This window comes from Rickettsiales endosymbiont of Stachyamoeba lipophora, assembly GCF_003932735.1.
GTDB lineage: Bacteria > Pseudomonadota > Alphaproteobacteria > Rickettsiales > 33-17 > RICK01.
Genome location: NZ_CP033611.1, coordinates 1082843 through 1140513, shown reverse-complemented (window position 1 = coordinate 1140513; position 57671 = coordinate 1082843). Strand labels below are relative to the sequence as shown.

At 33.7% G+C, this 57671-nt stretch carries 54 protein-coding genes, 4 tRNA genes and 1 pseudogene (2 of these 59 running past the window's edge); 34 read left to right on the top strand and 25 right to left on the bottom strand.

The features are described 5' to 3' along the window. Positions 1–785, top strand: the end of a protein-coding gene (locus EF513_RS05280; protein ID WP_125216362.1) for a leucine-rich repeat domain-containing protein. The gene continues 1327 nt to the left of window position 1, outside the view; 785 of the gene's 2112 nt are visible here — the last part of the coding sequence; the start codon falls outside the window, past its left edge; the stop codon is at positions 783–785. 17 nt (positions 786–802) lie between these two features. Here the strand turns inward: EF513_RS05280 and EF513_RS05275 are convergent, their stop codons facing one another. Beyond that, positions 803–1432 (bottom strand): flavin reductase family protein, encoded by a 630-nt coding sequence (locus tag EF513_RS05275; RefSeq protein WP_125216361.1) that lies wholly within the window; start codon positions 1430–1432, stop codon positions 803–805. 99 nt (positions 1433–1531) lie between these two features. On the opposite strand from EF513_RS05275, the gene eno reads away from it, so the two are divergent. From eno to EF513_RS05260, 3 genes are read left to right on the top strand one after another with little or no spacing between them, the layout of a single operon-like run. Continuing rightward, entirely contained in the window at positions 1532–2824 is a 1293-nt protein-coding gene (gene eno, locus EF513_RS05270; protein ID WP_125216360.1) for a phosphopyruvate hydratase, read from the top strand. Beyond that, positions 2805–3467, top strand: a complete 663-nt coding sequence (trmB, locus tag EF513_RS05265) for a tRNA (guanosine(46)-N7)-methyltransferase TrmB (RefSeq protein ID WP_125216359.1) — start codon at positions 2805–2807, stop codon at positions 3465–3467. The genes eno and trmB overlap by 20 nt, the downstream gene beginning before the upstream one ends. 4 nt (positions 3468–3471) lie before the next feature. Further along, positions 3472–4941, top strand: a complete 1470-nt coding sequence (locus tag EF513_RS05260) for a carboxypeptidase M32 (RefSeq protein WP_125216358.1) — start codon at positions 3472–3474, stop codon at positions 4939–4941. 51 nt (positions 4942–4992) lie between these two features. Here EF513_RS05260 and EF513_RS08165 read toward each other — a convergent pair whose 3' ends face one another. The 3 genes from EF513_RS08165 to EF513_RS05250 are packed head-to-tail and all read right to left on the bottom strand — an operon-like array spanning position 4993 to position 6636. Then, positions 4993–5091: an IS3 family transposase gene (locus EF513_RS08165; protein ID WP_410528584.1), complete on the bottom strand. Its 99-nt coding sequence runs from the start codon at positions 5089–5091 to the stop codon at positions 4993–4995. A gap of 11 nt (positions 5092–5102) precedes the next feature. Then, positions 5103–5927, bottom strand: a complete 825-nt coding sequence (locus EF513_RS05255; protein ID WP_125216357.1) for a GNAT family N-acetyltransferase — start codon at positions 5925–5927, stop codon at positions 5103–5105. A gap of 49 nt (positions 5928–5976) precedes the next feature. Beyond that, positions 5977–6636 (bottom strand): IS3 family transposase, encoded by a 660-nt coding sequence (locus EF513_RS05250; protein WP_277592631.1) that lies wholly within the window; start codon positions 6634–6636, stop codon positions 5977–5979. Positions 6637–6816: 180 nt separating this feature from the next. Here EF513_RS05250 and EF513_RS05245 point away from each other — a divergent pair, with 180 nt between their 5' ends. Beyond that, the gene (locus tag EF513_RS05245; RefSeq protein WP_125216356.1) at positions 6817–7479 is read left to right on the top strand and encodes an ankyrin repeat domain-containing protein; all 663 of its coding nucleotides are present in this window, start codon (positions 6817–6819) and stop codon (positions 7477–7479) included. 73 nt (positions 7480–7552) lie between these two features. Here EF513_RS05245 and EF513_RS05240 read toward each other — a convergent pair whose 3' ends face one another. After that, positions 7553–8242: a histidine phosphotransferase family protein gene (locus EF513_RS05240; RefSeq protein ID WP_125216355.1), complete on the bottom strand. Its 690-nt coding sequence runs from the start codon at positions 8240–8242 to the stop codon at positions 7553–7555. A gap of 455 nt (positions 8243–8697) precedes the next feature. On the opposite strand from EF513_RS05240, the gene EF513_RS07915 reads away from it, so the two are divergent. The 4 genes from EF513_RS07915 to EF513_RS07905 all read left to right on the top strand — a co-directional run bounded on the left by EF513_RS07915 (position 8698) and on the right by EF513_RS07905 (position 10268). Next, positions 8698–8847, top strand: a complete 150-nt coding sequence (locus tag EF513_RS07915; RefSeq protein ID WP_164503836.1) for a nucleoside triphosphate pyrophosphohydrolase family protein — start codon at positions 8698–8700, stop codon at positions 8845–8847. 48 nt (positions 8848–8895) lie between these two features. After that, positions 8896–9063, top strand: coding sequence for a hypothetical protein (locus EF513_RS07910; protein WP_164503835.1), 168 nt, complete (start codon positions 8896–8898; stop codon positions 9061–9063). Positions 9064–9139: 76 nt separating this feature from the next. After that, positions 9140–10012, top strand: a complete 873-nt coding sequence (locus EF513_RS05235; RefSeq protein ID WP_125216354.1) for a hypothetical protein — start codon at positions 9140–9142, stop codon at positions 10010–10012. Between the two features lie 88 nt (positions 10013–10100). Beyond that, entirely contained in the window at positions 10101–10268 is a 168-nt protein-coding gene (locus EF513_RS07905; protein WP_164503834.1) for a hypothetical protein, read from the top strand. A gap of 136 nt (positions 10269–10404) precedes the next feature. Here EF513_RS07905 and rpoC read toward each other — a convergent pair whose 3' ends face one another. The 9 genes from rpoC to EF513_RS05190 form a co-directional block, all read right to left on the bottom strand. Continuing rightward, positions 10405–14562, bottom strand: coding sequence for a DNA-directed RNA polymerase subunit beta' (gene rpoC / locus EF513_RS05230; protein ID WP_125216353.1), 4158 nt, complete (start codon positions 14560–14562; stop codon positions 10405–10407). A gap of 41 nt (positions 14563–14603) precedes the next feature. Next, a complete protein-coding gene (rpoB, locus tag EF513_RS05225; RefSeq protein WP_125216352.1) occupies positions 14604–18698 on the bottom strand; it encodes a DNA-directed RNA polymerase subunit beta in 4095 nt (1364 codons plus the stop codon). Between the two features lie 134 nt (positions 18699–18832). Further along, positions 18833–19207 carry a 50S ribosomal protein L7/L12 gene (gene rplL / locus EF513_RS05220; RefSeq protein ID WP_125216351.1) on the bottom strand — a complete coding sequence of 125 codons (375 nt, stop codon included), beginning with the start codon at positions 19205–19207 and terminating at the stop codon, positions 18833–18835. Between the two features lie 59 nt (positions 19208–19266). Beyond that, the gene (gene rplJ, locus EF513_RS05215; RefSeq protein ID WP_125216350.1) at positions 19267–19791 is read right to left on the bottom strand and encodes a 50S ribosomal protein L10; all 525 of its coding nucleotides are present in this window, start codon (positions 19789–19791) and stop codon (positions 19267–19269) included. A 20-nt stretch (positions 19792–19811) separates the two neighbouring features. After that, on the bottom strand, positions 19812–20513 hold the full coding sequence (gene rplA / locus EF513_RS05210) for a 50S ribosomal protein L1 (protein WP_125216855.1): 702 nt from the start codon (positions 20511–20513) through the stop codon (positions 19812–19814). 34 nt (positions 20514–20547) lie between these two features. Then, positions 20548–20976, bottom strand: coding sequence for a 50S ribosomal protein L11 (gene rplK / locus EF513_RS05205; RefSeq protein WP_125216349.1), 429 nt, complete (start codon positions 20974–20976; stop codon positions 20548–20550). A gap of 88 nt (positions 20977–21064) precedes the next feature. Next, positions 21065–21622, bottom strand: coding sequence for a transcription termination/antitermination protein NusG (nusG, locus tag EF513_RS05200; RefSeq protein ID WP_125216348.1), 558 nt, complete (start codon positions 21620–21622; stop codon positions 21065–21067). Between the two features lie 4 nt (positions 21623–21626). Continuing rightward, positions 21627–21821: a preprotein translocase subunit SecE gene (gene secE / locus EF513_RS05195; RefSeq protein WP_125216347.1), complete on the bottom strand. Its 195-nt coding sequence runs from the start codon at positions 21819–21821 to the stop codon at positions 21627–21629. A gap of 90 nt (positions 21822–21911) precedes the next feature. Further along, positions 21912–21987 (bottom strand) — tRNA-Trp (locus EF513_RS05190). 814 nt (positions 21988–22801) lie between these two features. Between EF513_RS05190 and EF513_RS05180 the strand changes: the two genes are divergently transcribed. The 4 genes from EF513_RS05180 to EF513_RS07900 all read left to right on the top strand — a co-directional run bounded on the left by EF513_RS05180 (position 22802) and on the right by EF513_RS07900 (position 25235). Then, positions 22802–23452, top strand: coding sequence for a CatB-related O-acetyltransferase (locus EF513_RS05180; RefSeq protein ID WP_125216346.1), 651 nt, complete (start codon positions 22802–22804; stop codon positions 23450–23452). After that, positions 23449–23805, top strand: a complete 357-nt coding sequence (locus EF513_RS05175; RefSeq protein ID WP_125216345.1) for a hypothetical protein — start codon at positions 23449–23451, stop codon at positions 23803–23805. Before EF513_RS05180 ends, EF513_RS05175 begins: the two co-directional genes overlap by 4 nt. Further along, on the top strand, positions 23771–24511 hold the full coding sequence (locus EF513_RS05170; protein WP_125216344.1) for a hypothetical protein: 741 nt from the start codon (positions 23771–23773) through the stop codon (positions 24509–24511). The genes EF513_RS05175 and EF513_RS05170 overlap by 35 nt, the downstream gene beginning before the upstream one ends. A 562-nt stretch (positions 24512–25073) precedes the next feature. Then, positions 25074–25235 carry a hypothetical protein gene (locus EF513_RS07900; protein ID WP_164503833.1) on the top strand — a complete coding sequence of 54 codons (162 nt, stop codon included), beginning with the start codon at positions 25074–25076 and terminating at the stop codon, positions 25233–25235. 134 nt (positions 25236–25369) lie between these two features. On the opposite strand, the gene tuf is transcribed toward EF513_RS07900, so the two are convergent. From tuf to EF513_RS05155, 3 genes are all read right to left on the bottom strand, one after another. Then, positions 25370–26560 carry an elongation factor Tu gene (gene tuf / locus EF513_RS05165; RefSeq protein ID WP_125216271.1) on the bottom strand — a complete coding sequence of 397 codons (1191 nt, stop codon included), beginning with the start codon at positions 26558–26560 and terminating at the stop codon, positions 25370–25372. 171 nt (positions 26561–26731) lie between these two features. After that, positions 26732–26805 (bottom strand) — tRNA-Gly (locus tag EF513_RS05160). Positions 26806–26829: 24 nt separating this feature from the next. Beyond that, positions 26830–26915: transfer RNA gene (locus tag EF513_RS05155), tRNA-Tyr, on the bottom strand. A gap of 114 nt (positions 26916–27029) precedes the next feature. Here EF513_RS05155 and rlmB point away from each other — a divergent pair. Beyond that, a complete protein-coding gene (gene rlmB, locus EF513_RS05150) occupies positions 27030–27746 on the top strand; it encodes a 23S rRNA (guanosine(2251)-2'-O)-methyltransferase RlmB (RefSeq protein WP_125216343.1) in 717 nt (238 codons plus the stop codon). Between the two features lie 207 nt (positions 27747–27953). Here rlmB and EF513_RS05145 read toward each other — a convergent pair whose 3' ends face one another. Next, positions 27954–29186, bottom strand: coding sequence for a leucine-rich repeat domain-containing protein (locus EF513_RS05145; RefSeq protein ID WP_125216342.1), 1233 nt, complete (start codon positions 29184–29186; stop codon positions 27954–27956). A gap of 349 nt (positions 29187–29535) precedes the next feature. Between EF513_RS05145 and queF the strand changes: the two genes are divergently transcribed. The 7 genes from queF to EF513_RS05110 all read left to right on the top strand — a co-directional run bounded on the left by queF (position 29536) and on the right by EF513_RS05110 (position 35207). Further along, complete coding sequence (gene queF, locus EF513_RS05140) at positions 29536–30351, top strand: NADPH-dependent 7-cyano-7-deazaguanine reductase QueF (RefSeq protein ID WP_125216341.1); 816 nt, start codon at positions 29536–29538, stop codon at positions 30349–30351. 3 nt (positions 30352–30354) lie between these two features. Next, the gene (gene radA, locus EF513_RS05135; protein ID WP_125216340.1) at positions 30355–31737 is read left to right on the top strand and encodes a DNA repair protein RadA; all 1383 of its coding nucleotides are present in this window, start codon (positions 30355–30357) and stop codon (positions 31735–31737) included. A 425-nt stretch (positions 31738–32162) separates the two neighbouring features. After that, positions 32163–33317 carry a 3,4-dihydroxy-2-butanone-4-phosphate synthase gene (gene ribB, locus EF513_RS08120; RefSeq protein WP_125216339.1) on the top strand — a complete coding sequence of 385 codons (1155 nt, stop codon included), beginning with the start codon at positions 32163–32165 and terminating at the stop codon, positions 33315–33317. A gap of 226 nt (positions 33318–33543) precedes the next feature. Then, the gene (gene ribH / locus EF513_RS05125) at positions 33544–33981 is read left to right on the top strand and encodes a 6,7-dimethyl-8-ribityllumazine synthase (protein ID WP_125216338.1); all 438 of its coding nucleotides are present in this window, start codon (positions 33544–33546) and stop codon (positions 33979–33981) included. A 5-nt stretch (positions 33982–33986) separates the two neighbouring features. Further along, entirely contained in the window at positions 33987–34466 is a 480-nt protein-coding gene (locus EF513_RS05120) for a transcription antitermination factor NusB (RefSeq protein WP_164503832.1), read from the top strand. An 86-nt stretch (positions 34467–34552) separates the two neighbouring features. Further along, positions 34553–34996 carry a hypothetical protein gene (locus tag EF513_RS05115; protein ID WP_125216336.1) on the top strand — a complete coding sequence of 148 codons (444 nt, stop codon included), beginning with the start codon at positions 34553–34555 and terminating at the stop codon, positions 34994–34996. Beyond that, positions 34986–35207: a hypothetical protein gene (locus EF513_RS05110; protein WP_125216335.1), complete on the top strand. Its 222-nt coding sequence runs from the start codon at positions 34986–34988 to the stop codon at positions 35205–35207. The genes EF513_RS05115 and EF513_RS05110 overlap by 11 nt, the downstream gene beginning before the upstream one ends. A 243-nt stretch (positions 35208–35450) precedes the next feature. On the opposite strand, the gene EF513_RS05105 is transcribed toward EF513_RS05110, so the two are convergent. Next, positions 35451–36083, bottom strand: a complete 633-nt coding sequence (locus EF513_RS05105; protein WP_125216334.1) for a helix-turn-helix domain-containing protein — start codon at positions 36081–36083, stop codon at positions 35451–35453. 206 nt (positions 36084–36289) lie between these two features. On the opposite strand from EF513_RS05105, the gene EF513_RS05100 reads away from it, so the two are divergent. Further along, on the top strand, positions 36290–36844 hold the full coding sequence (locus EF513_RS05100; RefSeq protein WP_125216333.1) for a hypothetical protein: 555 nt from the start codon (positions 36290–36292) through the stop codon (positions 36842–36844). 355 nt (positions 36845–37199) lie between these two features. Here the strand turns inward: EF513_RS05100 and EF513_RS05095 are convergent, their stop codons facing one another. Genes EF513_RS05095 through EF513_RS05080 form a run of 4 tightly spaced genes read right to left on the bottom strand, consistent with a single transcriptional unit; the run spans position 37200 to position 41354 of the window. Continuing rightward, the gene (locus EF513_RS05095; protein WP_125216332.1) at positions 37200–37979 is read right to left on the bottom strand and encodes an ABC transporter ATP-binding protein; all 780 of its coding nucleotides are present in this window, start codon (positions 37977–37979) and stop codon (positions 37200–37202) included. Between the two features lie 2 nt (positions 37980–37981). Further along, on the bottom strand, positions 37982–38764 hold the full coding sequence (locus EF513_RS05090) for an MlaE family ABC transporter permease (protein WP_206425222.1): 783 nt from the start codon (positions 38762–38764) through the stop codon (positions 37982–37984). Continuing rightward, positions 38733–39878, bottom strand: coding sequence for an alanine racemase (gene alr, locus EF513_RS05085; RefSeq protein WP_125216330.1), 1146 nt, complete (start codon positions 39876–39878; stop codon positions 38733–38735). Before alr ends, EF513_RS05090 begins: the two co-directional genes overlap by 32 nt. A gap of 15 nt (positions 39879–39893) precedes the next feature. Next, a complete protein-coding gene (locus EF513_RS05080) occupies positions 39894–41354 on the bottom strand; it encodes a replicative DNA helicase (RefSeq protein ID WP_125216329.1) in 1461 nt (486 codons plus the stop codon). Between the two features lie 687 nt (positions 41355–42041). Between EF513_RS05080 and EF513_RS05075 the strand changes: the two genes are divergently transcribed. Beyond that, a complete protein-coding gene (locus EF513_RS05075; protein ID WP_125216328.1) occupies positions 42042–43298 on the top strand; it encodes a hypothetical protein in 1257 nt (418 codons plus the stop codon). A gap of 66 nt (positions 43299–43364) precedes the next feature. Here EF513_RS05075 and secA read toward each other — a convergent pair whose 3' ends face one another. Next, complete coding sequence (gene secA / locus EF513_RS05070; protein WP_125216327.1) at positions 43365–45968, bottom strand: preprotein translocase subunit SecA; 2604 nt, start codon at positions 45966–45968, stop codon at positions 43365–43367. A gap of 181 nt (positions 45969–46149) precedes the next feature. Between secA and EF513_RS05065 the strand changes: the two genes are divergently transcribed. The 7 genes from EF513_RS05065 (at position 46150) to EF513_RS05035 (ending at position 54270) form a co-directional block, all read left to right on the top strand. Beyond that, the gene (locus EF513_RS05065) at positions 46150–47013 is read left to right on the top strand and encodes a peptidylprolyl isomerase (RefSeq protein ID WP_125216326.1); all 864 of its coding nucleotides are present in this window, start codon (positions 46150–46152) and stop codon (positions 47011–47013) included. After that, on the top strand, positions 46985–47629 hold the full coding sequence (locus tag EF513_RS05060; RefSeq protein WP_125216325.1) for a hypothetical protein: 645 nt from the start codon (positions 46985–46987) through the stop codon (positions 47627–47629). The genes EF513_RS05065 and EF513_RS05060 overlap by 29 nt, the downstream gene beginning before the upstream one ends. 487 nt (positions 47630–48116) lie before the next feature. Then, positions 48117–50429, top strand: a complete 2313-nt coding sequence (gene clpA, locus EF513_RS05055; RefSeq protein WP_125216324.1) for an ATP-dependent Clp protease ATP-binding subunit ClpA — start codon at positions 48117–48119, stop codon at positions 50427–50429. A gap of 526 nt (positions 50430–50955) precedes the next feature. Further along, entirely contained in the window at positions 50956–51639 is a 684-nt protein-coding gene (locus EF513_RS05050) for a queuosine precursor transporter (RefSeq protein ID WP_125216323.1), read from the top strand. Positions 51640–51947: 308 nt separating this feature from the next. Then, entirely contained in the window at positions 51948–52604 is a 657-nt protein-coding gene (locus EF513_RS05045) for a BON domain-containing protein (protein ID WP_125216322.1), read from the top strand. An 8-nt stretch (positions 52605–52612) separates the two neighbouring features. Continuing rightward, complete coding sequence (locus tag EF513_RS05040; RefSeq protein WP_125216321.1) at positions 52613–53230, top strand: HdeD family acid-resistance protein; 618 nt, start codon at positions 52613–52615, stop codon at positions 53228–53230. A gap of 62 nt (positions 53231–53292) precedes the next feature. Then, a complete protein-coding gene (locus tag EF513_RS05035) occupies positions 53293–54270 on the top strand; it encodes a YfdX family protein (RefSeq protein WP_125216320.1) in 978 nt (325 codons plus the stop codon). 433 nt (positions 54271–54703) lie between these two features. Here the strand turns inward: EF513_RS05035 and EF513_RS05030 are convergent, their stop codons facing one another. Further along, entirely contained in the window at positions 54704–55432 is a 729-nt protein-coding gene (locus EF513_RS05030) for a M48 family metallopeptidase (protein WP_125216319.1), read from the bottom strand. A gap of 604 nt (positions 55433–56036) precedes the next feature. Between EF513_RS05030 and EF513_RS08160 the strand changes: the two are divergent. The 4 genes and pseudogenes from EF513_RS08160 to EF513_RS05010 form a co-directional block, all read left to right on the top strand. Next, positions 56037–56132, top strand: a pseudogene (locus EF513_RS08160) (peptide deformylase); the annotation flags it as partial. 56 nt (positions 56133–56188) lie between these two features. After that, complete coding sequence (def, locus tag EF513_RS05020; RefSeq protein WP_125216318.1) at positions 56189–56713, top strand: peptide deformylase; 525 nt, start codon at positions 56189–56191, stop codon at positions 56711–56713. Between the two features lie 331 nt (positions 56714–57044). Further along, positions 57045–57134, top strand: a tRNA-Ser gene (locus tag EF513_RS05015). A 124-nt stretch (positions 57135–57258) separates the two neighbouring features. Continuing rightward, on the top strand, positions 57259–57671 hold the 5' end (the start) of the coding sequence (locus tag EF513_RS05010) for a tyrosine-type recombinase/integrase (protein WP_206425188.1). The gene runs 811 nt beyond the window's last position; only the first 413 of its 1224 coding nucleotides appear in the window; the start codon lies at positions 57259–57261; its stop codon lies off the right edge, out of view.

The window sequence follows — 57671 nt, the reverse complement described above, 5'->3', positions numbered from 1 at the left end:
CTGAAGCTCTAAAAGAATGTAAAAACTTACAAGGCCTTGCTTTAGGCTATAACTTCATAGGAGATGACGGTGCAAAAGAGTTAACTAAAGCTCTAAAGGAATATGAAAACTTACAATTCCTTGACTTAAGCGGTAACACCATAGGAGCTGCTGGCGCACAAGATTTAGCTAAAGCTCTAAAGGAATATGAAAGCTTACAATTCCTTGACTTAAGCAGTAACCGCCTAGGAGATGCTGGCGCACAAGCTTTAGCTGAAGCTCTAAAGGAATGTAAAAACTTACAACACCTTAATTTAAGGGAGAACACCATAGGCGATGATGGTGCAAAATCTTTAGGTGAAGCTATTGGCAAAATACCAAATTGTAAAATTACTATTTCATTTGATCACAATTCATCAGAAAATGCTTTTGAACAAGCTAAAGCAGAGCAACAACAGATTCTAGCTACGCACGAGATAGAGCAACAACAGATTCTAAAGCAACAAACACAAGTTCAAAAAGCTTCAGAAAACCAATTTATATCTAAAGTAAGGTCATTCTGGAATCATAAAACCACTCAAGTCACCTTAAAGATTGCTCTAGGGATAATTGGTTTAGGTGGCTGTATTGCTGCTTATTGTTACTTACCAGCTAAAAGCAAGCCTAATTTATTAAAATATGTTGAAGATAAAGTTTATTCTTTTATGACCACTATCCCGGCAGCAAACCATGCTATAAAGCAAAGTACAGGCTTTGTTTCAAAATTATTGAATCAAGCTAAAACCTTTACCTGCTATAGTAAATAATAAACAACTTGGCTATGCTAAAGGTCAGCCTTGTTGCTTGGCCTTTGCATACTAAAAATAGTATCAACTGATGAATAATCCATATACCCTAACCTTGAGACTGGTTGAATTTTTTCTATATTAACCTTGCCCTCCTCTATAACTTCATCTGCTATATAAATTCCTAATATCTTACCCAACACCAAGCTGTTACTTGTTATCGGCTTAATAGCAGGAAGTTCAACAATTTGATATAACTCGCACTCAAGTGCTATTGGGGATTTTTTAACCCTTTGTGGTTTAACCAGTTGAGAATCAACAAGTTCAAGCCCAGCTTTATCCGCCTCACTTACTTCGTAAGAAAAATTACCGGAAGTAAGATTCATTTGCTCCTTTAGCTCAAAACTTACCATATTTACTACAAACTGTTGATTTAGTTTAATATTCTTAAGGGTATCTTTATCCTCAAAGTTATCCGGCCTATTTACACAAGAAAACATGACCATCGCCGGAAAATCAGCAACCAAGTTAAAATAACTAAAAGGCGTCAAATTGGTAATATTATTAGAACTTATAGTACTAATCCAGCCAATTGGCCGCGGTACCACACAAGATTTTAATGGACTGTGGTTTAAACCATGATTATTTAAAGCAGGCTCATAAAACATTTTATCATTCAAGAATTTATTTAATTATGCTACAATTAATATATAACTTAAATCATTACCAGCTTTTAAACTAGCTTAACAACAGCAAGAGAGGGAATCATGCGTGAAATTATATCAATTTATGGCAGAGAAATTCTAGATAGCAGAGGACTACCAACAATTGAAGTAGATGTAGAACTTGCTGATGGTTCCTTTGGACGCGCCTCAGTTCCTAGCGGTTCTTCAGTCGGCACCTTAGAGGCTGTAGAATTACGGGATGAAGATGAACTTAGATTCAAAGGCAAAGGGGTATTAAAAGCTGTTGAAGCGATCAATACTGAAATTAACGAACACCTTATTGGGATAGATGGATTAGAACAATTTTATGTTGATCAAGCCTTAGTTGAACTTGATAATACTGAGCACAAATCCCGTCTCGGAGCTAATGCTATCTTAGGGGTCTCTCTGGCCGTAGCGCGCGCTGCAGCTAACAGCCTTCATATTCCACTTTATAAATATATTGGCGGCAGCAATGCACGAGTTATGCCTATGCCGATGATGAATGTAATTAATGGTGGCAAACATGCCGATAATAACTTAAGTATCCAAGAATTTATGATAATCCCTATTGGAGCAGAAAATATTGCAGATGCTATCCGCATGGGATGTGAAGTTAATTATACGCTCAGAGATATCCTTAAACAAAAAGGTTACTCCGTTAATATCGGGGATGAAGGTGGGTTTGCCCCTAATCTAGAATATAACGAAGAAGCTATAGAGCTAATCATTAAATCAATTCATGACAGTGGCTATAAACTTAACAGCGATTTTGTATTAGCAATCGATTCAGCCGCTTCAGAATTTTTTATGGATACACATTATCAGATTGATAATCAAAAATTTACTACTGATGAACTAATTAATTTTTACCACAAACTAGTTGATGATTATCCGATTGTATCCATTGAAGATGCATTAAGTGAGCATGATCGCAGTGGTTGGAAAGACCTAACCGCCGCTTTAGGCAGCAAAATTCAGTTAGTTGCAGATGATTTATTTGTAACCAATCCTCAGTTGTTACAAGAAGGGATAAATGATCAATTAGCTAATGCAATTTTAGTGAAACCTAACCAGATTGGCACCATTACTGAAATGTTAAATACGGTACGAATTGCGCATGATAGTGGCTACAAAGTTATTATGTCCCATAGATCTGGCGAAACAGAAGACAGTACTATAGCACATTTAGCTATAGGAACAAATTGTGGACAAATTAAAACGGGTGGTTTATGTAGATCTGACCGTATGGCAAAATATAACGAACTACTCCGCATCTATGAAACAATAGGCGAAGAAGCATACTTTAATAAAAACATTTTTAAGAATCATCATTATGAACGAGGAGACGAATAAATATTTTAAAGCCCCAGTTTCTTTTGCACGAAGAGTTGGCAAAGGCTTTAACGTACGACACCGTAAATTTCTCAATAACAACAAGCAGTTTTTAATTGAAAACTCTTCACAGATTAATGACCAGTTTACCGCTCATATTCTTGAGATTGGCAGCGGTAATGGTCACCACCTGCTGAATCTTTGTAAACAAAACCCTAGTAGCCTGGTTATTGGCGCAGAAGTGTTTCTTTCAGGCGTGGTACAGAGCCTACAAAACGCCTTAGAGCAAAATGTTCAAAATTTACAATTTTTTGCAGATGACGTGAATTTATTACTCGGCTTAGAGCTTAATTTTAAATTTTCTAAAATTTATATTTTATTTCCCGACCCTTGGCCAAAAAGAAAACAAAATAAGCGTCGCTTAATTAATACTGATTTTATTACTAAGCTTCTGGTTAAACTTGAAAATGAAGGGCAAATTATTATTGCCACCGATCATCCAGATTATGCAAAATGGGTTGCAGAACATCTTAACCAAACTAACATGATAAATTATCAAAAAACCGATCAAGCACCTGTTGAATATAGCCCTACCAAGTATCATTCTAAAGATATGGCTGGATATAATCTTGTTACCTGGTTTTATATTACGAAAAGGATTTAAACTCATGCAGCATTATCAAGAACTTGCTGAATATTTTACAGAAATTGAAGCGTTAGAAAGTGCAATGGGACTTATGCATTGGGATAGAGCAACTTATATGCCGGAAAAAAGCGGTTCTTACCGTGGTGTCAGAATGAGCTTACTCTCCAAGTTACACCATGAGATGTGCACTCACCCAAAAATTGCAGATCTTATTAGTAAAATAAATTTGAATAGTTTAGATGAATGGCAACAGGCCAATGTGCACGAAATAGAGCATGAGTATCACCAATCAACCATGTTTGATGCACATCTGATTGAAAAATTATCAAACACTAGCAATGAATGTGAACTAATTTGGCGTAAAGCAAAACAAGAAGATAATTTTGATGCAGTCATACCTAAGCTTGACGAACTTATTATCTTAACTAAAGAGCAAGCTCAAATTAAAGCAGATAAAAGCAGCATTAATAATTATGAAGCCTTGGTTGATTTTTATGATAGAGGTCAAAAACTTGATAATATTAACAAACTTTTTGATCAAGTTCTAGCATTTTTACCAGATTTTATTGAACAAGTTATTGATAAGCAGAATAGCCTTAATATCAAACAGCAACATATTGAGCTAGCGATTGATAAACAACATCAAATTTGTATGCAAATTGCTAAAGATTTAGGATTTGATTTTGACTATGGCAGGTTAGATAAAACCTTTCATCCTTTCTGCGGAGGAAGTTACGGTGATATTAGAATCACTAATACTTACGATGAACATAATGCCTTAAATGCTATTATGGCCACAGTTCATGAAACTGGCCATGCATTATATGAGCAAAACTTGCCAAAAAATTATTACAACCAACGTGTTGGCAAAGCACTTGGTATGAGTATGCATGAGAGCCAATCTTTAACTTACGAAATGCAGTTAGGTAGCAGCAAGGCTTTTGTAAATTACCTATCTCAATTACTTAAAGATATTGGAGGAATTGATATAAGCTTCCAAGAATTATGGCATAATATTAATTTTGTAAAACGCTCCTATATTAGAATTTTAGCAGATGAAGTCACTTATCCTTTACATGTTATTTTAAGATTTAAACTTGAGCAGCAAATCTTTGCAGGCAACTTAAAAACTAAAGATATCCCCATACTATGGAATGAATTAATGCAAAAGTATTTGCAAATAACTCCCCCATCTAATGCCTTAGGATGTTTACAAGATGTACATTGGTATAGCGGTGCTTTTGGCTACTTCCCCAGCTATTTATCCGGAGCCATTATTGCAGCACAATTATTTACTAAAGCAAAACAAACTTTGGATAAGGATCGACTAAACAAGTTTGATTTTAGCGGGGTTAAAAATTGGTATAAAACAAATATTCATAACTTTGGCCGTAAGATGCCAATGAACGAGCTGATATTACAGGCGAGCAATAAAGAATTAAGCATAGAAGATTATAAGAATTATTTACAAAATAAGTATCTATATAGGTAAGATGTTTTTTATTTCACCTTATTATATAATTTTATTATGACTATTTATCACCTAGGTTGTGTGAACAAAATTAGCTGGAGAGCAATAGTTTAATGTTGAATGCATACGCACTGTATTATAAAAAGCTTCTATATATTCATTTATAGCGATCTCAATCTCAACTAAAATGATTTAGCGCTACCTTGTTGGCCATTATCCTTTTTTAGGGCGCTCACATAGCTAGCTGCAGGAGTATTAGAGCGTTTCTCAGGTTTATATCCTGTTGCTAGTGGGTGCAAGGGGCTATTATTTACTGGATTTACTACTACTTCTAATGATAATGATCCTTTAACCTCTTGATATCTTTGATAAGTTAATCTATAAAAAATTTCTTTTTCTTCAGGACTTTTTGCGGGAACAGGGCTTTTTTTTATAGGTTCAAAGCCCAACTTACATAATAGTAGCTGTGATGGTATATTTTCTGGTAGCACGCGAGCTATCACCTCTGCCTTATCACCTAGAATATCGTGTAAACCTTCGAAGGCTACTTTCACTAACTCTCTCATTACAGCAAATGGATAACCCTGTCCTTTTACTGCTTCAGAAAATGCATAATGAACAGCTAAGATTATTTCTCCACTATTTGTAGCTAGAGGGACAAAAGTTAATCCTGCTATACCAATTGTTTTTCTTTGTTCATTTTCTACTATATAACTTGAAAGACCGTATTTTTCAAATTTATTTATACCATGCATAACCCTATCTTCTTTACACCAGTCCTTAAAAGATTTTTTGGGATCAGGTTTGGAAACTACATTACTTATAACATATTGTTGCCCATAAAGATCTGTTATAAATTCCAAATCTTCATCCTCAAAAGGTCTAATGTAAGCTATTCTTCCGCTATTTTCCACCTTGGCTTTGAATAAAAATCGTTCATCATTTTTGATATTTTCTTGAAAGATATTTTTTATAAATTCTTTTATTTTTGTTTCTATTTCTGTCATTTAATTATACTCCTATTTTTTGGTCTTGCCCCAATTTTTTATAGTCAAATTAAGAAACCTTTGTAGTAAAATATTGCTCAAAATTAGCTGGAGAGCAATAGTTTAATGTTGAATGCATACGCACTGTATTATAAAAAGCTTCTATATATTCGAATATTGCATCTTTAGCCTCCTGTTTAGTTTTAAAAAATTGTCCCTTGATAGCCTCGGTTTCCAAGCTATTAAAGAAGCTTCTAGCCACAGCATTATCATAGCAGTTACCCTTGCCGGATATGCTACATTTAGCTTGAGCATTTGCTAGCAACTTTTGAAAATCTTTTGAGGCATACTGACTTCCTCTATCAGAATGATGAATTAAGCCTGGTTTTGGTTTTCTTGCCCAATAAGCTTTTAAAAAAGCATTAATGACCAAATATCTGGAAATACGATCACTAACTGGCCAACCCTCACCGCTCCAAATATAAGTTATATCTGCTACCCATATTCGGTTAGGGGCGTCGGTCGTAAAGTTTTGTTTAAGTAGATTTGGCGCTATAGATAGATTATGACCGGAATCAATAGTGGTTTTGTACTTACGTTTTACTTTAGAAAAAAGCTGATTCTCCCTCATTAACCTACTTACTCTTTTGCGACTGACTCTTTCACCCCGCTCTTTTAGTGCAGCACGAATCCTAGGGCTACCATAGCGGCCTTTTACACAACTATGGATCGCTTAATTAGCTTGCTTAAATAACTATCTCTTCGCTGATGAAAACTGATTTTACTAGCTTTCCACTTATAATATCCGCTTTCTGTTGCCTGTAGTGTCTTACATAACTCTTTCACCTTATATTATCTTGCATGAGCTTCAATAAAAGCGTATTTTACTTTAGCGGATCTGCTGCAAAATATGCTAGCGCCTTTTTTAGAATATCTCGCTCGCGTCTTACTCGTTCTAGAACCTACACTTGAAGATTGCTCAACAAGCGATCTCCCTCCCTTACCTTATATTAAGCTAACCGGAGACTTTAAAAATATTACTAACTTTTTAAAAGAGCTTACTCCATTCCTAAACAAAATTGTAAATCATAGATGTTTTAAAGTTTTAAAAACTTTACTTTTTAAAAGCATGGATAGCAATGGTAATACACTTTTACACTATGCAGCAGCTACCGGCCACTTAAGGATCTTACAAACTTTATTAAACATTAATAATAATCCTGAATTTTTTGAAAATGGAATCTTAATTGATTTATCAAATATTTTTAATAACTCTAGAAGTACCCCTCTACATCATGCAGCTTTTTTTAGTCAAGATACAGAAGCTTTGAAATTAGTAATTCAACTTAGCATTAATTTAAATGTAAAAGATGGTTTGGGTAGTACCCCTATTATTTCTGCGATCGGTAGTAACAATCTTCAAGCGATTAATATACTGGTAGACCAAGCCAGTATTGATTGCAGTATTATCAATAATAACCATTATTCTGCACTTGATTTATTTAAACGCAGTCATAGCTTAGCACTTCAGCAAATTGCTCGTAAACTAGAAGCAAACAGGCGATCTTTATAAAACTTGTTTGTATAAATAAAAGAGACACTTACAGATAAGTGTCTCTTTTATCTACATATATAATTTAATGTTATTAAATTAAATCAGCATACTCATGCCTATGATGAATTTCCGCTTGTTTGATATCAAGTAGCAATTCACCTTTAAAAGTGATTTTATCATTTATTTCGGTAGCATATTTAATTTTGTGGATTTCTGCAAAACGCTTGAAATAGAAAAATTGAACATTCTTACTATTAATTGGTAAAGTGTTATTTTCCACTAATAATGAAATCATATCCCTATCAAGTTTAATACCAGAAGCAGAACTACCAATTACTTCGAATTTTAAATTATTAGTTGCTTTATCAAATCCTAGTTTAACACTAATTTCTCCACCATAAATCATTGCCGCCGCAGCAATATAAATAGTATTTAAAAGCAACTTAACAACTTTATTATTAATTTTAATGTTACTAGTTTCTAACCCATTCCAATTAAATCTTATTTTATTTTTATAGAAATAATCTGTTACTACCTTTATGGTTTTATCAATGCTCGCTTCTAAATTAATTGGCAAATAACCATAAGCAAATTTATAGTATTGCATACGAGTGACAGCTTCTTGAGCACTAATGGTCATTAGTTCAATAGCTTTCTTTTGTACTTCGCTACGGTTTTCTCCTAAAAACTCCACCCCATTATTAATAGCTCCTACTGGGCCTGCCATATCGTGGAAAAATTTAGATTGAAGAATCTCGCCCATTTCAAAATCAGTAATCATTTAAAATTCTCTCAAGGTTAAAATTTATTAAATAGTTTTTCCAATCTAAAATAAAATGTTTAAAAAGTCATTAACAAAACAAATAAAAGTTGCTTAAATACTCAAAAGTTGATTGTCTATCAAATAATTATTATTATAAATAGTAAAACCAGCTCTAAGGTTTTAAGATAACAGCTGATAATTAAAGATATATATAGGCATTAAATCTATATTAGACGAAAACGTGAATTTCCACTATTTTATCCATGATTGCTATTGATCATATACTATATAAATCAACCAAAAAACTGAAGCTCCACATAATAGAACATTTAGAAGATATTATGGTATTATTTAAAAATGCGATTACATGGTAAGCTAGATCGAGATTTTGCAACCAACATCACAAATAGTGTTGCATTATCCTCAAAGAGGTTAGTTGATTTTAAAGAAAATTTATTTTAAAAGAGAAAATTATGAACCCATTAAATAAACTATTAGAGATAGAACGGCAAGCTGCCGACTTTGGTTTTAATTGGCCAGGCTTACAGATGATATTTGATCAAATTGCTAGTGAATGTGATGAAATTAAAGAATCTATTACTAACCATCCTGCAATGATCTAAGAAGAAATAGGTGATTTAATTCTTGCAGCTTTATCGCTATGTACTTATATGGGCTATGATCCACAGCAAACCATTGAGCAGACAGTTGAAAAATATGAGAAGCGTATCTCTACAGTCAAAGAAATCGCACATCTGCAAGGATATACCACCCTTCAAGGTGAAAAGCATAATATCCTTATGGATTTCTGGAATAAAGCTAAGGAAGCAACAAAATAACCATTTATTTTTAACTAGGCAGCATTTAATTAATATAATATAACTGGGTAAGAGATCATATTATAAGGATAATCAAATGGTGCTTAATATCACGCAAAAACAAACAATTGATGCAGTAATTATAGACAATTTAAATGCGATTAGAGAAATTACCTTTGAAGGCTCCATTGCCTCATTTGGGCAAGAAGGATTAAAAAAGGATGAAGATGCTTTAAGGGCTTTTCTTTTATTAAAAGTTTCTCATTTGACCCAAGATGATACTCAATTGTTGACTCAAAATAATATATCAAATTGTATAGCTGGAATTAAAGAGATTTTACAGCATCCATTTCCTCAAAATAGAAATAATGGCATTAGTACAGTAGAGTATTATAAAGAAATACCTTATGTTTTTTATATACAAGGCGATCAACTAATGGTTGAACCGAAAGGTCTATTATCTTTAACAGCTTGGAAAAATAATCCTACACAAGAAATTACTAAAGAAGATGTTGTTACCTATATAAAAGAGCAAATCAATATAAGAATTGGCGCCTTAGCTGCTCAAATTAACATTAAAGTGCAAAATAATGAAGAGGATTACACTTATATTTATAAAAATCTTCCTCCATCCTGCCATAAAAGTATGACATTTGATGATTTTGGGAAAATGACAAACAACCCAGAAAGATCTAATAACAATTATAATAATAGTAACCATCCCATTGCAAGCCAATCCAACCTCTCAACACTTATATATCGCCATTTTCAGCCTATACATAGTAATGGTTTGGAAACCATTACTCCAAACTCTCCAGAAAATGAGCAATCTGCAAGTGTTATTGGAGCGGCTGCCAGAGCACTTATTGCAGGAAGAGGTGATAACAATAGTCAAAGTATTGGCCCATTTACCAGAGCGCTTATGGCAGAAAGAGGTAATAACAATAGCCGACGAAGTATTGGCCTCTGAGCACTTATTGCAGAAAGAGATAATAATGCTAATAGAAGTCCTATGATTCAAGAGGCAAATAACAATATAGCCAATATAGTTTCAGCTATTGGCAGGGCATGATGATAATGCTCGTAGCGAACTTCATGATAGTTTATCTCCACAGGCATCATCTAGCTCATCATCTGAACGCTCAACAAGTATAATAGAATTAGTTGGCAAGACTCCAGAAGACAAAAAAATAGATCAAACAATACAAGAAGTGGAGGCTTATTAATTTACAAATCGCTCTTGCAAGCTATTTATAAATATTCCTTAGCTTACTTCTATAAATATAAATTATCTTCATACATATAAATAAAAAAGGAGCTATTAAGAGCTCCTTTTTTATTATTCTAGATTGCTCTACGTTTTTAAGCACTCTCATTCTGTTGCTTTTTAGCTAATACTTCATGATCTCTAGCTTGTGCAAGCTTTTTGAACTTATTAACTACATAACCGGTACCTGCTGGAATTAATCTACCAACAATTACGTTTTCTTTTAGCCCAACAAGCCTATCAACTTTACCTGCAACAGATGCATCAGTAAGAACACGAGTAGTTTCTTGGAAGGAAGCAGCAGAAATAAATGATCTGGTTTGCAACGATGCTTTAGTAATACCTTGAAGTACTGGTATTGCTTTAGCAGGGGAGTAACCATTTTTATCAGCTTTTGCATTTGTTTCATCTAATTCTTCACGGTCAACCTGTTCACCAGCAAGGAAAGTAGTTTCACCAGCATCAATAATTTCCATTTTTTGAAGCATTTGACAAATAATTACTTCAATATGCTTATCATCAATCTTCACACCTTGTAACCTATACACAGCCTGAATTTCATTAACCATATAACGGGTAAGTGCTTCAACACCCATAACTCTTAAAATGTCATGCGGTACCGGATTACCATCCATAAGTACATCACCCTTACGTACAAAGTCACCCTCATTAACCACAATATGTTTACCTTTGGGTATTAAGTACTCAACCGCTGATACCTGATCGTCAGTTGGGTTAATAACAATACGGCGCTTACTCTTATAATCTTTACCAAATTCAACCACACCATCAATATCACTAATAATAGCATGATCTTTAGGTTTACGTGCTTCGAATAATTCTACTACTCTTGGTAAACCACCTGTAATATCACGAGTTTTAGTGGACTCACGTGGAATACGAGATAATACGTCACCAGCATGAATATTATCACCATCATTTACTGATATAATTGCATTAACTGGTAGGAAGTATCTTGCTTCTAAGCCATTTGCTAAAGTCAGTATCTTACCATTATTATCTGTAATAGTAATACGCGGCCTTAAATCAACAGCTCTAGTTTGTTGCTTAACATCAATAACAACCTTGCTTGAAATACCGGTTGCTTCATCAACCACATCTCTTACCGACACCCCTTCTACTAAATCAGTATAAAGAATTTTACCTGATTTTTCAGTAATAATAGGTATGGTGTAAGGATCCCAGTCTGCAATACGCTGACCTTTTTTAACTTTATTATTTTCATCCAGATGGAGTTTAGCACCATATGGAACTTTATGTCTTGCCTTTTCGGTCCCAATATCATCAACTATAACTACTTCACAGTTACGGCTCATTACTACAAGTTTACCTTGACTGTCTTCCACCAAGTTACGGTTAATAATCTTTAATACACCCTCGGTTGATGCATCAACATTTGAAACTTCAATACTCTTAGTAGCCGCACCACCAATATGGAACGTTCTCATAGTAAGCTGCGTACCTGGCTCACCAATAGACTGAGCAGCAATAACACCAATCGCCTCACCTACACTGACTAAAGCACCAGTTGATAGATCACGTCCGTAACATTTACCACATACATGACCCTTAGCTTCACAAGTAATAACTGACCTAATTAAAACTGAGTTAATTCCAGCTTGGTCAATCTTTTCAACAACTGTTTCATCAATCATTTCACCAGCTTGGACAATAACTTCACCACTTTGTGAATGGCGAATGTCAATCGCAGCAGTACGTCCTAATATTAAATCACCTAAACCGACAATTACCTCGCCACCATCAATCACAGGTTTTGCTTCAATACCACGGGTAGTTTCACAATCATATTCACCAATAATACAATCCTGCGATACATCAACAAGCCTACGGGTTAAGTAACCAGAGTTTGCAGTTTTAAGCGCAGTATCCGCAAGACCCTTACGAGCACCATGAGTAGAATTAAAGTACTCAAGTACGGTAAGACCTTCTTTAAAGTTAGAAATAATTGGAGTTTCAATAATTTCACCACTTGGTTTAGCCATAAGTCCGCGCATACCTGCAAGCTGTTTAATTTGAGCCGCAGAACCACGAGCACCAGAATGGGCCATCATCCAAATAGAGTTAACTTTTTGCTGATTACTTTTTGACTCGTTATATACATCACCTGCAGAAATTTGTTTCATCATATCATCTGCAACTTTATCAGTACAACGTGACCAAGTATCAATTACTTTGTTGTATTTTTCACCACTGGTAATTAAACCATCAGCATATTGGCTTTCAAACTCTGTAACTTCTTCTAAAGTACTATCCAAATGTTTTTGCTTAGTAGTTGGGACAACCATGTCATCTTTACCAATGGAAATACCAGATCTACATGCATGAGCAAACCCAAGCTCCATTAACTTATCTGCAAAAATTACCGCATTTTTCTGACCACAATTACGATATACTACGTCAATAAGTGCTGAAATTTCTTTCTTAGTAAGCAATTTATTTACATGCTCAAATGGTATGAAAAAATCTTTTGGTAATAGAGCTGCCACATACATTCTACCGGCTGTAGTGTCAACCAGCTTAGTTTGATAACTACCGTCATATGTGCGGTGATTTCTTCTACATTTAATTTTACTATGTAAGGTAATTACTTTGTTGTAAAGCGCATGGTGAATTTCACCTTCATCAGAAAACACCATACCTTCACCAGGCTCGCCTTCAAGCTCCATAGAAAGATAATAAATTCCAAGTACAATATCTTGTGATGGTACAATAATTGGCTTACCGTTTGATGGAGCCAAAATATTGTTAGTAGACATCATAAGTGCACGTGATTCAAGCTGAGCCTCAATAGATAACGGTACGTGTACTGCCATTTGGTCACCGTCAAAGTCAGCATTGAATGCTGCACATACTAACGGATGTAACTGAATAGCTTTACCTTCAATTAAGATTGGTTCAAATGCCTGAATACCAAGTCTATGTAAAGTTGGCGCACGATTAAGCAATACAGGATGCTCCCGAATTACTTCTTCTAAAATGTCCCAAACTTCCGGACGCTCTGATTCAACCATTTTTTTAGCAGTTTTTAAGGTATTTGAAATACCATAAAGTTCTAATTTTGAATAAATGAATGGTTTGAATAATTCAAGAGCCATTTTCTTTGGCAAACCACATTGATGCAGTTTTAAAGTTGGTCCTACTACAATTACTGAACGTCCTGAATAGTCAACACGCTTGCCCAATAAGTTTTGACGGAAACGACCTTGCTTACCTTTCAGCATATCACTAAGTGATTTGAATGGACGTTTATTAGAGGCCTTAACAACCCTACCCCTTCTACCATTGTCAAACAATGCATCTACTGATTCTTGCAACATTCTTTTTTCATTACGAATGATGATATCAGGAGCTTTAAGCTCTAAGAGTCTTCTTAAACGGTTGTTACGGTTGATTACTCTTCTATATAATTCATTCAAGTCAGAAGTTGCAAATCTACCACCATCAAGCATTACTAACGGACGTAATTCTGGTGGGATTACTGGCAGAACGTCTAACACCATCCATTCCGGTTTATTTCCAGAATCAAGTAAATCCTCAATGATTTTTAAACGTTTTACAATTTTCTTTTTCTTAATTTCTGAATTAGTTTCTTTTAAATCTACTCTTAAAGATTCTTGATGTTGCTTCAAATCAAATTCAACAAGTAATGATTTAATAGCTTCAGCACCGATCATTGCAGTAAATGCATCTTCACCATATTCATCTTGTGCACGATAAAACTGATCTTCACTAAGCAGATCACCTTTAGAAAATGGTGAAAGGCCTGGATCAGTCACTACATAAGCTTCAAAATACAGAATTTTTTCAAGATCTTTAAGTGGCAAATCTAGTAGGGCAGAAATTTTAGATGGAAGTGACTTTAAGAACCATATATGCACCACTGGAGCAGCAAGCTCAATATGCCCCATTCTTTCACGTCTAACTTTAGAAGTAGTAACTTCAACACCACATTTTTCACAAATAACACCACGATATTTCATACGTTTATATTTTCCGCATAAGCATTCATAATCCTTAATTGGACCAAAAATACGAGCACAGAATAAACCATCGCGTTCCGGCTTAAAAGTACGGTAGTTAATAGTTTCAGGTTTTTTTATTTCCCCATATGACCATGAGCGCATTTTTTCAGCACTGGCAATTCCAATTGAAATTTGATCAAAGACGAAATTATTTCCAGAATTATTAAAAATACTATATAACTCACCCATCAATAAACCCCACTAAACAAATTTTATAATTTTTTAAATAATTAATCATTTTTTAGATCAATATTTAAACAAAGCGAACGTAATTCCTTAACCATAACATTAAATGATTCTGGAATACCACATTCAAAGTTTTGATCACCACGAATGATTGATTCATAAATTTTAATACGCCCTGTTACATCGTCAGACTTTACAGTTAACATCTCTTGGAGAGTATAAGCAGCACCATAAGCTTGTAATGCCCAACATTCCATCTCCCCAAAACGCTGTCCACCAAAATGTGACTTACCACCAAGTGGTTGCTGGGTAACCAGACTGTACGGACCAACAGAACGTGCGTGAATCTTATCATCAACTAAGTGATGCAGTTTAAGCATATAAATATAACCTACTGTTACTTTACGATCAAAAGCTTCACCTGTCCTACCATCAAACAATGTTACTTGAGCAGTGGTAGTTACGCCTGCTTTTTCAAGCATACGATTAATATCTTTCTCTTTTGCACCATCAAATACTGGGGTAGCAAAATAAACACCACGCTTTAAAGTATGAGCAAATTTTACTAAATTCTTCTCATCAAATGATTTGATTTTCTCAACAGCAGCTTTTTGATCTTCATAAATATCAACAACCTTAGCTCTTAAACCATCAATGCTCTCATCACCATATTCAATTTTTTCTAGCATCTCAGTCACTTGCTTACCTAAGTTATAAGAAGCCCAACCAAGATGAGTTTCTAGAATTTGCCCCACGTTCATTCGCGAAGGCACACCAAGTGGGTTAAGCACCATATCAACTGGAGTACCATCTTCCATATAAGGCATATCTTCTGCGGGTAAAATTCTGGAAATCACACCTTTGTTCCCGTGGCGTCCTGCCATCTTATCACCAGGCTGAATTTTTTGCTTCATAGCAATAAATACTTTTACTACTTTTAAAGCACCTTGCGGTAAGTCATCACCAGATTGCAACTTCTCAACTTTATTATTGAAACGGTTATAAATTGTGCTGGTCATTTGATTAAAGTGAGTTTTTAAATTTTCCACTTCATTCATAACATTAGCATCTTCAACTACAAACTGCCAATATTGACCTTTTGAATATTCTTCAAAAGTTTCTTGAGTAATCTTTAATCCCGGTTTAGCCCCTTTTGGTCCAGAAATAATAATTTGATGTATCAACACCTCTTTCAAGCGAGAATAAAAATAATTTTCTAAAATAGAATTCTCTGCATCACGGTCTTTAGCAAGCCTATCAATTTCTAACTGCTCAATTGCCATAGCACGTTCATCTTTCTCAATACCACGACGAGACAGAATCCGTACAGAAACTACCGTACCGCCTACTCCTGGTGGAACATGAAGTGATGAATCTCTTACATCAGCCGCTTTCTCACCAAAAATTGCACGAAGCAATTTTTCTTCCGGAGTCATAGGCGATTCACTTTTTGGAGTAACCTTACCTACCAAAATATCACCAGCTTTAATTTCCGCGCCCACGTGAACAATCCCAGTTTCATCAAGATGTCTTAAAGCTTCTTCACTAACGTTTGGAATATCACGAGTAATCTCTTCAGGTCCTAAACGGGTATCACGTGCTACTACTTCAAATTCTTCAATATGAATTGAAGTATAAACATCTTCTTTTACAATTCTTTCAGAAATAAGAATTGAATCTTCAAAGTTATATCCGTTCCATGGCATAAACGCTACAAGCACGTTACTACCAAGTGCCAATTCACCATTTTGAATACTTGGACCATCAGCAACAACTTCACCTTTCTTAATATAATCGCCAACTCTTACTAATGGTTTTTGAGTAATACAGGTGTTAAAGTTTGAACGTTGATATTTTTGCAAATTATAAATATCAACTCCTGGAGTGTCTTGATTTGCATCTTGATCAGCACGAATAACAATTCTAGTACCATCTACTTGCATAACCTGGCCACTACGGCTAGCTACAACTACTGCGCCCGAATCTTTTGCTACTATTCCTTCAATCCCTGTACCTATAAAAGGTGCATCAGTTCTAATTAATGGTACCGCTTGACGTTGCATGTTTGATCCCATGAGAGCACGGTTGGCATCGTCATTTTCTAAGAACGGAATAAGTGATGCCGCAACAGATACTAGCTGCATTGGAGAAACGTCAATAAATTCAATTTTTTCTACTGGTGACATAATAAATTCACCATTTTGACGGCTTGGTACTAATACATCAACAAAACAACCATTATCATCCAATTTAGCATTTGCCTGAGCAATTGTATATTTGCCTTCTGCGATAGCTGAGAGATACACAACATCATTGGTCACTTGGTTATTCACTACAGTACGATATGGGCTTTCAATAAATCCAAGCTCATTAATAATCGCATAAGTAGCCATAGAGTTAATCAAACCAATATTTTGCCCTTCAGGAGTTTCAATTGGACAAATTCTTCCATAGTGAGTTGGATGTACGTCACGCACTTCAAAGCTTGCACGATCACGTTGCAATCCACCAGGTCCTAATGCTGAAAGCCTACGCTTATGAGTAATTTCTGATAATGGGTTAGTTTGATCCATAAATTGTGATAATTGTGACGAACCAAAGAACTCACGAACCACTGTGCCAATTAACTTAGAGTTAATTAAATCATGAGGCATAACAGTATCAATATCAACTGATGTTAAACGTTCCAAAATGGTACGTTCCATTCTAACTAAACCAATTCTAAATTGGTTTTCCATTAGCTCGCCAACTGAACGAACACGTCTATTACCTAAATGGTCAATATCATCAATTTCACCACGACCCATTTTAAGATCAACTATATACTTAATAATGCCGGTAATATCGTCTTTAGTAAGCGTTTTAATATTTTCATCAATGCTAACATCTAGTTTAGCATTTAATTTAACACGTCCAACAGTAGATAAATCATAACGATCAGCATTAAAGAATAAATTATCAAATAAATTTTGTGAAGCCTCAAGGGTTGATGGCTCACCAGGTCTTAACACTCTATAAATGTCAAGCAATGCATCTTCTTGCGTTAGATTTTTATCAAGCTGCAATGTATTTCTAATGACCGGAGCTGTATTTAAATAATCAATATCTAAAACTTTGATTTCTTTAAGTTTTAAATTATTAATCGCCGTAATAGTATCGCCACTTATTTCATAGCCTGCTTCAAATAATACTTCTCCAGTGTCAGGGTCCATAATATCTTCAGCAATATACAAACCTTCTAAATCATCATTATCAATACGATAATTTTTAAAATTTTGCTCTTCTAATTTTTTAAGTACACGCGGAGTAATTTTAGTGCCGCTTTCTAAAGCAACTTCTCCAGTGTTAGCATCAATTAGATCTTTTGGTAATTTGATTCCTTTAAATTTTTCAGGAATAAATTCACCAACCCAACCAGTTTTATTTTTGATAAAAGATAGTTTATTAAAATAATAATTATAAATATCTTGGTTATTAAGTCCAAGTGCTCTAAGAAGGGTTGAGATATATAATTTACGCTTCTTATCAATTCTAAAATATAATAAATCTTTAGCATCAAATTCAATATCAAGCCATGAACCACGATAAGGAATTACACGGCAGAAATATAAAAATTTGCCTGATGCATGCGTTTTACCTTCATCATGACCAAAGAAAACACCAGGTGAACGATGCATTTGCGATACAACCACTCGCTCAGTACCATTAATAATAAAGGTACCATTCTCAGTCATAAGCGGTATATCACCTATATAAACATCTTGCTCTTTAATACTTCTAATTTCTTTAGAACCTGTATCTTCGTCAAGATCCCAAATCACTAGTCTTAAAGTAAGTCTGAGCGGCGCTGCAAAATTAATACCACGTTGACGGCATTCTTCCACATCATATTTAGGTTGATCAAGGTGATATTTCACAAAATCTAAAGTAGAAATACCAGATGGATCATTAATAGGGAAGATGGATCTTAAAACTTCTTGAAGACCAGACTTTTGCCGACTCTCAGGCTTAATATCATCTTGCAAGAATTTACGATAGGACTCACGCTGAACTTCTATTAAGCTCGGCATTTGAGCCACTGATTCAATTTTACTAAATGTTTTGCGAATGATTTCTTGAGATGATCTTGAACTTTGCATTAACGACCCCAGAGAGACTAATAATTAATTAATTTTTGTATATTATTTATTGTTTTTAAAAACAATGAAGAATTTTAAATACTAATGGGGCGTTATATAATAACGCCCTTATTTTTTAACAACTAAAATTAAAGTTATTTAACTTCAACTTTAGCACCAGCAGCTTCAAGCTTAGCTTTAATATCAGCAGCTTCAGCTTTGCTTACAGCTTCTTTAACAACTTTAGGTGCGCCATCAACTAAGTCTTTAGCTTCTTTAAGACCAAGGCTAGTAATGGTTCTAATTTCTTTAATCACGTTAATTTTATTAGCACCAGCTTCTTGAAGGATTACAGTAAATTCTGTTTGCTCTGCAGCAGCTTCAGCAGCACCGCCACCAGCTGGCATTGCCATTGCTACCGGAGCAGCAGCTGAAACACCCCATTTTTCTTCAAGAACTTTAACAAGCTCTGCAGCTTCCATAAGTGATAAAGATGATAATTCATCAACAATTTTATCTAGCTTAGACATTTTTTATTTCCTCAAACCAAAATTTAAACATTGTATACTTAATGGATAATCTTAAAAGATCAACCTTTATTTTCAGTCGCATAAGCACTAATAACTCTTGCGACCGCACTTGGAACACCATGAATTGCTGAAGCAATACTTCTTGCAGGTGCAGAAATAACTCCAACAATTTTAGCTCTAAGTTCGTCAAGTGATGGAAGTGTTGCAAGAACCCTAACAGCCTTCTCATCCATAAGCTGGCCATTAAGCGCACCACCAATCACTTTTAACTTATCATTTTTCTTTGAAAATTCTACGATTTTTTTAGCAAAACCAGGCTCAGTTGAATATGCAATTGCAGTTGGACCAGTTAAAATGTCTTTTAAACATTCAAATATGGTACCTTCAATTGCTAGCCTTGCTAAAGTATTTTTAACTACTTCGATTTTAGCATTAGCTCCTCTAACTTCATTACGAAGAGCGCTAAATTCACTAACAGTTAACCCTGGATAATGAAGCACAATTGCAATTTCATTTTCAGAAAAAGAGTTATGCAGCCCAGCTACTTGCTCTCTTTTGTCTTGTTGATTTACACTTAGACCCACTTTTTTGCTCCTTTATTTATTTACGCTGCAGCTGCTGATGAAATATCAATCCTAAGTGCAGGGCTCATAGTTGATGAAAGATATATTGCTTTTAAGTAGCTACCTTTAGCTCCACTTGGCTTAGCCTTAATAATTGAGCTCACCATGTGTTTTACGTTTTCTATAATTTTTCTTTCATCAAAGCTTACTTTAGCAACACCAGCATGAACAATACCAGCTTTCTCCGCTCTAATTTCAACACGTCCAGCTTTAGCTTCATTTACAGCCTTAGCAACATCCATAGTCACAGTACCTAACTTTGGATTAGGCATTAAACCTCTTGGACCTAACACTTTAGCAACACTACCAAGCAATCCCATCATGTCTGGAGTAGCAATACAAATATCAAAATTAATATTTCCTTGCTTTATTTGCTCGATTAACTCTTCAGCACCAACCACATCTGCACCAGCTTTTTTAGCTTCATCTTGCTTAGCACCTTTGGTAAACACAGCAATTTTAACATTTTTACCTGTACCATGTGGTAAGCTTACTACGGTTCTTAAATTCTGATCTGACTGTCTAGTATCAATACCCAGTCTAGTTGCCAAATCGATAGTTGCATCAAACTTAACATCAGTAATTTCCTTAAGGATCTTTACAGCTTCTTCGACTGTGTAAAGTTTCTCACTATCAATTTTACTAAGTTGAGCTTGATATTTTTTTGCATACTTTTTGTGCATTTTGCTTTGCTTAGTCACTTTTGCGTTCATTTACTTACTCCGTAATCTCAATACCCATAGACGTTGCAGTACCTTTAACCATGTTAACAGCACCTTCAACATCAATAGCATTTAAATCTTCCATTTTAAACTCAGCAATTTGCGTTACTTGAGCCAAGCTAATTTTTGCCACAATATCTTTTCCAGGAGCTTTAGAGCCAGAAGCAATCTTGAGAGCCTTTTTAATTAAAATTGGCACCGCAGGCTTTTTAACTACAAATGTAAAAGTTTTATCAGCATAATAAGTGATCACCACTGGTAACGGAGTACCCGGCTCTTCATTTTGAGTTTTAGCATTATATGCCTTACAAAACTCCATAATATTTAGACCCCTTTGACCTAAAGCAGGACCAATAGGTGGTGACGGATTAGCTTTCCCAGCAGGAACCTGAAGTTTAATATATCCTGCAATTTTTTTTGCCATTTAAAACCTCTTAAAACTAGCTTTATAAATATTTTCAACTCACAGCTCTATATACACTAAAGTATAATTTTGGCTATAAATTTATTTACTAAACTTTTGTTACTTGTCCATACTCAAGTTCAATTGGGGTAGCCCTACCAAAGATAGAAACAGAAACTTTAAGCCTGCTTTTAACCTGATCAACTTCTTCAACCACACCAACGAATCCTTCGAACGGACCATCAATTACTTTAACATTTTCACCAATTTCATAAGTGCTAGCATGAACTGCTGTATAAGCACCTTGGCTAATTTTTTCTTGCATATCTCTAATTTGCGCTACATCTTTAGGCGCAACTGGCTGAGGTATACCATTATTACCTTTAGCCCCTAAGAAGTCAAAAACCCCGTCAATACTTCTTACCAAGTACCACGCATCACGATTAGGTTGCATTTTAATTAAGATATAACCCGGGAAGAATTTCTTCTCCACATTCATTTTTTTACCGCGGCGTACTTCGCTAACTTCTTGAGCAGGCATAAATACTTCTTCAAACACCTCACTTAGGCCACGTTGCCTGGCTTTTTCATGCAGCTGTTGTATTACTTTTTTTTCCGAACCTGATTGGATCTGTACAATATACCATTTCGCTTCTTGTTGAGACACAGTACTAACCTCCAATGCCTAAAATCATTTTGGTGAGCTTTAACACCACTCCATCCACAATCAAAAAGAAAACACTAAAAAATATCACCACTGCAGTAATTATAAGCAAAGTAGTAATGACTTCTTTCCTTGCAGGAAATTCAACTTTCCTAACTTCTTGCTTAACCTGCTTAAAATAGTCGATATATTTGGTTAACATTGCTTTACTTTAAAAATAATAAATGGCAAGATTATCAACATATTTTTTTTTGTCCAGATAAATCTGAACATCAATCAACGCTTGTAAATCTGGCAGGAGCAAGAGGACTTGAACCCCCAACCCCCGGTTTTGGAGACCGGTGCTCTACCAATTGAGCTATACTCCTATTTGCGCCCTTGTAGCAATAGATCACTTTCACAAAAAATTCAATCAATATTTACACAAAATACTTAAATAATTTTTAAAATGCTTTATTTTAACTATATTAGCTCACTATTACATATAATTTGCAAAACATATAAATGATTATTTTATTGGTAATCTTCAAGATGTTTATAATAATGTTATAGAATAGGTAGAATACTTGGAAAAACAAGGTTTTACAGATAGATCTTTTCTATTTCCTAAAATTCACCTAGCTTTGATAGAGATGGCTTACAAGTTCTAAATCTTGATAATGAATTTATGAAAATCTATAAGGAAGGGGAAAAAAGAAACTATTACCGAATATAATAAGGTAAGGCAGCGGCAAGGCGAAATGAGTTTGTCTGAGTTGTTAACGATTGTGATATAATATATTATCATCTTTCTGGGTATAAAGATTTCAAGAATTACCATCTCTACTATCTACCCGGGATATATAAGGCCTATTTCCCAATTTAATTAGTTACAGCCGAATGATTCAGCTAATGCCCAGGTTATTAGCACTAATTAGCTTGTTGAAGCATCTAACTTATCTGGTGGCGAAAGAGCAAGGTTATCTTTAGCAATAATTGCTGTTAAAACCCTAAACTTCTAATCCTAGATAAAATAACTAATAATCTAGATTTAGAAACTATAGAGCATGTAATCCAAGTATTGAGATAATATCCATGTTCTATGATAGTAATCCCGCATGATGAAGAGTTTTTACAAAAAATAGAGATTAATATTTATTATGATATATTAAGTGGTAAAATAAGACTGTGAGGTAAGCAAATATGAATCCTTTTAATAGTTATCGTGAATCTATCATTATAAAAGACCATATTAAATGTGAACACATTATAGTTGGGGATTATACTTACTATAGTGGTTATTATCATGGTAAACCATTTGAAGATTGTGTTATGTACCTTGATGAAAAAGATAATCACTTTCAAGATTATGAAATAGATAAGCTTATAATTGGTAAATTCTGTTCAATTGCAACTGGAGTAAAATTCATGATGGGAGGTACACAAGGGCATAATTATAATTGGATAGCTGCCTATCCTCTTGATGGATTTGATGATGATTTTGATGTATATACTAATGTGCCGCCTAAAGCTCATAAATTAAAAGGAGATACAGTTATTGGTAATGATGTCTGGATTGGCGCAGAAGCGATGATCATGCCCGGAATTAAAATAGCCGATGGAGCAGTTATTGGCGCAAGAAGCCTTATTACCAAAAATGTTGGGCCTTATGAAATTTGGGGTGGTAATCCTGCTAGGTTTATAAAAAAGAGATTTGAGTCGGAAGATATTGAGAAATTATTGCAGATTAAATGGTGTGATTGGGATATTGCTACACTAAAAAGGAATTTAGATTTATTAAGGTCAGATAAAGTTGCGGAGCTACACCAAAAGTTTGTTGAAGGCAAATTATGAATCTAATCTTTAAGCCAGCAACCATCAGAGATAAAGAGATAATTTTTAATTGGCTAGATAAACCTTATATCCAAGAATTTTGGGATAATAGTCCTGAGCATAAAGAAGATATAATTATCTTTATGAGTGGCCGTAAAGAGAAATATCCTTACTGTAATGATGAGCATGACTATCATTATTGGCTAGGCTTGATTGAAGATGACCCTTCCTGCCTAATTATAACCTCACAAATAATGCCGGAGGAAGATATACCACAAATTTGGAAAGATAATTTATCTAAAACGGGTAATAGTAATACGCTAGATTTCTTAATTAGTTATGAACGAACAACTCTACCAATCGATACAGATTAAAAACCAGGCTAATGAGTTTTTAGCCCAAACTAGGTTAATTGAATTATTATCTCAATATGGCCAAGTGATCATTAACGGTAGTTACGCGCTAGATCTAATGGTGTGGAATGATATCGATCTTAACCTTATTTTGCCTCCCCACCTTAACCCAGTTAATGTTCATATTCAAATTGCTCGCGAGTTACTTGATAGTCCCTTAGTGCATGCAGTAAAACTAATTAATTTTACTAAAGCAAAGAATCGCACTGATTTACCAGAAGGAGTATATAGCTGCATCACCTATCGAATTCCTAATGAACCCACAGCCGACCCAATAACCGACTTAGATAAACAGTCCAAAAAAGCATTTATCATACCAGAAGATAACATAAATGCCATACATACCTCCCTATATCCTACTCCCAATTCACCCTCAACCTTAAAAGCAAGGTCTATAGCGAGCACAACTGAATGGAAAGTTGATTTGTGGACCTTATCTGAAAACGACCAAGCGGCCACCTTAAAATTCTTTAATCTAATAAAATCCAACTTAAACGAAGAACTCAAATTATTAATACTGAAACTAAAATTTTTACTTAAAGGTAACTCTAAACGTGTACCACAGCATGGTAGCTACTTGATATACAAGGCTATCTTTGAATTTAATTTAACAGAAGAAAAAAACATAATAAGCTTTTTAAAAACCCAAGGATATTTTATAAATTAATCACCAATAAAACCAGTCAAGCTCAAAGAATAAAAATTTATTTTCAAACAGATGAACCTGAATAAATAAAAATCTACTCAAAGAAAGCGCTCATAAAGCAGAACTAGCAAATAAAAGATCATACAATTTTCACTGTTGAAGAAGTAGTAAAAAATATTATATAACACAAAACAAACTAAGCGGATCTATAGCTTTTATAAACAATAAAGCATGACTGTAAGGACAACTTACAACAACACAGGCAACAAACCAACTGTTAAAAATAATAAACAAATGGAAACTAAATTGACCAAAGTAAAAATTATTTTTACAGTTCAAATTAAGATCAAACTAGAACAAAGGAAGAGGACATGATCAAAATATACATACCAAATATCATCAAAGGACAGCCAGGCATAATTGAAAACAAAAATAAATTCAAGATCTAGCTCAACAACAAACCTCCACTATAGCAGCTCAAGCAAATCAAAACGAAAAAACAGAGGTAGTTTTAAAACTTTTAAAATTAAGAGATACAGAAGGAAATCCCTTCTCATTTTTCATTGCTCTTACAGAAGCAGAAATGCAAGAAGCGAAAACAAAACATAATTTACTAGCATATAAACATAGAATTATTCTTGAGATTGATGAACATGAAATTTCAGATGAAGATAAAAAAGATGCACTAGACCGATACATCTCTAAAACTCCTTCTCGCCCCTCGCTTAACTCGCTTAAACTTTAATTTAATACAGCCATCTTTATAAGGCAAATATACCACTTTAAATACAAGTTAAGTAACCGACAAAATTAAAAAGAACCCCTTTTTACAGGGGTTCTTTTTAAACAAAATTTTCAAAACCTTAAGTTTTCAAAAAACTATTTTAAAATTTTAGCAACCACACCAGCGCCAACGGTTCTACCACCCTCACGGATAGCGAATCTTAAACCTTCTTCCATTGCGATTGGTGCAATTAATTCCACAGTGATTTTAAGGTTATCACCTGGCATCACCATTTCTTTTCCTTCTGGTAAATTTACAATACCAGTCACGTCGGTAGTTCTGAAATAGAATTGTGGACGATAATTTGCAAAGAACGGGGTATGTCTTCCACCTTCTTCTTTACTTAATACATACACTTCAGCTTCGAAGTTAGTATGTGGAGTTATACTGCCTGGTTTAGCAAGAACTTGTCCACGTTCCACATCTTCACGTTTGGTACCACGGAGTAATACACCAACGTTATCACCAGCTTGACCTTCATCAAGTAGCTTACGGAACATTTCTACACCAGTACAAGTAGTTTTTTGGGTCGCATTAATACCAATGATCTCTACTTCTTCACCAACTTTGACAATACCACGTTCGATACGGCCGGTTACTACAGTACCACGTCCTGAAATTGAGAACACATCTTCAATCGGCATTAAGAACGGCTTGTCTACTGGACGTGCTGGAGTTGGAATATAGCTATCTACTGCTTCCATAAGTTTAAGAATTGCATTCTCACCTATTTCCTCATTATCACCATCTAACGCTGCAAGCGCTGAACCACGGATTATCGGTATATCATCACCTGGGAAATCATATTTGGATAATAATTCTCTTACTTCCATTTCTACTAGGTCTAATAATTCAGGATCATCAACCATATCTACTTTGTTCAAGAACACTACCATCGCCGGTACACCTACTTGACGTGCAAGCAAAATATGCTCACGAGTCTGTGGCATTGGACCGTCAGCAGCTGATACTACCAAGATTGCTCCATCCATTTGTGCAGCACCAGTGATCATATTCTTTACATAGTCAGCATGTCCTGGGCAATCTACGTGTGCATAGTGCCTATTTACTGTCTCATATTCTACGTGTGAGGTTGATATAGTTATACCACGTGCTTTCTCTTCAGGTGCTGCGTCGATTTGGTCATACCCTCGATACGTCGCACCGCCTGCCTTTGACAACACTTTAGTGATTGCCGCTGTTAATGTGGTCTTACCATGGTCTACGTGTCCGATGGTCCCTATATTTGCGTGCGGCTTATTACGCTCAAACTTTGCTTTCGCCATTTTTACTAACTCCAAAAATGTTAATTTAAACCGAATGTGTCATACTGAAAATAAATAATTTTACTAATCAGTAGAAGATTTTCAAGAATGCATTACTTAATACAACAAAATAAATTTTTTACAACCAGATTATCAACAATTTTATCAAAATATGCGTGATTTTTTTCAGAATGGAGCGGGTGATGGGAATCGAACCCACACTACCAGCTTGGAAGGCTGGGACTCTACCATTGAGCTACACCCGCATGTAATAAGTAATTTGTAAAAGATGGTGGAGGAGGTAGGATTTGAACCTACGAACGCTTGCGCGGGCAGATTTACAGTCTGCTGCCATTGACCACTCGGCCACTCCTCCATAAAATTCCATGAGGTGGCTTTAAGTTAGCAACAAATAATAAAATGGCAAGAATAATTTTTATATTTGCTTTTTTTTTGCATTTCACTCATAACAAAAGAAAAAATTAAAAATATGTCAAATACCATAAAACTTTTTGGCAAGCACGCATGCCTTGCAGCAATCAATAATCCAAACCGCAAGAAATATCAGCTTTACACTAGCCATAAAGATTTTATTCAAACTGCTAAGTTAGCTTTCCCGGTTGTTTACAAATCTCCGCAAGAATTATCAAAGATAGCAGGGCTAGATGCAATACATGGCGGCTTTGTGCTTGAATGTTCAGAATTGAGCACCTTAGAATTAGATGAATTTCTATATATTAATCAAGATCAACCCCACCTTACTTTAGCAGCTCTTGATCAAATTACCGATCCTCATAACGTAGGAGCAATTATAAGAAGCGCTGCGGCTTTTAACGTTCAGGGCTTAATTATTACGGAAAGACACAGCCCAAAAAACATGGCAACTATTGCCAAAACCTCCGCAGGATGCATTGAATTTATTAATCTTATTGAAGTCAAAAACTTAGCTCAAAGCATTGAGAAATTAAAAAAACATGGTTTTTGGTCAATTGGCCTAGATGGCATGGCTATCAAAACTTTAAATGAACTACCCAAATTTGAGAAAAAAATTATTATATTAGGCTCTGAAGGCAAAGGAATGCGGCAACTTACCACTCAAAAATGTGATGAGCTAGTTAAAATCCCTATGAACACAGAAGTAGAAAGCCTAAATGTTTCAAATGCAGCAGCAATTTGCTTTTATCATTTTAGCCTTACTACTAACTAAAATTTCATATTTTAGTTAGCGATCTTTGATTGATACTCTCTTGCCTTTTGGCAATAATACTTTCTAGCCAACTATATTTTTAACAAAATGTAATGCATATTTATGATGTAAAAAAGTGAAATATCAGGAAATAATCTCAACAAATAACATTTTGCTATTAAAGCCACTTTTTTATATCAAGCTCTCATCACCCGGATTATTTTCAATTTACATAATATTACACACACGCGTTAGATCAGATGGATGATTAGCAACTTGAGCTGTTATGCTTTGCTGTTTATTACCTAATCTTAATGAATAAGAAGCATCAGCATAGGTGCCAATATGGCTCACTATTTCCTTTGGTACTAGAGTTCCGCATAAGCTAACCTCGCTTTTGCTACCTCCTTTAAAATAAAAATAATTTTCATAAAAAACCTCTAAAATATTTTTAAGCTTCTGCTTAATTTCAGGCTCTGTAAAATTATTGCGTTTAATTAGCATAGTATTTACAGCATTATATCTTTGAACCACCTCTCCCACTTGAGCAAGACTGAAATCGTCATTATGCTCAATCAGCTTTACTATCTCTTGGGTAGCTAAAAAATTTCGCTTAATTAGCTGCAAATCATCTATGCTTCCAAATATGGAGTTAAACTGCATTAAATTAGCAGATAATTTGAACATTTTAGACTTACAATGCGCAACATAGTCTTCAGGAGCAATATAAAATTCGGTAAGGCGCTTAGACTGCTTTGAAGCTTCAACCATTTTCTTAGAAGCTTTATTTGGCAATTGATTTACCCCTGTAATCGCCAAGCTGCGCAAATTATAGTTATCTTTTAATGCATTAAACATTGCTATCAATCTTTTTTCATCTATACCGCAACTAGTAAGCTCAAGTTTTTCTAAAGGACAATTTATTTTCAAAGCTGCAATAATTTGTTCAATTCCTTTATTATTAAAATTCCTTTGTGTATCGGTAATAGTTAATTGCTTGATGGTGATAGTATTATTTAATAGGTTACCCAAAGCTATTCTTGCAGCTTCATCAAAACCCACATTTGTTATTTGTAAAAATTTAATATTACTTTTGATTTTTTTATCGGTTAAAATTTGACAAACTTTAGTAAAAGTCTCAATAGCAGAATTTGAAAGACACATTTTTTGCATCCTTGCAAAGATATTAGGAGCATTAGTAGCCATTTCGACAATACCGCTTAAATCATGCTTGATATTAACATGCTTAACTTGGCGTAGATAAATCGCGCGATCTATTGATTGCCAGCCCTTATGTGATAATCCATAAAGACTTAATACTAGATTCTCAATTGTTGGGCTGTTAATAATAGCATCACTTAAAATTTGCGCCTGAACATCATTTACATTGTATTCCTGTATATGCAAGCTAACATCTGTAGCTAAAGTAGTTAAAGCTTGTTCAAAATTAGCTATCTGCATAATTTACCTACTACTGATGTTTTAAGTATATTACATTATAGTTTATTATAAAAAGATTAATTATTCAATATTTTTAAGCATTTATTAAACTATTGTAATTATTATTAATGTTATAATACTCAAAATTTTACTGCAAAACTTACCAAGTATTTACTTTTATCCATAAATGGCTATTTTAATATTCTACTAACAGAACTTGAGATTGTTGAGGAAATTTTAGAAGAAATGCCTAGTCTTAAGAAGCTGAACTTATATAAACATAAACGAAGCAAACCCTAAGCAAATTTCTATGATAAATTTACTTGCAAGATTTAAACCGACAAGAGAGCTACAATAAGTGAGGATATAAATGCTTGAAAATTCACCGCTTGGGCAAAAAACAACTTATCAAAACAAATATACTCCAGCTCTACTCTTTCCTATTGCTAGAATTCACAAAAGAGTGGAAATAGGCATTGATGATCACCATTTACCGTTTATAGGTTACGATATTTGGAATGCCTATGAAGTATCTTGGTTAAACCCAAAAGGTAAGCCTATTGTTCAGTTACTTGAAATAATTTATCCAGCAAATAGCAAATTTATTATAGAATCAAAATCTCTAAAATTATATTTAAACTCCTTTAACAATACTAGTTTCAACTCAAGTGATGAAGCATTACAAACTATCAAGCAAGATCTAGAACAAACCTTACAAACCAGAATTACTCTCAACCTAGTTGATCCGGAAACAAAACTAGGTATTGAGGCTCCACAAGGCACCTTAATTGATTACCTTGAGGTAGAAATCACCGAATATTTTCCCAATCCTAAATTATTAGTTATAAAACAAGATATCACGCATGAAACAGTTTACAGCAATCTGCTTAAATCAAATTGCCTAATCACCTCCCAACCAGATTGGGGAACTATAATAATAAAATATCACGGCCAGCAAATTGACCACGCCTCACTTCTTAAGTATATTATCAGCTTTAGAGATCATAATGAATTTCATGAGCAATGTGTGGAAAGAATTTTTAAAGATATTATGGATCAATGTGACCCTAAAATTCTTACTGTTTATGCAAGATATACCAGACGCGGTGGCATTGATATCAACCCAGTTCGCTCTAATGATCCACAATTTATAATTCCACAAAACTTAAGATTAATAAGGCAATAAGTTATGGCAAAAAAAAGCAGCCAATATATCTGCCAAGAATGCGGCAGTGTTAGCCAAAAATGGCAAGGTAAATGCCCTGATTGTGGCGCCTGGAACAGCATAATCGAAGAAGCAATTAACGACAATACTAGCTTTTATGCTAGCAAAGTTAATAAACTTAATAATAATCAAATCCAATTTTTTGATATAAACCAAGAAATAGCTGAGCAAACCAGAATTAATTCATATTACCAAGAGCTAAATCAAGTATTAGGAGGTGGGTTTGTACCTGGTTCTGCAGTATTAATTGGGGGTGATCCAGGCATTGGTAAATCCACTTTATTGCTACAAATAACTGCTAAATTATCTAGCCATAATCATAAAGTTATTTATGTATCAGGTGAAGAATCCGCCTCTCAAATTACCCTAAGAGCAAAAAGACTTAACATCAACAATTCTGGGCTTAAGCTACTTACTGCCACTAATTTGGACCTTATTCTAAACAAGGTGAAAGATGAACAGCTGGATTTTTTAATCATCGACTCTATTCAAACCGTATTTTTAGAGGCAATTGGTTCTGCCCCAGGTACAGTTTCACAAGTTAGGGCCTGCTCACATGAACTTATACGTCTTGCTAAAGAACGTAATATTACTCTTATTTTAGTAGGACATGTTACTAAAGAAGGACAAATTGCTGGTCCTAAAGTATTAGAACATATGGTAGATACCGTACTTTATTTTGAGGGTGAAAGCAGCTATCAATACCGACTGCTTAGATCGGTTAAAAACCGCTTTGGCAGTATTAATGAAATTGGTGTATTTGAAATGCATGGCAGCGGGCTCATTGAGGTAACCAATCCCTCTTCGCTATTTATTGGCGAAAGAAGCCAAAATATTAGCGGCAGCAGTATTTATGCTGGCATTGAAGGAACTAGGCCAATATTTGCTGAAATTCAAGCATTAGTTGCCCCCACCTTTATGGCCACTCCTAGACGTGCAGTAGTAGGTTGGGATAACAACCGACTTGCAATGATCATTGCAGTACTTGCCACACGCTTTGGACTCAACTTAACTGATAAAGAACTTTATTTAAATGTAATGTCAGGACTTAAAATTAGCGAGCCAGCCATGGATCTATCAGCAGCAGCTGCTTTAATTTCTGCAGCCACCAACCAACCGATCATAGAAAACTCAGTATTTATAGGAGAAGTTGGCCTTTCAGGTGAAGTGCGTACGGTTCAACATCTTGAAACCAGAGTTAAAGAATCCGTAAAACTTGGTTTTAAAAATATAATTACCCCTAAATTTACTAAAGATAATGAATTAAGAGATACCCTAACTAAACAGCAAATTCAACTTCATGAAATTAAGCATATTAAGCAGCTAAAGCAGATTATATTTAGTTAGACCATAAAAAAATTTATTTAAACCGCAGTAATATATAATCGATATAGTCATTAAGCTAAGTTGATGATGCTAAGATCTTTTCTTAAATCATCTAACTTGCGAGACTATACAACAAGGAGGATATATTAAAGCTAGCAGCACGATTATTGATAATAGGACCACTTGAGCTACTATTATTTTTTAATTACCTTTATATAAATTATACTAATAAATATGGTATAAATAACTGTAGCTCATCCCCTTATGAAACCGATCTTTAACCCTTCACCTAGGTTGAATAATATTCACTCTTATCTCTTACTTTGATTTGAATAATGGCTCTTTTAAAATTGCTAACTAATTAGCAAGTAATAATTTTATAGAATTTTAATTTAACATCTCTCTAAATTTTGGTATAAGCAAATTAACTTAAGAATATTATTTTGATGATCTCCTCAATTGATGAAATTATTGCTGAAGCTAAAGCCGGCCGGATGTTTATTCTGGTAGACGACCCTAACCGTGAAAACGAAGGGGATTTAGTTATTCCTGCTCAGTTTGCCGATAGCCATACTATTAATTTCATGACTAAATATGGTCGTGGACTTGTATGCCTCACAATTAATCAAGAACAAGCACACAAGCTCAAGCTCAACATGATGAGTAATAATAACCAATCGATGTTTAAAACTGCTTTTACCACTTCAATTGAAGCAGCAAGTGGGATTACTACTGGCATTTCAGCGCATGATCGCGCTCACACTATTAAAACAGCAATCAACTCGCATGCAACCGATAAAGATATTGTTTCCCCCGGGCATGTATTTCCAATTATTGCTCAAAATGGTGGGGTATTGGTTCGCGCAGGTCACACTGAAGCTTCAGTGGATATTGCGCGTCTGGCAGGACTTAGCCCTTCAGGAGTCATTTGTGAGATAATGCATGATGACGGCACAATGGCCCGTATGCCGGAGTTAATCCAATTTGCCAAAACCCACAATTTAAAAATTGGTACAATTGCTGATCTAATTGCTTATAGACGCAAATATGAAAAGCTAGTTTTACCAATTTGTGAATCTACTCTTAGCACTCAATATGGTGAATTTAAAGCGGTAGTTTATCAAAACTTAATTGATCAAATTGAGCATGTAGCATTAATCAAAGGCAATATATCTTCTGAACAGCCTGTACTAGTGAGAATGCATAGCATTGATATATTATCAGATTTAATTAAAGATACTTCCTATCACAAACAACATATCTTAGACCAGTCTTTTGAAATAATCTCTAAGGAAGGCGGTGTAATCGTATTAATCAGAGATCTTAGAACTGACCTTATTAGCCATAATCTAATTAACCGTGATAAAAATCAAGATTCTAACATTCATCAAATTAAAAATTATGGGATTGGAGCTCAAATCTTAATTGATCTTGGTATTAAAAATATGACACTTATTAGTAACAATCAAAAGATAGTTACCGCTCTGGAAGGGTTCGATATAAACTTAGTAGGTTATAGAAAACTTAATGTTTCTAGCTCAACTCCTAATTTTAATAAAATAAAAACCACTCTTACTGTAATAAATTCTCATAAAAAATGACTAAATTTATTATAAAACCAAAAGAAAAGAAGAGCTTTTAGAAACAATGCGGTTGATGAAACGGAAATTGCCTAAACATAAATGACCACTCAAAACAAATTTTGATGCCAAAATTACCTTTTATACTGAGTTTATAAAAAAGCTTAGTTAAAAGATAGTGACGTTTTGGAAAGGATTTGATATAAGTTTGAGCAAATATAATAGCTCAAGTAGTTAGGTAAACTAAATGAAACATAATCTATTGTTAGTTAATGCTAATTTTTATGATCATATTTCTAGCATGCTAATTACCGGCGCAGTTAAAGAGATCGAAAAACATCAAGATTTAAATTATGATATACTTAATGTGTCTGGGGCTTTAGAAATTCCTTCAGTAATTAATATGTCATTACACGGTCAACGCAAATATGATGGCTATATTGCTTTAGGCTGCGTTATCCGTGGAGAAACCACACATTATGATATGGTTTGTGAATTTTCCTTTAAAGGACTAAGCGACCTAGCTATTAAGCATAATTTAGCAATTGGTTATGGCTTATTAACAGTAGAAAATGAAGCACAAGCATTAGTGCGCGCAGATATTAATCAAAAAAATAAAGGCGGCTTTGCCGTTAATGCTTGCCTTGAACTAATCAAACTTAAAGAATATTTTTACATTTATTAGCAGAAGTGACCGATAACATACAACAAATTACCCCTGAAGAGCAAAAAAAACTAACACAAGCTAAAAAAGCTGCAGCACGACTTGCTGCAATTCAATTTTGTTATAGCTTGCTACTGATCAATAAAGAGAGTGACCCTGAAAACATCTTAACCTTAAACAAAATGTTTTCTGAGAGCATCGTAGAAAAACCTGATAAAAAACATTATTATAATCTAACTAAAGCCATTAAATTTCATACCACTGAAGCCAAAATAGAGCTCGCTCCATTTCTAGCAAACGGCAAAAGTTTTGAACAGCTTGATAAACTATATCAAGCAATCTTACTTACTGCCGCATGTGAAGCCAAAGAGTTTAAAGGCTCTGTTCCGCCTAAAGTTATTATTAATGAATATACTAATGTGGCAGCTTCATTTGCTGATCCTTCTCTTACCAAGTTTATAAACGCAGTAATTGACAAATTTGTTAAAAATTTAAATTTATTATAAAATTTAATAACTTTACCTATTTACAACTTTAATCAATCTGTTTACAATCAACACAAAGGTTAAAAATATAACTATTTGGTAATAGTATGTCATTTTTTATGAATTACCACAAACCTAAAGTGCAGTCAGATAGCTCCAAGAAAACTGCTGCTACTTTAAGTTTAATAAAAAAAATTCAAGATTTTTTGTTATTGAACACTAATCTTGATGAAATATTTAATATAGATAATGATAGCTTAGCTCAATTTGCTGAATATATCACCACTATGTATGAAGAAGAATATGAAGAATTAATTTTAGATCATAAAAAACTGTTTGATTTAATCAGCGATAAACAAGATCAACTAATCGAAAATCTTCTTAGCAAAAAATCAGTAATGGACGGTCTACAAAGTTCTGAAATTAACGATAGAATTTCAAATAACAAAATCTTTAACCAACTAACAACACCTCATCAAGTTAAAGTTTTTGCTCAAGTTGCCAGTTTCATTTATAAAAACAACTTACAGGTCATACGCCATGAAGAATAGAGTCGAGATTGAATTTAAGTTAACTCTTCCTAACAAGACAGTAATGGATCAACTAGTAAAAGATTTTAGCGCGCCTCTTAATAACTTACCAGGCAACATACAGCATACGACAGCAAAAACAATGGCAACCCAGCAACCATCTGCACCAGGCAAAACTCATGCGGAAGATATCAAGAAATCCAGAAGTTCTATAGCACGTGGTAGGTTGTAGTTGACTTTATATATTTTAGATTGAAAATATTACCCAAGAGACAAGAATAAACACAATACCTTTATCTGTTAATCAGACTATAACTCTTTAAATTTAACTATAAACATAATAATTAGAGCATTAACCTCTCAACAAGGTTCTGCTTCACCCTACCAGTTCGCAGGCGAGTATTATATTAATCTTAAGATGTTACTTAATTGGTTATCAATGAAAGTTGATGAATAATTGATGCTAAAATACAATTTATGTTTGAATTATTTTTTTTACAATACCAATAATTTTATAATTTCCCATTTCTTCAACTTTAGACTCTGCTAATGATTTAAAGAAAAATGTATTATTCTCAGTGGCAACAATTTTCAATGTTAGAATACTTTTGATATCAATTAATAATATATCATTATTTTTTATGAAGATAGGTAATGAAATGATCAAAATAGCCCCGGAAGTAAAAGGAGAATAGTAATCTTGCTTTAATTGATAAGCTAAAATAATATCGGGAAGCGTTTTGCTTATCAAATATTTACTTTGAATATTATTAATGCCTTTATTATTAAGGATAATATCCTGATACTTGTCATCATCTATTAAAGGTACTGAAATTAAGCCAGTATCTTCATTATCTGAAATTTCCTTATTTAATGGTTCCATGCCTAGTAGCTGGCCAATAGTAATTTCAAAATGCTCTGCTAAAGAAATTATTGAATCTAATCTAGGTGTATGGGCTGCGTCTAATATGTTATATAGGCAAGCCGCAGTAATATTAGTAGCTCTACTTAATTTGGCTATAGACATATTATGTTTATGAATAAGCTTCTTTAAAATATCAGCCATACAGCCATAATTTTTCTCTAGCTTGGTTCGGTTTAAAGTCATACTTTTAGTTACTTTGCATTTAAAAAGAGGATGATTCGGAAAACTAATATAGTACTATACTATATGTTATGTCTATAAAATATTTACTTTTAAATAAATCTTTTTTAATAATAAAAAAATTTTATAAAAATATAAAAAGTTTTATAGACTTATAAAATATTTTATACTAAAGGTTGAGTTAAGGGAACTTTTTTGAAAGGTAGAAAATGATAGTCAATCACTATTATATCAATCAGTTTTTAAATAGCTCTAGATCTTTATCTTTAAAAATTTTTATTAAATTAATGTATTTACAGGAATCTAATATAAATTTCACAGAAGAAGTTAGCGTTTGCAACTTTGATTTCTCAGGCTTTTCTTTGAATAACTTAAATTTATCTGGGATTATTTTTGAGAATTGTATTTTTAATGAATGTTTTAAAAACAATTTTCAGAACTCCTCCTTTGAACATTGTCGCTTTACATCTCCTTTGTATGAATGCGATATGAGAAACTCATTATTTGTTGATAAGCTTGAAAATCCTTTAATATTTATTAATTGTTCTTTTTCTTTGGATATACTTGAAAATTCTTTAGAAGATTACAAAGATAATATTGGCTATATTAATAAAGTATTGGCTGATAGCTCATGTATTCCTAAAAAAGCTCAGCTAATTTTTAACTCTAATAAAAACTTAGAACATTACATTGATACTAATTATGGTTGGGCAGATAATCTAAATTACTACGACTCCCTATATAAATACTTACAACTAATATAAGGAGTAAAACTTATTAAAAGCTAACCTCTGCAAATTATTAATAGCTTCATCTTGCTACAGCATGATCTTCGTCGCAACACATTACCTTTGCACCTTTGCTAATTATTTTTTTAGTACATTGTGCAATTGGATAATGATAAAAAATCAGGATTCTAAAGGGTATCTTCAAATCCAACCTATATTTTGATTATTGCTAGTTTATTGTGCTCATTGATTATCAATATAGACTTTCCTAAGGGATACACATATCATTTAAAAAAGTATAGCAGCAATGTAGTTAATAAATTTAACTAATTTATTAACTTATCTAGTAAAGCACAAAAGTAGCTTTCCAAATAACATTCAAAAGAAGACTTTAAACCGGTACAATAGGTCCTTTAGTTTCGCCATGTATAAATTGATTTACAAATTCATTGCCTGAAGAATATAAGTTTTCTTGAGTACCTTGCCATACAATATTACCGCCGTGTAACATAGCAACCCGCGAAGCAATCTTGGTTACACTGCTCATATCATGAGTAATAGTAACCGTAGTCGCTCCAATTTTTTGGGTACATTCTAAAATTAGTTCATTAATAAGGTTGGTATTAATTGGATCGAGCCCTGAAGTTGGCTCATCAAATAATATAATTTCCGGATCAGCTGCAATTGCCCTAGCAAGAGCTGCACGTTTTTGCATCCCTCCGGAAAGCTCTGCAGGATAAAGATCTGCCACATTACCGTTGAGACCTACTTGTTTTAATTTTTCAATTGCTATTTCTTTAGCGCGTTCTTTACTAAATTTAAAATTATGCAATAGAGCAAAAGCTACATTTTCCCAGATCTTCAAGCTATCAAACAGAGCTCCACCTTGGAAAAGAACTCCTATTCTATTCATTACATCTAGTTTATTGATATTGCTGAGCTTATAAAAATCCTGCTTATTGATAAACACTTCGCCTTGATCAGGGGTAATCAGTCCGATTAAATTTTTTAAGAATACTGATTTACCGGTTCCTGAAGCACCAATAATTACTATTGATTCACCGCGTTTAATCTCTAAAGAAATATTATTTAAAACCTTTTTAGAACCAAAAGATTTAGATAAATTTTTAACTTCGATAATTACATCATTATCAATCATATTGCTTGTCATAATTAATTCGTAAAAAATACTTGAGTGAGGAAATAGTTACTACATAAAATAAGAATAGAGGCAGTTACCACTGCATTAGTAGTAGCAATGCCTACACCTTGGGCGCCCTTACCACAATTAAAGCCATTAAAGCATCCCATTAATGCCACCATAAACCCGAAAACTGCAGCTTTTACCATTCCTGAAATCACATCAATTGTTTCTAAATATTCAAAACTATTTTTAATATAGGCCACTTCACCAAATGAAAGCACTTTAGTACTAACAAAATAACCACCAAACACACCAATGATATCTGCGATCACCACCAGTAACGGTAAAGTAATAGTAGCAGCAATAATCCGTGGAGTTACTAAATAATTAATTGGTTTAGTTGAAAGAGTAATTAAGGCATCAATTTGCTCGGTCACACGCATAGTTCCAATTTCTGCTGCAATCGCCGCTCCCACTCTACCTGCAACCATCAGGCCAGCAAGTACCGGACCCAACTCGCGGGCAATAGATAAAATTACCACTGTAGGAATAGCACTTTCAGCAGAAAAGCGACTAAACCCGCTATAAGATTGCAAAGCAAGCACAGCACCAGTAAAAATCGCAGTTATGGCTACTACTGGTATAGAACAATATCCAATACTAAATAATTGTTTTAATACTTCTTTAGGATAAAAATTTTTAAAATCAAAAATGGCTAAAATGGCTTTTAGACCAAAATGACTAACCTTACCAACCGTCCCAGCAAGCTGCAGGGTAATTTTACCCAAATTTCGTAACAAGTTTTGCATTATTATTTATAACTTCTTGATTGTTTAAGAAATATTTTTTCTCAATTCTGCCTGATAGTCTAGTAAATAATTCATAAGTACTAGTAGAAGAGGTATAAAAAATCATCTCATATGTTATATTTTTGCCTAATATTTCCACCATATCACCAATATGAATCAAATTTTCTGGTACTTGAGAAATATCAACCACCATATAATCCATTGACACCCTTCCCACCACCGGTAAGAAATAACCTTTATAATAAACTCGCCCGCGGTTACTAAATGACCTTAAATAACCATCCGCATAACCAATGCCAATGGTTGCAAGCGTAGAATCTTTTTTAACTTTATAAGTAGCATTATAACCAACCTGGCCAAATTCATCTACGTTTCTGATTTGCAAAATTGGTGCATTAAGACTAACCGCAATTTGCAAATCTGGATGGTCTAGCCCTAATACCTTGCTAGGTCCATATAGTCCTTTACCAATACGAGCAAGATCATAGTAATATTCTTTACCTAACGTCGACCCTGCAGAATTCACAAAACTTTTTAGGGTTGATGGGAATTTATTCGCAATTTGTTGGAACTGTCTCAGTTGGAATCTATTCTGCGCGCTCTCTCTTTCATCCGCGGAAGCTAAATGACTCATCACATATCTTAAGTCAATAGAGCTAAAATCATTTTCACTAAGCTTAGTTGCATCGTTCATATTAAATCCAAGCCTATTCATACCAGTATCAAAATGAATTACTGCCGGTAATTTTTTAGAAAGTTGTTTAGCATAACTCATCCAAATTTCTAATTGATACCAATCATTCAGCACAGGAATCAAATTAAAATTATCAAATTCCTTAACTTCATTTTGAAACACCCCACTAAAAACATAAATTGCTGCATTGTTTCCTAAATAATTTCTAAGCTCTATCCCCTCACTTAAAGTAGCAACAAAAAATTGCTTACAATTTGCCTGAGTATATAAAGTCCTAGCCACTTGGCTAACCCCTACCCCATAAGCATTAGCTTTTACCACTGCTGAAGACGCTGTAGGTGAAAGAATCCGCTCATAAATCTTATAATTTGTAATAATGTTATTTAAATTAACTACTAATTCTGGCGGGGAAATAAAAGTCATGATAAAACTAATCTTTTAAATTGAATTACGGTTAAAATCACTAAATTTGGTTAAAGCGGCATCAAAACAAAGTTTAGCATCTCCAATCGGACCACTTCTATGTTTTGCAATAATAACATCTGCTGTTTTTTGAGCAATAGTTTCTTCATGCTGGAATTCAGCGGAGTTTCTATGTTCTGTATCTTGCTTACCTTTTTTACGGTCAAGATAGTAGCTTTCTCTGTAAATAAACATTACAATATCAGCGTCTTGCTCAATACTTCCTGACTCCCTAAGATCAGACAATAACGGGCGCTTATCTTCCCTTTTTTCTACGTCCCTTGAAAGCTGGGATAAAGCCATTACCGGCACGTTAATCTCTTTAGCAATCGCTTTTAAGCCTTGTGTAATTTCTGAAATTTCCTGTACCCGGTTCCGTTCTTTTGAGCTACCCACACCTCTTAATAATTGTAAATAATCTACAAAAATCATGCTAACATTATGCTGTCTTTTCATTCTTCTAGCTCGAGTTTTTAACGCACTAATGGTTAGTGCGGGCGTATCATCAATGAAAATTGGCAAATGTTTAATTGTAGCTACCGTATGCTGCAGCTTATCAAACTGCTCATGACTTAAAGCGCCTTTATTAATATTTTGTGAAAAAATTTCAGAAGCCATTGAAAGCAATCTTTGGGCTAATTGTTCTCCTGACATTTCTAATGAAAAGAAGGCTACCCCCTTTAACGGTTCTTCGCTATTTTGTTGATGCTGTGCAAAATAATTCTGAGCAACATTATAAGCAAAATTCATCGCCAAAGCGGTTTTACCCATTGAAGGACGCGCAGCTAAAATAATTAAATCAGAGTCTTGGAATCCACCCAAATAATAATCGACGCTATTAAAACCGGTAGATACGCCACTAATTTTACTGCCGCTTTGATAAAGCTTTTCAGTCTTTTTAATAACTAATTCCAATCCTTTAGATAGCTTTTGTACGTTACTTTCAGCATTACCTTGAGTGGCAAGTCGAAACAAGCTTTGCTCTATTTGCTCAATCTGTTGGAAAGCACTTTCCATTTCCTCATGGCTGTAGGCTTGGTGCATTGCCTTTTGGGCAATCTCAATTAATTCTCTTTTGAGGCTTAAATCAAAAATATGCTTGGCATAATCTACAAAGTAAAATTCGCTACTAGCAAGCGCTGCTATACGATTTAAATATTCTGCCCCATCTTCTTCTTTTAACGCTTCATCGCGATCAAAGAGGTTCTTTAACACTACTGGATTAGCAATTAAGCCCTTATCAACCAAATTATAAATTGCCTGGTAGATACGTTGATGAATGGGCAGGTAAAAATGTTTGGACTCTAAAAAATCAGCTACTTGGTTAATAATATTATTATCAATCAGTAATCCCCCTAACATCATTTGCTCTGCCAGCAAGTTTTGAGGCATTTGCTTCGCTTCCGGCTCGTTTCTTATTAGCTTAAATGCTTCCATAGATATTAAATTAAGTATTTTAAAAATTTAGGCTAGTTTAGTTGATATTATCAAACTTGCTATAACTTTCTATATTTTTATAAAGGTTTGTTTTATATTATGTTGTAGCCATTAATCTGGTTACATATCTTTGCTAGCCTGGATAAATTTGCCAATTAAAAACTATGCTTGCTTCTAAATCAGCATAAAAATGCAGTTTTTTGAACAATATAGCCGATGAAGCGCAGTATCTACAATTTGAATACATAGGCAAATTTTGACATTAACTTTAGTTTTTACAATGATTTTTAACATTATTTTGCTAAAAATTCTTAAACTCATATGTATTTTCAATAAGAGAAAAATGACTTATAAAGGTAGTTTATAAAGTGTTATGCTAATCCTTTATTTATAAATATTTACCCAAACAAAAAAATAACCAACTGCTTGTAATAACCCTTCGATATTCTGGCTAAGGCGCTTACTATCTGTTTAGGTGGCAATGTAATTCGCCAATCTTCCGGACTAAAGGCCTCTAAACCTGCACCCCACTCGTTCCATCTTTTGCTGTTGTACGCCTACTAATTTTAGTATTTTTTATAGATAAAATGCAATTTTCTAATTGTATACTTTATTTAAAGATGGCTTTTTTGGCAAAAAAGCCATACAGTTAATTTATTAACCGATAAAACTATATTAACACTATATATGAGCAAAAATAATCCTTTTTATATTACTAGAGAAGATTTTGTTAATACAATTAAGCAGTTTAAACAAGAACACGGTATTAAACTTAAACAATTATTTGCTACTGATAGCCGTAATAAATTTTACTACCAAGAGCTACTCAAGCAATTTTTTGATAATCCGACCATTCTAGAATATTTAACAAGAAGTGCAGAGCAAGTAGAATTTCTTGAATATCGCCCTAACTTAACTAGCCATCCTGACGAGCAAGACAAGTTCAATTCTGATTATTATGAATTAAAAATTTATCAATTACTTAAAACTCTCATTCCGTATCGTGACCGAGCTACAAGTGATAGCTTTTATAAAGTTGGCACAGATCACAAACTCACAACTACCTTTGTACAATTACGCTCTGATGCCTTACAGCAAGGCATCCTGGTAGATACTGTAAAGGATATTTATCAAATTAGAACCTTTATAACAACTATTTTATTAAGAAAATATGATCAAACTGCAGAACCAGAGCATACAGCAAGGCTAGATGCTCTTCCTAATTTACGGTTTGTCATTACTCCTAATTGGAAAGATGGCCATGCAACCACTATAGTTCATATTCTTGACTCACAAAACAATAAAGCACTAACTAGCATTTTAATTAATTCTCGTATAGACGAAGGTTACGTTGATTTTATTTCAGGAAGATTTAACTTTGCAAGTAATCAAATATATTATACAGCTAAATTTAATATTGCTGCCATGATAGAGGATTATTTTCCATCATACGATGGCATCACTGAAGAAGTAATAATTTCAGCTGATGGTACGAAATCCCTTATAGGCAACAATGATTGTTTTTCAAATGATCCTAATAATATTATAGAGCTTAGCATTCAGCGTAATAATACTAGCTCGCTACAACGCTTTGCACTCCTGAAAAAAATTCCGATTATTGATGCTTCTCATAACTTACAAACAACACCAGATGATGAAAATTGCGTTCTATATGGTATTAATTTTATTAAAGCCTTAATAACAATGCTAGGTAATGGGCAAATTGCAGATAAAGTGTACACTTTATCTCACCTAGTTAATCAAGGTGATGCCCAAGTAAAGGATGAACTAATCAAGATATTTCAGGAAGATTTAAAATCCTACTTACCAATGTATTATACCGCAGAAAAAACTATAAAATCTCATGAAGATATTAAAAAGCATCATCTCAAGCAAAGATGGAATATTGGCAACGAAACGATATCCAAAGGCATTACACTTTAGTTCATATAAAAAGGCTGGTCTTGCCAATAAAAGCTAAAACCAGCCTTGTTAATAGCTACAATCCCATTAAGCCATAACTTTTCCACAGCAATATTTATATTTCTTACCAGATCCACAACCACATGGTGAATTACGCCCTGTTTTTTCTGAAGTAACAGAAGCAATTTGGGTTATCACTTTGGTTTCTTCAGGCTCTTGAAATGAAATTTTCATACGATAGAACCGTTCCATTACAGTAATTTTCCACATTTCAAGCAATGCCTTAAACATTCTAAAAGATTCTACCTTGTACTCATTCAACGGGTCTTTTTGGCCATAAGCACGTAGACCTATTCCCTGCCTTAAATGATCTAAGGCTAATAAATGCTCTTTCCATAAATGATCTAAATTTAATAAGAAAAATCTTTTGATTGCAAATATTACTACTTCTTGGCCATATTGAGAAACCTGCTCATCAAAATACTGTTTCAGTTCAGTATATAGATAATTTATCAATGAATCAGGAGTTAAGTCAGCAAGTTCAAGAATCTGCTCCTCAGTATATTCTTTATTAAATATCTTATTTAGCCTGTGAACTAAACCTTCTAAATCCCAAAATTCTGGCAATTTTTTAGCTGAGGTATGCTCATTGACTAATAAAGTAATCACATCATGCAACTGCTCAAGGAATGAATCCTCAAGGTTTTCTGAATTAATAAACTCCATACGCTGATCATAGATAATATGGCGTTGTTGATTCATTACATCGTCATATTTTAATAAATTTTTTCTAATATCATAATTGCGCGCTTCCACTTTAAACTGAGCTTTTTGTAACGCTTTAGTAACCCATGGATGAGAAAGAGCTACCCCCTCTTCCATACCGAGCCTTAGCATAGTGGCAGATAATCTTTCTGTACCAAAAATACGCATCAAGTCATCTTCTAAAGATAGGAAAAACTTAGTATATCCCGGATCACCCTGTCTTCCAGAGCGCCCTCTCAGCTGGTTATCAACCCTCCTACTCTCATGGCGTTCAGTACCAATCACCAACAATCCACCAGCGTCCATTACTTCTTGCTTTTCCAATGCATGTTGCTCTTTAATCTGAGCAGTAATTTCATTAACTTTATTTGGATCAGAGATATTTTGAGTAGTCTCTAAAAGCAACTTTTCTAAATTACCTCCCAGGACAATGTCAGTACCACGTCCAGCCATATTAGTGGCAATCATTACCGCACCCTTTCTACCAGCTTGAGCAATAATTTGCGCTTCTTGCTCATGATATTTAGCATTTAGCACTTGGTGCTTTACATTAGCCTTTTTAAGTAGTTCAGATAATGTTTCAGATTTTTCAATACTAGTAGTCCCAATTAAAATCGGCTGATTAGCCTTATGCCTTGCTTCAACTAATTTAATAATCGCATTAAATTTTTCCTTTTCAGTACGATAAACTTCATCATCCTCATCCTGACGTTTTACTGGAAGATGGGTCGGTATCTCATATACGCTAAGATTATATATTTCTTTAAATTCCGGCGCTTCAGTCATAGCAGTACCAGTCATACCGGAAATCTTATTATAAAGCCTAAAGTAATTTTGGAAGGTAATAGAAGCTAATGTTTGATTTTCATTCTGGATAGGAACATTTTCTTTAGCTTCCAAAGCTTGGTGCAAACCTTCGGAATATCTTCTACCATCAAGAACCCTACCGGTAAATTCATCCACAATCATTACTTTATGGCTACGGACAATATAATCCACATCTTTCTTCATTATAAAATGTGCGCGTAAAGCTTGATTTATATGACCCAAAACATGTATATTAATATCATCGTAAAGATTCGAATCAATAATACCCTCTTGTAGCAACAATTCTTCAACCACATTCATTCCCTCATCATTTAGATAGAGAGTTTTATTTTTCTCATCCATATCATAATGTTCAGGGGTAATATGCTTCATCAATTTATCTACTTTTAGATATAAATCTGATTTATCATCACTCGGTCCAGAGATAATTAATGGAGTTCTAGCCTCATCAATGAGAATAGAATCTACTTCATCAATTATAGCAAAATTTAAATCTCTCTGCACCATATCGGCCAAATTATAACGCATATTATCACGTAGATAATCAAAACCGAATTCATTATTAGTACCGTAAGTTATATCACATTGATAAGCTTCTTTACGTTCTCTATCGCTTACCTGGTTAGTAATACAACCAACACTAAGCCCTAAAAAACGATAAATTTTGCCCATCCATTCAGCATCACGCTTGGCTAAATAATCATTGACCGTAACTACATGCACACCTTTACCAGACAAAGCATTTAAATATGCAGGCAAAGTTGCTACCAAAGTCTTACCTTCACCAGTTCTCATTTCGGCAATATTTCCATGGTGAAGAACTCTCCCACCAATAAGCTGCTCATCATAATGTCTTTGACCAAGAACTCTTTTGGAAGCCTCTCTTACTACCGCAAAGCTTTCTGGCAATATATCATCTAAGGACGAACCTTTTGCTAACAATTCTTTAAAATAATTTGTTTTAGCTTGCAATTCCTCATCGCTTAGTTGTGAAATTTGCGGTTCAAACTCATTAATTTGATTTAAAATTGGCTTAAGTGTTGTTAAATATCTTTGATTTGCTGTTCCAAATATTTTATTACCGATAAATTTTAACACGGCTTACCCCTAGATTTTCTAATCTTCTTTGTTCAAATTTTAGAAATCAACCATACTTTACTTTTACCCATTTACCAACAAAATTTTGTAAAAACTTTATAAAGTTGTAGTTTTTCATGTTGCATATTACATTATAAGTTACTAATATTTTAGATAAATTTTAACTAAGGATGTTTTATACATGAAACTGAATAAAAAATTAAAGCTTATTTCTTCTGCTGCAATAATTTCCATTTCTCTTTATGCGTTTTCCGCAGCACAAGCGCAAGTAATTGCTAAAATTAATGATCAAAATATTACCGTAGAAGAAGTAGATCAATTTATCAAAAAAATTAACCGCGGTATGATGATTGAAGGCAAAAATTCAATAGCCGAACTTCCTGAGCAAGTACAAGAAAATCTCATTAAAGGTTATTTAGCATCAAAACTCATTAAGGCAGAGATGGAAAAAACAAAATTCAAGCCAAGCCCTAATGTGGAAGTACAAGTACAAGCTTTAAAAGAAAACTTGGTAAGTAATGAGTTTTTACAATCTAAAATCGATGCTAAGCAAAGTGAAAAAAAAGCTTTAGAAATTTACAAAGAACGCTTTAAGGAAGAAGAAGAAGTTAAAGCAAGCCATATTCTTGCCAAAAGTGAAGAAGAAGCAAATGAGATTTATAGCAAAGTAATCAAAAATCCAGACCAATTTGCAGAAATTGCCAAAGAAAGTTCTAATGACCCTTCAGCTAAAACTAACGGAGGCGCTTTAGGGTATTTTCGTAAAGGGCAAATGACTCCTGAATTTGAAAAAGTTGCTTTTGATACCAAACCTAAAACAATTTCTAAACCTTTTAAAACTGACTTTGGTTGGCATATAGTGTATGTTGAGGACAAAAAAATGTCTCCTCCTCCAAAATTTGAAAATGTGAAGGCTCAAATATTAAATGAGATTCAAGCTCAACAAATTGGTGAATATATGCAAGAATTATATAAAAGCCAAAAAATTGAAATTACTCCAGTAGCTCCAAAAAACAATGTTAACGCTGAGCCCGCTAAAAAATAAACTTGAGAATGTCCGGCATTACAAGCCGGACTTTTTTAATTTATTCAACTTACTGACCCGTGAGCAGATAGTTTTAAAATCTCATCATTTTTGGCTATTTTCAATAGCATTTCATTTAATTATTATTGTACCTATTTTTTTTGAAATATTTATTCATCATAAAATTATTGATAACAAACCTTTAGAAAATATTGTTTATTTAAATTATCTCTCCATTCCTTCAGAAAACGAAGCTAGCAACAAAAAACTTAATGAAACAATCAAAACTAGTACTAAAAACCCCCGCAATCTAATCTCAGAACAATCTGATAAAATTCAACAATCCAGCAAAGAAATTTTAAAAAATTATGAAGATCAGCTTACCAACCAAGTAGGCATGGTACTTGAAAAACATGTAGATGCTTATCAAGTAAATGGAAAATTTATTTTACAATTCACTCTAAATAAAGATGGAGATATAGAAAATATAATATTAGCCGAAGAAAGCGAAGATGAAATATCAAATCAAAACTTAATCAAAATATTAAAACATCTTCATAAATTTCTTCCAATACCTATGCACTTTCCAAAAGATTATCATTATCATTTTCATATTCCTGTAGAAATTGAGCAATAATGTTATTTGCAATATTTTTTAAAACTCATAACTTTTAATTCATAAAATATCATATTACTATTGCAGAGCAGCCAGCAATAGGCTGTGTGAAGTGTTCTTAAATAAAACCTATTGTCATAGCATTATTGCCTGTAATCATTAAAATATTTATTCATTTTCATCTAACAATATTATCAAATAGCAGTTATTTATAAAAATTAAAATATTTTCACTTCGTAAAATACATGCGCCCAAGCAAACCATATTATACTTAAAGTACTATGCCACCCTATAACAATTAATATATTAGATATTCTATCTCCAATAATGCATGAATTATCGCTTACCTCTACAACTAACCATTAAGGCTAATTTAACCTCCCAAAACTAATAAAGTTACCACATTATAAATTTATTAAGTTTTTCATATTTAAGTAAAAATTTAACTTGAGTTATCTTTTTGAACAGGTAATAATTTAATTATTAATTGTTTAACCAAAGAGTCAATATGATTTCAAGAAGCTTGGAATTATGCTTAAATAGAACCATAGAATATGCTAGGGATTTTAAGCATCAGTTTGCGTTAATTGAGCATTTATTACTTGCTTTACTTGATGATCCAGACGTATATTCTATCATCCGTGGATGCGGAGTTAATCCAGAAGTAGTGATTAATAAGCTTAAAAACTATCTAAGCCATACCAAAGGTTTAAATATCCAAAATCTTCAACTCCCCTTTGAAATTGGTCTCTCAGAATCTTTACAAAAAATTGTTCACCGAGCAACCATCAACGCTCATAATGCTGGACAAAAAGAGGTATGTGGAATTCATGTATTTGCTGAAATTTTTAATGAGCAGGATTCTTTTGCAGTAATTTGTATGAACGAACATCATATTACTAAATTAGATGTACTTAATTATTTAATGCATGGTGTTACCAAACAACAGACAGCGAGCAACCAACAATATCACTTAAATTTAAATGATAACAGTCAAAATGAACCCAATAATAATTCAGGCAAAACACATAAATTTGAGATAATTAACCCCACCCCTAGCATTAAAGAAGCCAAACCAAGCAATAATCCTCTTGACTTATATTGCGTAAATGTTAACAAGCAGGCCATACAAGGCGAAATAGATCCACTAATAGGACGTGAAAACGAAGTGGGCCGTGCTATTGAAATCCTTTCACGCCGTAGTAAAAATAATCCATTATTTATAGGTGATCCAGGCGTAGGTAAAACTGCTATGGTAGAGGGACTTGCTCAAAGGATAGTAAACAAGCAAGTGCCACACAGTTTACACAAAGCTGTCATTTATTCTTTAGACATGGGTGCCTTACTTGCTGGCACTAGATATCGCGGAGATTTTGAAGAAAGAATCAAATCAGTAATACGCGAAATTGAAAAACTACCCGAATCAATTCTCTTTATTGATGAAATTCATACTATCATTGGTGCAGGTGCAACCTCTGGAGGATCGCTTGACGCAAGCAACCTACTTAAACCAGCTTTAAGCCGCGGAAACTTTAGATGCATAGGCTCTACAACTTTTAAAGAATATTCCAATCATTTTGAAAAAGATCATGCTTTAGTAAGAAGATTTCAAAAAATTGTAGTAGAATCTACTTCTATACCTGAGAGCATCAAAATTCTTTATGGGTTAAAAGGTCATTATGAAAAGTTCCATAAAATTAATTACAAAGACGGCACTATAGAAGCCGCTGTACAATTAGCTGACCGTTACATCAATCAAAAACAATTACCGGATAAAGCAATTGATGTTATGGATGAGGCAGGCGCACATGTTAAGCTTAATTCTAACAAAAAACGTAAATATGTTACAATTGACGATATAGAAAGAATTGTTGCCAAAATTGCCAATGTACCAATTCAATCTTTAACCCAAGATGAATCTCATAAACTACAGAATTTAGAATCAAATTTAAAGCAAACCATTTATGGTCAAGATAAAGCAATTGAAGCTTTATGCTCTGCAATCAAACTCTCTCGCGCAGGACTTAGGCAAACTAAAAAGCCTATTGGCTGTTATTTATTCTCTGGACCTACCGGCGTAGGCAAAACCGAGCTCGCTAAAAAGCTATCTAGCTTTATTGATATGGAACTTATTCGTATTGATATGTCAGAATATATGGAACGTCATTCTATCTCAAAACTTATAGGTACTCCTCCAGGATATGTAGGGTTTGACCAAGGGGGAATTTTAACTGATGCCGTTACTAAAACTCCCTATTCAGTAGTATTGTTTGATGAAATTGAGAAGGCCGATTCAGATATCTATAACATATTATTACAAGTGATGGATTATGGTAATCTTACTGACCATACAGGAAAACAAATAAGCTTCTGTAATACTATTATAATTATGACTTCTAATGTTGGAGCAAAAGAATTAACCAAAGCTCCAATGGGTTTTAGCCGAGATATTAGCGGTAACGATTCAAAAGAAGCTATTAATCGCGTATTTACTCCTGAATTTTTAAATAGGCTGGATGCTATAATTCCGTTTGAACCATTAACTAATGATACTATTAACCACGTGGTAAATAAATTTATCGAGCAACTAAAAGAGCAGTTACTTACTAAACATGTTGAAATTGATTTGTCAGATAATGCGGTAAGCTTCTTAATTGAAAAAGGTTTTGATCAATTAAATGGCGCACGCCCACTAGAAAGAGTGATTGATAACAATATTAAGAAAAATCTAGCAGATGAAATTTTGTTTGGCAGGCTTAATAAGGGTGGGAAAGTTTATATTGATTGTAAAAATGGTGAGATTGATTTTGAAATAAATTAAAATATAATCCGTTTTGTGAACTCAATAGAGCTGATAAATTATTGTGTTGTATTCTAGTTTATATATAATTATCAATACAATATTTTACAAAAGGCAGTTATTAAAGCTCTTTTGCAGCTAGCCCCTTTGAGTCCAAAATCTTCCTCATTACCTTTAAGCTTACCAGCTATTACTTCCACTTATATATGGTACCTATACATATTGCTTATTTATTCAATGAAAATGGATATAAGTAACTAATTGTTTTAAATTAATTATACAAACCCGTTTCTTTTTGCACTTCCCTTGTTAACCTGCTTCTAGGCCAACTGCCAGGCATTTAGCTTAGTAGGCTCCTTTAGTTTTTATCAGCAAAATATTATCATTCTGCTCAATTGCCAAAAACATACATTCCATAATGTGATATATATTCTATGTGTATTATCACTTCTAACCTTACAACTTAACCTATAATTTCATATAAGAAAAACTTTTCTAATTCTTGATTTTTGCTATATTCATTTTTTAATTACAACAATAGTTATTAATGAATCAAAATTTTTTGTACACATTTTTAAGCAGCTTGTTTGCTACGTCAATTGTTACGGCTAATTTGATTTTTCAGAAATATATAACGCTTAATTTTTTTGGAATTTACAATTTTGAAATTTCAGTAGGAGTATTGCTTTATCCTATTACTTTTATTATAAGTGATCTTATCTCTGAGTTTTATGGCAAGGCCTATGCCTTTAATACTATTAGAAATGGGATAATTATTGCCACCATTATTATGTTAATGGTAATGGGATGCAATTTCCTGCCTGCTACTACTTGGTCAAAAGTAGATAATCAACTTTTTGATAAAGTATTTGGAGTATTTTACTTAGCTTTTTTTGCTTCTCTAACAGCCGTAGCAATAGGGCAAATAATTGATGTAAAAATCTTTGTATTCATTAAAAACATTACCGGAAATAAACATATTTGGCTTCGTAATAATTTAAGCACCATCATTGCTCAAATTGTAGATAATATCTGTGTACAATCATTACTTTATGCTTTTAATATTATTGCACGTGACCAATTTGCAGTAATTTTTTGGGATAACTTATTCTTTAAAATTATTATTTCAATTTTAAGCACGCCACTCTTTTATGTAGGTTATTATTTAATTGGCCATTATAAAACTCACAATCAATCTTCCGATAATAATATTGGTATTTCACCGAATTAAAACTTATAGCTTTCATTGATAGATATTTTTGTTTACTCCATTTCTATTAAGCTAAGCCGCATAGTTAATTTTGTGCTTATTTTTTACAAGTCACTTATTTGTTAAGTATTAAATTCATTCCTTGCCTCAGCAATCATTTATAAGGTGTCCTGCTCTATTGCCCGCAATTCAGCTCCTCATAAACGTATAAACTTTATCAAACTTAACTTAGCCTTCAATTCAATTTTAATTATACACTGCACAATATAAAGACATAAGCAACAAAGATTAAAGTAAAAATTTTAACCATTTTTATTTAAGGTTATAGCATGAAACATTACGATAAATTACATACCAAGATTATGGATAAATTAAAAGTTGAACCAAACCTTGATGAATCGGGCATCACCATTTTTATTAAAAATAACGGAGCAGTTATCTTTAAAGGAAAAGTAAAAAGCTATCCAGAAAAATATATTGCAGAAGAAGTAGCAAAAAAGATCGAAAATATAAAAGTGGTGGTGAATCAATTAGAGGTAGATTTAACCGCCACTTATAAACGCAGCGATGCTTATATAGTCCAAAGCGCAATGAATGCCTTACGTTGGAATATCTTTGTCACAGCTGAAGATATTAAAGTAACGGTAGAAAATGGCCACTTAATCTTAACCGGCGAGGTGGAATATTATTTTCAAAAAGAGAGAGCTAAAAAGGCAGTGAGCTATATCACCGGTATAACCAACATTACCAATAATATTATTGTAACATCTAATACCCCGCCAGCTAATATAAAAGAAGATTTCATTAAAGAATTTGAGCGCAATGCCAGGATTTACACAAACAACATTGAAGCCGATGTTAATATAAACGCAGCCACTTTACAAGCTAGGGGAAGAAATCTTAATGAAGCAGAAGAAGCTAAAATAGCAGCTTGGTTTACACCTGTGGTTACCACGGTAAATGATCTACTTACAATTGGTTTATAAGGTATATCATGAAAAAAAATTTAAAGCATGGCACTCCACAATCTAACCTTTGCTCCCTGGCACCAAATTGGTGGGTTTTTGCTCTACGTGGTATTATTTCCATTATTTTCGGTGGCATAGCTATATATATGCCAATTACAACTATAGTAGTTATGACGATCATCTTTGGTATCTACACTATCATGGATGGTATTTTTAGTTTAATCTCCGGTATCAATCGAGCCAGCAAAGGACATCATTGGGGAGGATTGGTACTTTCAGGAGTGCTTGGCATCATAGCCGGACTTACTATGCTGGTTAAACCTCAGATATCCTCCATAGGTCTTATGGCATTTTTGTGGACTACACTTTCAATTTGGTCCATTTCCACTGGTATTTCAGAGATTGCTGCAGCGGTAAGGTTACGCCAAGAAATTCAAGGGGAATGGCTTCTTGGATTAAGTGGCGCCCTTTCTATAATAGTTGGGATAAGCGTTCTTATACTACTCTGGCTTAACCCAATGGCTAGCCTAATAACATTAGGTTTGTTTATCGGTTCTAACGCCTGTATTTCCGGCATTGTGTTACTACTGCTAGCTTTTAAGCTGTTTAATCTAGAAAGAACCCCAACACCAACATGGAGGTAACTTAATCAAGCAATATACAAACAATATCATTTAGTAATATAACAATCAAAAGGAGTTTCATTATGAATCCATTCACATTTAAACCCATTATACTTATTTTTAAAACTCTACGAGTTTCGTGGTTAAGCATAATTCTTTCCATATCCACTTCAACCCCTTATCTGCCACAAGCGCTGTCCTTTGCTGACAATTTTCAAACCTCACAAGCTCAAAGCGAAGCGCTAGCCCGCTCAGAAATTGAACAACAACATGAGCAAGCCAAAGAGGAAGCGCGAAAAACACTTGTACGCGATGCAATAGAGTCTTTAGAGGAAACCAAAAAAGCTCTAACCGCTCTTAATAAGGGACAAGAAAATGAAGCTTTAACTGCCATTGAACATGCAACTGGTAAAATCAACATCTTGCTAGCCCGCTACCCAGAAAAGTCTATACTGCCAATAGATTTTGAAGTTAAGTTAATCGACACCGCTCCTGTAATTATACAAAATATTAAGGAGATCAGCAAAGACGCGGAGAAATTATTAGGCAATAAAAATTATCCTGAAGCACGCTTGCTATTGGATATACTACGGAGTGAAATTAATATTCGTACTTATAACTTACCTTTAGCTATGTATCCAACAGCACTAAAAGAAGCCGCACGTTTACTAGATCAAAAGAAGATCAATGAATCAATTACAGAGCTAGATGTAGCAATTCATACCTTAGTTGTTGTCGATCAAGTGCTACCACTTCCTATAATCAATGCCAAACTCATGTTAGCAATGGCAGAAGAAAAACACGAAAAAGATAGAGAGGCAGCATTGAAGCTGATGAGTAGCACACGACATGAACTCGAACGAGCAAGAGAGCTTGGATATGCTGGCAAAGATGAAGAGTATGCAAGCTTAAACAAAGCCATTGAAGCTCTTGAAAAACAGGCTAAGAGCCACAAAAAAAGTCCATTTGATTTTTCCATTATAAAAGATCAGCTGAAAGCTTTCTTAAAACGTTTATCTGAATCAAAGAAAACTATATCAACCCAAACCAAAATAAAATAAGCAGAACACCCAGCTATGAGATAAGGAAAAAGAAAATTGTAAAAATGGCAGAAAATTTACCTATACAACCCCTATTACAGTATAGAATGGCATGTTTACAATGATTATTAAATTGAGATCTCCGAAATGAAGATACTCATTTTTGAATATTAATAAAAATTTATTCTAGATTCTGCAAAGATTTTTGAACAATTGAGGCTTAATACATATTGTTAGATGAAAACGAACAAATATTTTAGCATAACAGAGGGCTTACTTCAAAAATATTTTTATATTAGTAGGTAATCATACTAAAAGAGCTTTTTATAAGAAATATAACCTAAGATATATTAGACAATTTTAAAGCCGTATACGTTAACAGTATAATTTGAGAAGTTAAAAATAATAATTTAGTAGCTATACTAAGTAAGGTCTCCATACTATAAGATTAGAATCAAGATATATAGTGCTGCTGAGCTAACAACCTGAGTTTATGTTTTCTTGCTTTCCAATCTGGCAGATACTCTACCAACAATTTATAAAACCCGGCTCCATGATTATGATGGAAGATATGACATAATTCATGCATCACTACATATTCAATACATTCTTCAGGATATTTAATTAGTTGAATATTCAACTTCATTACACCCTTAGTAGACATGCTACCCCAAAAGGATTTCACATTTGTTAAGATAAGTTTTGGCTTTAACTGAGAAGATAATTTAATTTGCTCACAACATTTTTCAATAATTTCATGAAATTTATTATAAGCCTGTAAGTGATACCATTTCTCTAGAGAACTCTTGATTTTACAAACTGTAACTAACCCTGCACATGTTATAACAATATAACCCTCGACCAACCTAGCTGAATTAATCAACCCCTTCTCTATTTTTAACCGATATGATTTTCCTAAAAACGGATGTATCTCATGCTCTATATATTTTTTTTCCGTTCTAGAAACAATTGCTTGTGCATAGCTATCTAGCTTGCCCTTAATCCAAGCAGCTTTATTTTTAACTTTTAATATCACATCTTCCGGTTTTTTTCCTTTAGGAGCTCTTACTACCACCGATTTGTTAGGATAAACTGTAATCCCTAAAGTTTTGCGGTTACAAAATAATAATTGAAGATTAATGATAGTATCTTGGTACTCAATAAAATAGGAATTATCACTCATTCACAATCCTGATATATTTAGTAAAATTTTCGCCCATAACAATTGAAAAATTCTTTACCACAGCTTTAAATCCACGGTGTTATAACTCTTGCATTTAAGGTATGGTCATATGGCAACTTGCCAATACAAAATCATCTAGGTCATAAATACACATCTGGAGTACTCTAAAATCTTATTGGGCATGTTTAGTAGGCCGCCGCCTATTTCAGCTATCTGCTCAATAAGCTACCTTATCTTTTTCTTGTATATTTTCAGCCAAAGAAACATCTTTAAAGCACTTTCTGCTGATAAAACATTTACAGCGCTAATTCCTCGTGCATAAAAAGTGCAATAAACAAACTCTTATCTGAAAAAAATAATGTTTCATCCCAACCATTTAATATAAAACTTACCAATCATTATAGGAATTAATCTTTGCTCTGTATATTTTTGTTATTATCTATATTTATGAAAAATTATATTATTATAGAGCTTCAATAATGACAATAAATACTAGCGTTAAACATATCATTCCAAGATTTTATTATCTATATTGCTTACTTGAAAAAGTTATTATTCCGCTTATGATCTTACAGGCAAGTTAATATAAGAAGCGGCTAAGGGGTATCTTGCAAGAATTATTCAGCATAAAGTTGATCATTTAAATGGTAAGCTATTTATAAATTATATAGCATCTGTTCAATTACTCAACATTGTATAATATCGTCAAAAAAGCGCAATAATCTCTAACATTTAAATATTAAGAAAATAGCATCTATGGCAATTTTACCTTTAATTATAGCTCCCGATCCAATTTACAAACAACGTTCTCAAAACATCATCATTATTGATGAGACCATTACAAAGCTTGCTGCCGACTTAATAGATACCGTTTACTTTCATCAGGGAATAGGCATGGCAGCCACTCAAGTTGGCGTATTAAAACGGATAATAGTAATCGATGTTAATTACAAAAAAGATGATGTGACTACTAGAAATCCACTCGTAATGATTAACCCTGAAATAATCGAACATTCCACTGAATTATTTAGCTATACAGAAGGATCTATCTCCTTTCCAAAAACGTTTGTAACTATTTCTCGCCCTAAAAATATTAAATTAATATATCAAGATCTAAACAATCAAGAAAATATTATTGAAGCAAGCGGCTTACTTGCAACCTGTATTCAACACGAAATTGATTACACTTTAGGTAAAACATTTTTAGATTACGCCCCTCCACTGAAACGATCAATGATGCTAGAAAAATTGCAGAAGCAAAAAAGAAAGATGTTTAAATAAATAAGCTTAATGGCCCAGTTCTTTCTAGGCTATTATTTTCAAACTTAACATAAGTTTATCAAGATTCTGTAAGAAGATAGCAAGATAAGCAGCATACATTACTTACTAGCCACTTTATACATCTCATAGAAGCTTAGCGGCTTTCTTCAAAAGAGAGCATAGTGGTAACAAAAGACTATAAAAAGCAAAATATATCGAGCAACATGATATATATGGCTCCTATTCATTGCTAAGTATAGTTATAACGTTTTATTCCCTACCATCTATCACGCTTAACTATACACTTGTCAAAAAAAAATAACTATGATATTAAAATTGCATTACCAAAAACGGATGGGTGGCCGAGTGGTTGAAGGCACCGGTCTTGAAAACCGGCGTGCGGGTGACCGTACCGTGGGTTCGAATCCCACCCCATCCGCCAGCTTCTTATCTTATACAGCCCTATAAAATCCAGGAACCCTTGACAAAAAGCGCCTATTAGGCTAAATCATTGTCCAATATGATTTAATATCATCCCACTAAAACCAGAGATTTTATGGGTGACTATGTGGGTACCAATTGAGAAATATATAATAGATACCCACATGTCACTTAATGATATTACCATTAAACATGCTAAACCTTTAGAGAAGCAATATAGATTAGCAGATGGAAAAGGACTTTGCCTACTAGTAAAGCCTACTGGTAGTAAATATTGGCGTTTTAGATATAGATTTGGTGGCAAAGAAAAAGAAATTTCTTTTGGAGTTTATCCAGAAACCTCGCTCAAAGAAGCTAGAGATAAATGTGATAAAACGCGTAAACTTATTAGAGCTAATTTAGACCCTTCTGTTGTGAAAAAAGAAGAAAAAATTCAGCAACAGTTAGACACTGAGAATTCTTTAGAACTAATAGCTAGAGAGTGGCATAACAATCAGAAAAATAGCTGGGCAGAAAGGCATGCCAATTATGTTCTAAG

What these genes read in the sequence shown, in the direction of transcription:
- EF513_RS05275 (WP_125216361.1), bottom strand. Translation starts at nt 1,432, where the DNA reads ATGTTTTATGAGCCTGCTTTAAATAATCATGGTTTAAACCACAGTCCA.
- eno (WP_125216360.1), top strand. Translation starts at nt 1,532, where the DNA reads ATGCGTGAAATTATATCAATTTATGGCAGAGAAATTCTAGATAGCAGA.
- trmB (WP_125216359.1), top strand. Translation starts at nt 2,805, where the DNA reads ATGAACGAGGAGACGAATAAATATTTTAAAGCCCCAGTTTCTTTTGCA.
- EF513_RS05260 (WP_125216358.1), top strand. Translation starts at nt 3,472, where the DNA reads ATGCAGCATTATCAAGAACTTGCTGAATATTTTACAGAAATTGAAGCG.
- EF513_RS05255 (WP_125216357.1), bottom strand. Translation starts at nt 5,927, where the DNA reads ATGACAGAAATAGAAACAAAAATAAAAGAATTTATAAAAAATATCTTT.
- EF513_RS05245 (WP_125216356.1), top strand. Translation starts at nt 6,817, where the DNA reads ATGCTAGCGCCTTTTTTAGAATATCTCGCTCGCGTCTTACTCGTTCTA.
- EF513_RS05240 (WP_125216355.1), bottom strand. Translation starts at nt 8,242, where the DNA reads ATGATTACTGATTTTGAAATGGGCGAGATTCTTCAATCTAAATTTTTC.
- EF513_RS07915 (WP_164503836.1), top strand. Translation starts at nt 8,698, where the DNA reads ATGAACCCATTAAATAAACTATTAGAGATAGAACGGCAAGCTGCCGAC.
- EF513_RS07910 (WP_164503835.1), top strand. Translation starts at nt 8,896, where the DNA reads ATGGGCTATGATCCACAGCAAACCATTGAGCAGACAGTTGAAAAATAT.
- EF513_RS05235 (WP_125216354.1), top strand. Translation starts at nt 9,140, where the DNA reads ATGGTGCTTAATATCACGCAAAAACAAACAATTGATGCAGTAATTATA.
- rpoC (WP_125216353.1), bottom strand. Translation starts at nt 14,562, where the DNA reads ATGGGTGAGTTATATAGTATTTTTAATAATTCTGGAAATAATTTCGTC.
- rpoB (WP_125216352.1), bottom strand. Translation starts at nt 18,698, where the DNA reads ATGCAAAGTTCAAGATCATCTCAAGAAATCATTCGCAAAACATTTAGT.
- rplL (WP_125216351.1), bottom strand. Translation starts at nt 19,207, where the DNA reads ATGTCTAAGCTAGATAAAATTGTTGATGAATTATCATCTTTATCACTT.
- rplA (WP_125216855.1), bottom strand. Translation starts at nt 20,513, where the DNA reads ATGCACAAAAAGTATGCAAAAAAATATCAAGCTCAACTTAGTAAAATT.
- rplK (WP_125216349.1), bottom strand. Translation starts at nt 20,976, where the DNA reads ATGGCAAAAAAAATTGCAGGATATATTAAACTTCAGGTTCCTGCTGGG.
- secE (WP_125216347.1), bottom strand. Translation starts at nt 21,821, where the DNA reads ATGTTAACCAAATATATCGACTATTTTAAGCAGGTTAAGCAAGAAGTT.
- EF513_RS05180 (WP_125216346.1), top strand. Translation starts at nt 22,802, where the DNA reads ATGAATCCTTTTAATAGTTATCGTGAATCTATCATTATAAAAGACCAT.
- EF513_RS05175 (WP_125216345.1), top strand. Translation starts at nt 23,449, where the DNA reads ATGAATCTAATCTTTAAGCCAGCAACCATCAGAGATAAAGAGATAATT.
- EF513_RS05170 (WP_125216344.1), top strand. Translation starts at nt 23,771, where the DNA reads ATGAACGAACAACTCTACCAATCGATACAGATTAAAAACCAGGCTAAT.
- EF513_RS07900 (WP_164503833.1), top strand. Translation starts at nt 25,074, where the DNA reads ATGCAAGAAGCGAAAACAAAACATAATTTACTAGCATATAAACATAGA.
- tuf (WP_125216271.1), bottom strand. Translation starts at nt 26,560, where the DNA reads ATGGCGAAAGCAAAGTTTGAGCGTAATAAGCCGCACGCAAATATAGGG.
- rlmB (WP_125216343.1), top strand. Translation starts at nt 27,030, where the DNA reads ATGTCAAATACCATAAAACTTTTTGGCAAGCACGCATGCCTTGCAGCA.
- EF513_RS05145 (WP_125216342.1), bottom strand. Translation starts at nt 29,186, where the DNA reads ATGCAGATAGCTAATTTTGAACAAGCTTTAACTACTTTAGCTACAGAT.
- queF (WP_125216341.1), top strand. Translation starts at nt 29,536, where the DNA reads ATGCTTGAAAATTCACCGCTTGGGCAAAAAACAACTTATCAAAACAAA.
- radA (WP_125216340.1), top strand. Translation starts at nt 30,355, where the DNA reads ATGGCAAAAAAAAGCAGCCAATATATCTGCCAAGAATGCGGCAGTGTT.
- ribB (WP_125216339.1), top strand. Translation starts at nt 32,163, where the DNA reads ATGATCTCCTCAATTGATGAAATTATTGCTGAAGCTAAAGCCGGCCGG.
- ribH (WP_125216338.1), top strand. Translation starts at nt 33,544, where the DNA reads ATGAAACATAATCTATTGTTAGTTAATGCTAATTTTTATGATCATATT.
- EF513_RS05115 (WP_125216336.1), top strand. Translation starts at nt 34,553, where the DNA reads ATGTCATTTTTTATGAATTACCACAAACCTAAAGTGCAGTCAGATAGC.
- EF513_RS05110 (WP_125216335.1), top strand. Translation starts at nt 34,986, where the DNA reads ATGAAGAATAGAGTCGAGATTGAATTTAAGTTAACTCTTCCTAACAAG.
- EF513_RS05105 (WP_125216334.1), bottom strand. Translation starts at nt 36,083, where the DNA reads ATGACTTTAAACCGAACCAAGCTAGAGAAAAATTATGGCTGTATGGCT.
- EF513_RS05100 (WP_125216333.1), top strand. Translation starts at nt 36,290, where the DNA reads ATGATAGTCAATCACTATTATATCAATCAGTTTTTAAATAGCTCTAGA.
- EF513_RS05095 (WP_125216332.1), bottom strand. Translation starts at nt 37,979, where the DNA reads ATGACAAGCAATATGATTGATAATGATGTAATTATCGAAGTTAAAAAT.
- alr (WP_125216330.1), bottom strand. Translation starts at nt 39,878, where the DNA reads ATGACTTTTATTTCCCCGCCAGAATTAGTAGTTAATTTAAATAACATT.
- EF513_RS05080 (WP_125216329.1), bottom strand. Translation starts at nt 41,354, where the DNA reads ATGGAAGCATTTAAGCTAATAAGAAACGAGCCGGAAGCGAAGCAAATG.
- EF513_RS05075 (WP_125216328.1), top strand. Translation starts at nt 42,042, where the DNA reads ATGAGCAAAAATAATCCTTTTTATATTACTAGAGAAGATTTTGTTAAT.
- EF513_RS05065 (WP_125216326.1), top strand. Translation starts at nt 46,150, where the DNA reads ATGAAACTGAATAAAAAATTAAAGCTTATTTCTTCTGCTGCAATAATT.
- EF513_RS05060 (WP_125216325.1), top strand. Translation starts at nt 46,985, where the DNA reads ATGTTAACGCTGAGCCCGCTAAAAAATAAACTTGAGAATGTCCGGCAT.
- clpA (WP_125216324.1), top strand. Translation starts at nt 48,117, where the DNA reads ATGATTTCAAGAAGCTTGGAATTATGCTTAAATAGAACCATAGAATAT.
- EF513_RS05050 (WP_125216323.1), top strand. Translation starts at nt 50,956, where the DNA reads ATGAATCAAAATTTTTTGTACACATTTTTAAGCAGCTTGTTTGCTACG.
- EF513_RS05045 (WP_125216322.1), top strand. Translation starts at nt 51,948, where the DNA reads ATGAAACATTACGATAAATTACATACCAAGATTATGGATAAATTAAAA.
- EF513_RS05040 (WP_125216321.1), top strand. Translation starts at nt 52,613, where the DNA reads ATGAAAAAAAATTTAAAGCATGGCACTCCACAATCTAACCTTTGCTCC.
- EF513_RS05035 (WP_125216320.1), top strand. Translation starts at nt 53,293, where the DNA reads ATGAATCCATTCACATTTAAACCCATTATACTTATTTTTAAAACTCTA.
- EF513_RS05030 (WP_125216319.1), bottom strand. Translation starts at nt 55,432, where the DNA reads ATGAGTGATAATTCCTATTTTATTGAGTACCAAGATACTATCATTAAT.
- def (WP_125216318.1), top strand. Translation starts at nt 56,189, where the DNA reads ATGGCAATTTTACCTTTAATTATAGCTCCCGATCCAATTTACAAACAA.